Below are 57,364 nucleotides of genomic sequence, written 5' to 3'. Positions count from 1 at the left end.
CGTGGATGCCGCCCCGGGCCAGGGCGGCCGGGTCGAGCAGCTTGCGCAGGGCCTTTTCACCAAGGCCCGTGCGCATCATGGCCACCTCCAGCACCGGCCTGCTCTCGCGGTAGGCCTGCTTGGCGATGGCCGCGGCGTTTTCGTAGCCGATCACCGGGTTCAGCGCCGTCACCAGGATGGGGTTGCGCGCCAGCGCTTCCGCCAGCCGGTCCTCGCGCACCCTGAAGCCCTGGATGGCCGTGTCGGCCAGCACCCGCGAGCCGTTGGCCAGCAGCTCGATCGACTGCAGCAGGTTGTGCGCGACCACCGGCAGCATCACGTTGAGCTGGAAATTGCCGCTGGCGCCGGCGATCGTCACCGTGGCGTGGTTGCCCATCACCTGCGCGCAGACCATGCACACGGCCTCGGGCACCACCGGGTTCACCTTGCCCGGCATGATCGAGCTGCCCGGCTGCAGCGCCGGCAGCTCGATCTCGCCCAGCCCGGCCAGCGGGCCGGAATTCATCCAGCGCAGGTCGTTGCTGATCTTCATCAGCGTGGCCGCCAGCACGTTGAGCTGGCCGGAAAGCTCCACCGCGCCGTCCTGCGCGGCGATGCCCTCGAACAGGTTGCGCGCCTGCGCGAAACGCTGGCCCGACAGCACCGACAGTTCCTTCGCCACCTTCCGGCCGAAGCGCGGATCGGCGTTGATGCCGGTGCCGACCGCCGTGCCGCCGATGGGCAGCTGGCGGACGCGGTCGAGTGTGTCGCCGATGCGGTCGATGGCCGAGGCCAGCTGCGCCGACCAGGCGCCGAGTTCCTGGCCCAGCGTGAGCGGCATGGCGTCCATCAGGTGGGTGCGGCCGGTCTTGACCACCTTGCCAACGCGGCGGGCCTTGCGGTCGATGGTGAGGCGCAGGTGCTTGAGCGCGGGCAGCAGGCGCTCGCGGCAGGCCAGCAGGGCCGCCACCTGGATGGCCGTGGGCACCACGTCGTTCGAGCTCTGGCCCATGTTGACGTGGTCGTTGGCGTGCACGGGCTGCTTCCGGCCGCGCGAGGCCAGGGTGGCGATGACCTCGTTGGCGTTCATGTTGCTGGAGGTGCCGGAGCCGGTCTGGAACACGTCCACCGGGAACTGGCCGTCCAGGTCGCCCGCCGCCACTTGCAAGGCGGCGTCGAGGATGGCGTCGGCCACCTCGGGCGGCAGGTGCCCCAGGCTGGCGTTGGCGCTCGCCGCCGCGGCCTTCACCAGGCCCAGGGCGCGCAGGAAGTAGCGCGGCATCACCAGCCCCGAGATCGGGAAGTTGAGCACCGCGCGCTGGGTCTGGGCGCCGTAGAGCGCGCCGGCGGGCACCTCGAGGGCGCCGAGGCTGTCGTGTTCGGTGCGGGTGTGGGCGGCCATGGCGGGGCTCCTCGCGGTTTGTCCCCGAGCATACCGCGCGTGCTGTGGGAGGGCCTTCAGGCCCGACCGGCCGGGTCGGGGCTGAAGCCCCTCCTACAGGGAGCGGGTAGAATGGCGGCCTTTCCCGCCTTGCCCGAGCCCGCCCGATGTCCGACGCCGCCCTCACCGCCCTGTCCCCGCTCGACGGCCGCTACGCCGGCAAGGCCGAGGCGCTGCGGCCGATCTTCTCCGAGTACGGGCTCGTCAAGGCCCGCGTGCGGGTCGAGGTGGAGTGGCTGCTGGCCCTGGCCGCCGAGCCCGGCGTGGCCGAGCTCAAGCCCTTTTCCGACGCCGCCGCCGGCCGCCTGCGTGCCCTCGCCGCCGGCTTCTCGGTGGCCGACGCCGCGCGCGTCAAGGAAATCGAGCGCACCACCAACCACGACGTCAAGGCGGTCGAATACTTCATCAAGGAGCGCCTGAAGGACGACGCCGAGCTCGGCCCGGCGCTGGAGTTCGTGCACTTCGCCTGCACCAGCGAGGACATCAACAACCTCAGCTACGCCCTGATGCTGAGCGAGGCCTACACCACGGTCATCGCCCCGAAGACCTGGGAGGTGGTGGAGAAGCTGCGCGCCATGGCGCATGAACACGCCGCGCTGCCCATGCTCTCGCGCACCCACGGCCAGACCGCCTCGCCCACAACCGTGGGCAAGGAAATCGCCAACGTGGTGGCGCGCCTGCAGCGCCAGGTGGCGGTGATGCACGGCATCGAGTTCCCCGGCAAGATCAACGGCGCCGTCGGCAACTACAACGCCCACGTGGTGGCCTACCCGGAAGTGGACTGGCCGGCGCTGGCGCAGCGCTTCGTCGAATCGCTGGGCCTGGACTTCAACCCCTACACCACCCAGATCGAGCCGCACGACGGCATCGCCGAGCTGTGCGACGCGCAGCGCCGCATCAACACCGTGCTGGTGGACCTGTGCCGCGACGTCTGGGGCTACATCTCGCTGGGCTACTTCAAGCAGGCCGTGAAGGCCGGCGAGGTGGGCAGCTCGACCATGCCGCACAAGGTCAACCCGATCGACTTCGAGAACGCGGAAGGCAACTTCGGCCTGGCCAACGCCCTGCTCTCGCACTTCTCGGAAAAGCTGCCGATCAGCCGCTGGCAGCGCGACCTGACCGACTCCACCGTGCTGCGCGCCCTGGGCACCGCCTTCGGCCATTCGCTGGTGGCGCTCGACGCGCTGATGCGCGGCCTGGGCAAGCTCAGCGCCAACCCCGAGCGCCTGGCCGCCGACCTCGACGCCGCCTGGGAAGTGCTTGCCGAACCAGTGCAGACCGTGATGCGCCGCCACGGCCTGCCCAACCCCTACGAGCAGCTCAAGGCGCTCACCCGCGGCCAGGGCATCACCGCCGAGTCCATGCGCGCCTTCATCGAAGGCCTGGACCTGCCGGCCGACGCCAAGGCCCGCCTGCTCGCGCTCACCCCCGCCGGCTACGTCGGCCACGCCGCGTCGCTGGCCCGGGACGTTTGATTTTTTGCCACGGATTTGCGCGGATGAACGCGGATAGAGCCTTGGAGTTGTCCTCCGGGTCCGGGTACAGAACCGCGAAGATCCATTCTTCATAAATCGATCTGCCCTTATCCGTGTAAATCCGTGGCCAAAAAAACCTCCCCCCAGCTCCCGATCGAAGTCACCGGCACGCCGAAGCATCCGCTGGGCATGCCGGCCGAGGTGTTCCTGCGGGATTACTGGCAGAAGCGCCCGCTGCTCATCCGCGGCGCCTTCCCGGGCTTCGTCTCGCCGATCACGCCCGAGGACCTGGCCGGCCTGGCCTGCGAGGAATCGGCCCTGTCGCGCGTGGTGCTGCACGACCGCAAGCGCGACCGCTGGGAACTGCGCACCGGCCCCTTCGACGAGGCCATGTTCCCCGACATGCCCCGCCAGGACTGGACCCTGCTGGTCCAGGACGTGGACAAATGGGACATGGACGTGCGCGACCTGCTGCACCGCTTCCGCTTCCTTCCGGCCTGGCGCGTGGACGACGTGATGGTCAGCTTCGCCGCGCCCGGCGGTTCCGTGGGCGCGCACGTGGACCAGTACGACGTGTTCCTGATCCAGGGCCTGGGCCACCGCCGCTGGCAGATCGACACCAACCCCGACGCGCCCAAGGCCTTCCGCCCCGACGTCGAGCTCAAGCTGCTCAGCGAATTCACCCCCGACCACGACTGGGTGCTGGCCCCCGGCGACATCCTGTACCTGCCGCCCGGCGTGCCCCACCACGGCGTGGCCGAGGACGCCTGCCTCACCCTGTCGGTGGGCATGCGCGCGCCTTCGGTGGCCGAACTGATGGTGGACCTGGCCGAGGAACTGGCCGCCGCCACGCCCGAGGAAGCCCGCTACGCCGACCCGGACCTGGCCCTGCCCGCCGACCCCTTCGAGATCGACGAGGCCGCCTTCGGCCGCGTGCGCCAGGCGCTTTCGCGCCTGCAGGACCTCGACGAAACCGCCCTTCGCCGCTGGTTCGGTCGCTTCATCACCCAGTACCGCTCGGCCGGCGAGATCGCCCGCCCGGCCCGCCCGCCGGCCCTGGCCGCCCTCACCAGCGCCCTGGACGAGGGCGCGCTGCTGCTGCGCCACCCGCACGCCCGCCACGCCTGGGCCCGCGACGGCCGCAAGGCCTGCCTGCACGCCAACGGCCTGTCGCTGCCGATGGGCGTGGCCTCGGCCCGCTGCCTGGCCGGCGCCGAGCGGCTCGACGCCGCCGCCGTGGCCGGGCTCGATGCCGCCGGCCGTGAAGCGCTGGTAAGCCTCGTGGCCGCGGGCCACTATCAGCTGGTCAAACCCAAACGCCGACGGTGAGCCCATGATCCCGACCGACTTCCGCATCGAGCCCGCCGATTACCAGGCCGACCTGAAGGACCTGAGGGAAGTGCGCGAGACCGTCTTCATCCTGGAACAGAAGGTTCCGGAAGAGGAGGAATGGGACGACCTGGACCCGCGCAGCCACCACGTGATCGCCCGCGACGACAACGGCCGCCCCATCGGCACCGGCCGGCTGACGCCCGAACACAAGATCGGCCGCATGGCGGTGCTGAAGGAATGGCGCCAGCGCGGCGTTGGCGACGCCCTGCTGGTGGCGCTGATGGACAAGGCCCGCAGCCTGGGCTGGACCGAGGTGAGCCTCAACGCCCAGGTCAGCGCCGAGGCCTTCTACGCCCGCCACGGCTTCCAGCCCTACGGCGAACGCTTCATGGAAGCCGGCATCGAGCACCAGGCCATGCGCCGCGCGCTCGAACCGCTGGCCGGCCCGGACCGCTACCCGGCCCGGGCGCGCGAGGCTTCGGTGCCGTCCACCGACTTCGACAGCCTGTCGGTCGCCACCGAGGCCACGCTGGCCGTGGTGCGGGCCGCGCGACGCGAGCTGGTGCTCTTCAGCCGCGACCTCGACCCGGTGCTGTACAGCCAGCCGGCCGTGCTCGAGGCCTTCAAGGACTTCGCCATCGCCGGGCGCGGCGGCGTGGTGCGCATCCTGCTGCTCGACCCCGCCGCCGTGCAGGGCCAGGGCCACCCGCTGCTCACGCTGGCCCAGCGCATGACCTCGGTGTTCCAGTTCCGCACGCCCACCGACGACGTGGACCTGCAGTACCCCTCAGCGTTCCTGGCCAACGACCGTGACGGTTACCTGTTCCGCCAGCTCGGCAGCCGCTGGGAGGGCGACTGGAGCCCGGCCAATCCGTCCCGTACCCGGCAGTTGCTCGATCATTTCGGCCGGGTCTGGGAGCGTTCCCGCGGCGTCACCGAGTTCCGGGCCCTGGGGATCTGAGGCGCGGGCACGACACCGCGACCAAAGTCCAGCCCCCGCGGGCACCCCGTACAGCCTGCGTCGGGTTCTAAAGCCCGGCGGCGCCAGCTATAATCGCAGACCTTGTCGCCGCTCCGTTGCGGCGCCGCGACATCCCATTCCATCAATCACTTACCTGCCGTTGAGGCGGGCCAGGCCAGGGTCGTGGACAGTCTGATCAAGCAGTTTAAGCAGACCTCTCAGCTCGCCGGCGGAAACGCCGCCTTCATCGAAGACCTGTACGAACAGTACCTGGTCGATCCCGACAGTGTCCCGTCGGCCTGGAAAACCTACTTCGACGGCTTCAAGGGCCGCGAGGCCGGCGACGTGCCCCACTCGGCCGTCATGGCCCAGGTGCAGGCGGCCGCCCGCGCCCCGGTCGTGGCCGGTGGCCTGGACGACGAGTCGGCCCGCAAGCAGGCCGCGGTCGGCAAGCTGATCACCGCCTACCGCTCGCGCGGCCACCTCGGCGCCCGCCTCGACCCGCTGGGCATGATGGCCCGCCCGGACGCCCCGGACCTGGAGCTGGCCTTCCACGGCCTGTCCGACGCCGACCTCGACCGCGAGTTCACCGTCGACACCTGGTTCGCCCAGCCGCGCTTCAAGCTGCGCGACCTGCTGGCGCGCCTGCGTGCCTCCTACTCGGGCAGCATCGGCGCCGAGTTCATGCACATCTCCGACGCCAACCAGCGTCGCTGGATGCAGCAGCGCCTCGAGGGCGCGGCCGGCACCTACGGCTTCGACAAGGCCGCCAAGCAGCGCCTGCTCGAGCGCCTCACCGCCGCCGAGGGCCTGGAGCGCTACCTGCACACCGCCTTCGTCGGCCAGAAGCGCTTCTCGCTCGAGGGCGGCGACGCCCTGATCCCGCTGATGGACACCCTGGTGCGCCGCGGCGGCAGCGACGGCATCAAGGACGTGGTGATCGGCATGGCCCACCGCGGCCGCCTGAACGTGCTCATCAACACCATGGGCAAACCGCCGCACAAGCTGTTCAACGAGTTCCGCGGCCAGTTCGAGCACAACGACGACCCGGCGCACTCGGGCGACGTGAAGTACCACATGGGTTATTCCTCCGACGTCGCCACCCCGGGCGGCCCGGTGCACCTGGCGCTGGCCTTCAACCCCTCGCACCTCGAGATCGTCGACCCGGTCGTGGCCGGCTCGGTGCGCGCGCGCCAGATGCGCCGCGAGGACGCGCAGCGCAAGCAGGTGCTGCCGGTGCTGATCCACGGCGACTCGGCCTTCGCCGGCCAGGGCGTGGTGATGGAGCTGTTCCAGATGTCGCAGGCCCGCGGCTTCCGCGTCGGCGGCACCCTCCACGTCGTGGTCAACAACCAGGTCGGCTTCACCACCAGCGCCGCCGAGGACGCCCGCTCCACGCTGTACTGCACCGACGTGGCCAAGATGGTCGGCGCCCCGGTGCTGCACGTGAACGGCGACGACCCGGAGGCCGTGGCCTTCGTGGCCGAGCTGGCCTTCGACTTCCGCCAGGCCTTCGGCAAGGACGTGGTCATCGACCTGGTCTGCTACCGCCGCCACGGCCACAACGAGGCCGACGAGCCGGCGGCCACCCAGCCGCTGATGTACCAGAACATCCGCGCCCGCAAGACCACCCGCGAGCTCTACGCCGAGGCGCTGGCCGCCGAGGGCGTCATCGACGCCGCCGGCGCCAAGGCCCTGGTGGACGCCTACCGCGACAAGCTCGACAAGGGCGAGGTCACCACCGACCTGGTCAAGGTCGGCCCCGACCCCTACGCGGTCGACTGGACCCCGTGGCTCAAGGGCAAGCTCAAGGACGAGGTGAAGACCCAGGTCAAGCGCGCCGAGCTCGACAAGCTCGCCACGCTCATCAACACCCTGCCGGCCGAACTAAAGCTGCACGCCCGCGTCGCCAGGATCTACGACGACCGACGCAAGATGGCCGCCGGCGAGCTGGCCATGGACTGGGGCTTCGCCGAGAACCTGGCCTACGCCACCCTGCTGGCGGAAGGCTACAAGCTGCGCGTGGTCGGCCAGGACGCCGGCCGCGGCACCTTCTTCCACCGCCACGCGGTGCTGCACGACCAGGCCACCGGCCAGGCGCACATGCCGCTGCGCGCGCTGGTGAAGAACCCCGAGCACGCGCTGGTCATCGACTCGCTGCTGAGCGAGGAGGCCGTGATGGCCTTCGAATACGGCTACAGCACCGCCGAGCCGTCCACGCTCAACATCTGGGAAGGCCAGTTCGGCGACTTCGCCAACGGCGCCCAGGTGGTGATCGACCAGTTCATCACCTCGGGCGAGTCGAAGTGGGACCGCCTGTGCGGCCTGGTGCTGTTCCTGCCGCATGGCTACGAAGGCCAGGGCCCCGAGCACAGCTCGGCGCGCCTGGAGCGCTTCCTGCAGCTGTGCGCGCTCGACAACATCCAGGTGTGCACGCCGACCACGCCGGCGCAGATGTTCCACATGCTGCGCCGCCAGATGCTGCGTGCCACCCGCAAGCCGCTGGTGGTGATGACGCCCAAGTCCATGCTGCGCCACAAGCTCTCGGTGTCCACGCTCGACGAACTCGCCAAGGGCGGCTTCCAGGAGCTGATCGCCGACAGCACCTGCAAGGACCCGAAGAAGGCGCGCCGCGTCGTGGTCTGCGGCGGCAAGGTCTACTACGACCTGGTCGAGGCGGCCGAGGCGAAGAAGGTCACCGACGTCGCCATCGTGCGCGTCGAGCAACTCTACCCGTTCCCGCGCGAGGCGCTGGCGGCCGAGCTCAAGCGCTTTGCCGGGGCCAAGGAAGTGGTGTGGTGCCAGGAAGAGCCCATGAACCAGGGCGCCTGGTACCAGATCCGCCACCACCTCGACTTCTGCCTGGGCAAGGGCCAGTCGCTGAGCTACGCCGGGCGCGCGCGCTCGGCCTCGCCGGCCGCGGGCCACCTGAACACGCACAACATCGAACAGGCGAAGCTGATCGAGGACGCCCTCGTCAACGCGCCCAACACCCACACCGCTGAATAAGCCTTCCCTTTCCACGCACCCAGGACCTCGTCCATGAGCATCGAAGTCAAAGTCCCGGTCCTTCCGGAATCCGTGTCCGACGCCACCATCGCCACCTGGCACAAGAAGGCCGGCGACGCCGTCCGTCGCGACGAGAACCTGCTCGACCTCGAGACCGACAAGGTGGTGCTGGAAGTGCCCTCGCCGGTCGACGGCGTGCTCAAGGAACTGAAGTTCCAGGCCGGCGACACCGTGACCAGCCAGCAGGTCGTGGCCATCATCGAGGAAGGCGCCGCCGCGCCGGCTCCGGCGCCCGCCGCCGCTGCCGCGCCCGCCGCTGCCCCGGCCGCCGCTCCGGCCAAGGCCGCCGCGCCCGCCGCCGCCAAGGCCGGCGTCGAGCTGCCGCCGGGCGCCGCCGCGCACGCCGCGCGCAACGACGTGAACCCGGCCGACGTCGCCGGCACCGGCCGCGGTGGCCGCGTGACCAAGGAAGACATCGTCAACCACATCAAGGTCGGCGGTGGCGCCCGCCCCGAGCAGCGCGTGCCGATGACCCGCATCCGCCAGCGCATCGCCGAGCGCATGATGCAGTCGAAGAACTCCATCGCCATGCTCACCTCGTTCAACGAAGTGAACCTGGGCAAGGTCATGGCCATGCGCAAGGAGCTGGGCGAGCCGTTCGAGAAGACCCACGGCATCAAGCTCGGCTTCATGAGCTTCTTCGCCAAGGCCGCCGCCAATGCGCTGCAGAAGCACCCGATCGTGAACTCCTCGGTCGACGGCAACGACGTGATCTACCACGGCTACGCCGACATCTCGATCGCCGTGGCCACCGACAAGGGCCTGGTCACGCCGGTGCTGCGCAACGTCGAGAACATGTCCTTCGCCGACATCGAGGGCGCCATCGCCGGTTACGCCAAGGCGGCCCGCGAGGGCGGCCTGAAGCTCGAGGACCTGCAGGGCGGCACCTTCACCATCACCAACGGCGGCACCTTCGGTTCGCTGATGTCCACGCCCATCGTCAACCCGCCGCAGTCGGCCATCCTGGGCATGCATGCCATCAAGGAGCGCCCGATCGCCGAGAACGGCCAGGTCGTGATCGCGCCGATGATGTACATCGCGCTCAGCTACGACCACCGCATCATCGACGGCAAGGACGCGGTGCTGTTCCTGGTGGACATCAAGAACCAGCTGGAAAACCCGCACCGCATGCTGCTGGGGCTCTGACCATGGCCGAGAACTTCGACGTCGTCGTCATCGGTGCCGGCCCGGCCGGCTACCACGCCGCCATCCGCGCGGCCCAGCTGGGCATGAAGGTCGCCTGCATCGACGCGGCCCTGGGCAAGGACGGCAAGCCCGCCCTGGGCGGCACCTGCCTGCGCGTGGGCTGCATCCCGTCCAAGGCCATGCTCGACAGCTCGCGCCAGTGGCACAACCTGCACCACCTGTTCGGCGAGCACGGCATCAGCACCGAGGGCGCCAAGCTCGACGTGGGCACGATGGTTGGCCGCAAGGACAAGATCGTCAAGCAGTTCACCGGCGGCATCGCCCAGCTGTTCAAGGCCAACAAGATCACGGCCTACTACGGCTTCGGCACCCTGCACCCGGGCAAGCTGGTGAAGGTGAAGCAGCACGACGGCACCGAGGTCGAGCTGCAGGGCAAGCACGTCATCCTGTCCGCCGGCTCGGATTCGATCGAGCTGCCGTTCGCCAAGTTCGACGGCAAGCACATCGTCGACAACGTCGGCGCGCTCGACTTCACCGAAGTGCCCAAGCGCCTGGGCGTCATCGGCGCCGGCGTCATCGGCCTCGAGCTCGGCAGCGTCTGGAAGCGCCTGGGCGCCGAGGTCACCATCCTCGAGGCCATGCCCGACTTCCTGGCCGCCGCCGACGCGGAGGTCGCGAAGGTCGCGCTCAAGGAATTCAAGAAGCAGGGCCTGGACATCAAGCTCGGCACCAAGGTCTCCAAGGCCGAGGTGAAGAAGAACGAAGTGCACCTGACCTACAACGACGGCAAGGCCGACCACGAGCTGGTGGTCGACAAGCTGCTGGTGGCGGTGGGCCGCAAGGCCGCGTCCAAGGGCCTGCTGGCCGAGGGCACCGGCGTTCAGCTCAACGAGCGCGGCCAGATCGTCGTGGACGACCACTGCGCCACCGGCGTCGAGGGCGTCTGGGCCGTGGGCGACTGCGTGCGCGGCCCAATGCTGGCGCACAAGGGCTTCGAGGAAGGCATCGCGGTGGCCGAGCTCATCGCCGGCCTGCCGGGCCACGTCAACTTCGACACCATCCCCTGGGTCATCTACACCGAACCGGAAATCGCCTGGGTCGGCAAGACCGAGCAGCAGCTCAAGGCCGAGGGCACCCCGTACAAGACCGGCAGCTTCCCGTTCGCCGCCGTCGGCCGCGCCGTGGCCATGGGCGAGCCGGCCGGCTTCGTCAAGGTGATCGCGCACGAGGAAACCGACCGCATCCTGGGCATGCACCTGGTGGGCGTGAACGTTTCCGAGCTGGTGCACGAAGGCGTGCTGGCCATGGAATTCCACGGCTCCGCCGAGGACCTGGCCCGTATCTGCCACGCCCACCCGACGCTGTCGGAGGCCATCCACGACGCCGCCATGGCGGTGGACAAGCGCGCCATCCACAAGGCGAACTGAGCAACTGGTGTACCCTTCCGAGAGGCGCCCCCGGGCGCCTCTCGGCGTTTCAAGCGCCGCTGCGCAAGGAGACCCCGCCATGAGCATCCCCGCCACGTTCCGCGCCTTCCGCATCCACCATTCCGACGGCCACCGCGCCGGCATCGAGGCGCTGTCGCTCGACGACCTGTCGCCCGGTGAAGTGGTGGTGCGCGCCGAATGGTCGAGCGTGAACTACAAGGACGCGCTCGCCGGCACCGGCGAAGGCAAGATCCTGCGCCGCTTCCCGCTGGTGGGCGGCATCGACGTGGCCGGCCACGTGGTCGCGTCCACCGACCCGCGATTCCGCGAAGGCGACCCGGTGCTGTGCACGGGCTCGGGCCTGTCGGAAACCCGCGACGGCGGCTATTCGGAATACGTGCGCCTGCAGGCGGACTGGACCATTCCCCTGCCCGCCGGCCTGGGCCTGCGCGAAGCCATGGTGCTGGGCACCGCCGGCTTCACCGCCGGCCTGTCGCTGCTGCGCATGGAGCAGAACGGCCAGGTCCCGGCCATGGGCCCGGTGGTGGTCACCGGCGCCACCGGCGGCGTCAGCATGCTGGCCATCGACATCCTCACCCGCGCCGGCTACGAAGCCCATGCCATCACCGGCAAGTTCGAGCACCTCGACTTCCTCACCCGCCTCGGCGCCCGCCAGGTGATCAACCGCAAGGACATGCACTGGGGCCCGCGCCCGCTGGAAACGGCGATCTGGGCCGGCGCCATCGACAGCGTCGGCGGCGACACCCTGGCCGGCCTGACCCGCGTGATCCACCCCTATGGCAACATCGCCAGTTGCGGCCTGGCCGGCGGCCACGCGCTCAACACCACGGTGATGCCCTTCATCATCCGCGGCGTGTCGGTGCTGGGCATCGCCTCGGCCGGCACCGCCCGGGCCCAGCGCGAGCAGGTCTGGGAGCGCCTGGCCGGCCCCTGGAAGCCGGCCCACCTGGACGCCATCTGCACCCGCGAAACCACGCTCGACGAGCTCCCCCAGGTCTTCCCGACCATGCTCGCCGGCGGTTCCTTCGGACGAACGGTCGTTCGTCTCTGACCCGGCTTGCACCCTGACCGCCCCCCCGGCATACAATCACCTACCCGTTGGAGGCCCATTCATGGCACGCATCCTGATCGTCGATGATTCCCCGTCCCAGCTGATGGGCATGAAGCGCATTGTTGAAAAGCTGGGCCACGAGGCCCTGACCGCCGAAGACGGCGCCGCCGGCGTGGAGATGGCCAAGGCCAACGTGCCCGACCTGATCCTGATGGACGTGGTCATGCCGAACCTCAACGGCTTCCAGGCCACCCGCGCCATTTCCAAGGAAGCGGCCACGGCCCACATCCCCATCGTGCTGGTCACCACCAAGGACCAGGAGACCGACAAGGTCTGGGGCATGCGCCAGGGCGCCAAGGCCTACATCACCAAGCCGTTCAACGAAAACCAGCTCATCGAGGTCATCAACAGCCTGCTCGCGGGCGGCTGAGGACGGAGCGCGTTTCGAACACGGATCAGATCGGATCGAAACGGATCAAATCCGATCCAGCAAACGCAGAAGGGGTCCCGGGCAACCGGGACCCCTTCGCTTTTTCAGGCCTTGCGCGGGTCGAAGTCGAAGGCCTCGGCCATCTGCCGGTAGAGCGCCTTCTGGGCCTCGGTGGCGGCCTTGGGCGCGCGCACTTCGATCTCGACGATCTGGTCGCCCGCCGCGGGTTTGCCCGGCAGGCCGCGGCCGCGCAGGCGCAGCTTGCGGCCGGTGTCGGAATCGGGCGGCACGCGCAGCTCCACCGCGCCGCCCAGCGTGGGCACGCTCACGGTGGCGCCCAGCGCCGCCTGCCAGGGCGCCAGCGGCAGCGTGTAGAGCACGTTGCGCCCGTCCACTTCGAATTCGCCGTGCGGGCGGTAGTCGATCTCGAGCTTGAGGTCGGCGCCGCGCTGGCCCTGCCCGGCCAGGCGGATCACCTGCCCCGGCTGGATGCCGGCGGGAATGTTCACCTCGAGCTTGCGGCCGTCCACCTCGATGCGCTGCTTGCCGCCGGCGTAGGCCAGCTCCAGCGGGATGGCCAGCTTGGCGCGGGTGTCGCCCGGCGGTTCGGGGCGGCCGCGGCCGGGGCCACGGCCGCCGAACAGGGATTCGAAGAAGTCGCTGAAGCCGCCGCCGCCGAAATCCTGCTCGAAGCGGAACCCGTGGCCGCCGAAACCGCCGGCGCCGAAATCCGGCGGCGGCCGGAACTCCTCGCCGGGCCGGTAGCCCTGGGCCTTGAGCTGGTCGTAGGCGGCGCGCTTCTCCTTGTCGCGCAGCACCTCGTAGGCCTCGTTGATGGCCTTGAAGCGCTCCTCGGCGCCCTTCTCCTTGCTCACGTCGGGGTGGTACTTGCGCGCAAGGCGGCGGTAGGCGGTCTTGATCTCCGCCTCGCCGGCCGTCGGTTCGACGCCCAGGGTGTCGTAGTAGTCCTTGAACTGCATCGTCTGCCCTTGGAAGTAGAAAAACCCGCGGCACGCGCCCGCGGGTCCAGTTTACGCGCGGGGGCCGCGGCCCGGCAGCCGGGCCGCGGCGGGAAACAACCTCAACCCACCTGGATGCGGCGCGGCGTGGTCTCGGGGCGCTTGGGAATGATGATCTCCAGCACGCCGTGCTTGCCGGTGGCAGTGATGCCTTCCGGGTTGGCGCTGTCGGGCAGCGCGAAGCGGCGGTAGAACACGCCGTGCGCGCGCTCGATGCGCGAATAGCGGTCGCCCTCGGTCACCGATTCGGTCTTGCGTTCGCCCTTGATCGAAAGGATGCCCTTGTCCATCTGCACCTCGATCTCGTTCGGGTCCACGCCCGGCAGGTCGGCCTGGATGACAAAGCGGTCGGCCTCCTCCTTGACGTCCACGCGCGGCATCCACTGGCTGGTGACCACGCTGGACGCATCGGCGTCGTCGGCGTTGAAGAACTTGTCGAACACCTGCTTGATCTCCTCCTGCAGGGCCCGCGGGTGGTTGGCGTTGTAGCGGATCAGGCTCATGTCTCGTCCTCCGTGGAATCGGCGGCGCGGAGGCCGCCATGCCGGGAAAATAGGGGCGCCGGGGCGGCCTTCAAGACCCCCACCCGGCCTTCACCGCGGGGGGTTAAACTCGCAGTTTGCCCTTCCACCCCCGGAGTTCCCCATGACCCTGCAAGTCGGCGACAAGCTTCCCCAGGCCACCCTCAACGTGCTGCGCGACGGCGTGCAGGCGATGGACACCAGCGAGATCTTCGGCGGCAAGAAGGTGGTGATGTTCGCGGTGCCGGGCGCGTTCACCCCGACCTGCTCGGCCAAGCACATGCCGGGCTACGTGGCGAAGATGGACGAATTCCGCAAGCGCGGCATCGAAGTGGCCTGCCTGTCGGTGAACGACGCCTTCGTGATGGGCGCCTGGGCCAAGGACCAGGACGTGCCGGCCGACCTGCTGGTGCTGGCCGACGGCAACGGCGCCTTCACCCAGGCCATGGGCCTGGAGCTCGACGCCACCGCCTTCGGCATGGGCCTGCGCGCCAAGCGCTTCGCGCTGTACGCCGAGGACGGCGTGGTGAAGCAGCTGCACGTGGAAGCCCCGGGCGAATTCAAGGTGTCCTCGGCCGACTACGTGCTCGAGCACCTGGCCTGAGTTTTCCACCCTGCTAGGGCAATACGCGCAGTGACAATTCCGCCCAGGCGCCGGTGTCGGCCAGGGCGGTGATGCGTTGCTCGCCCGCGGTGTCGAAGGCATGGGTCCAGTGCAGGGCGCCGAGGGTTTCGCCGGCCAGGCGGCCGTTCACCAGCCAGCGTACGCGCGCCGCCGTGCCAAGGGCGCGCAGGCGCAGCGTGGGCGGCGTGCTGCTGCCGGGGGCGCGGGCCAGGCGGCTGCCGTTGGCCGGGCCTTCGATGCGCAGGGATTCCACCGCCGCCAGCGCATCCGGCGCGCAGTCCGGCGCCAGCGCCGGGATGGCCGAGGCGCGGCGCTCCTGCGCCGGCAGCCACGGGTAGGCCAGGCTGGGCCAGCGCGCGATTTCCACGCGCTGGCGCTCGTGCCGCGCAGTGCACGACGCCGACAGGCGCAGGCCGCTGCGTGCGTCCACGTCGATCGGCAGCCTGCCGGCGCTCCACAGCCGGGCCTCGCGTTCTGGCAGCGTCGGCGGCAGCTGGCCCGCCAGCACGTAGGCCTCGCGGCGCCGCTGGCACAGCCCGGGCGCGGCCGGGTCCGGCGGCAGGCCCAGCGGCCAGCAGATCTCGCGTTTTTCCACGGTGGCCGGCATCGGCGGCCGCGCCGTGTCGGCCGCCGCGCGCGGGAGGCTGTCCACCACTTCGAACAGCAGCGGCAGCGCCGTGATGGCGCCGTACTGGCCGGGCAGCGGCGTGCCGTCGGGGCGGCCCACCCACACGCCCACGGTGAAACGGGTGGTGCTGCCGATCGCCCAGGCGTCGCGGAAGCCGAAGCTGGTGCCGGTTTTCCAGGCCACGCGCTGGCGCCGGCTGGTGTCCACCAGGCCTTCGCGCTGGCCGGGCCGGCCATGTGATTCCAGGATTTCGCGCACGATCCAGGCCGCGCCCGGCGACAGCAGCCGGCGTTCGACCAAGGGCGCTTCCGGCGTGTAGCGCACCTGCCCGGCCAGGCCGCCGCGGTTGAGCGCGGCATAGGCGCCCACCAGTTCCTCCAGCCGCGTGCCGGTGCCGCCGAGGACGATGGACAGGTTCGGTTTGGCGCCGCGCGGCAGCTGCAAGGCCAGGCCCGCGTGCGCGAGCCGCGCGGTGAAGCGCTCGGGGCCGACGCGGTCGAGCAGGTCCACCGCCGGCACGTTCAGCGACAGGCGCAACGCCTCGGCCACCGACACCGGCCCGTTGAAGGCCGGGTCGAAGTTCACCGGCCGGTAGTCGCCGAAGGCCTGCGGCGCGTCCACCAGCAGGCTTTCCGAATGCACCAGGCCGTCGTCCAGCGCCAGGCCGTAGAGGAAGGGCTTGAGCGTGGAGCCGGGCGAGCGCACGGCGCGCACCATGTCCACGTGGCCGAGCCGGCGCGCGTCGCCGAAGGCCAGGGAGCCGACGTAGGCGCGTGCTTCCAACGTGGCGTTGTCCACCACCAGCAGCGCCGCCGAGCTGCGTTCCGGCAGCTGGGCGAAGTAGGCCGCGAGCCGCGCCTCGAGCGTGCGCTGCAGGTTGGCGTCGAGCGTGCTGGTGACGTGCGCCCGGCCCGGGTGTGCCGCGCGCAGGCGCTGGGCAAGCAGCGCCGCCGACACCGGCGGCTGCAGGCGGCGCGCGACCACCGGTTCGATGCGCGCGGCATCGACGTCGTCCTGGCTCCACGTGCCCTGCCCGGCCAGGCGCGCCAGCACCTTGTCGCGGGCGGCGCGCGCGGCCTCCGGGTGGCGGTCGGGGCGCAGGCGGCTGGGGGCCTGCGGCAGCACCGCCAGCAGCGCCGCCTCGGCCTGGGAGAGTTCGCGCGCGGGTTTGCCCAGGTAGGCCCAGCTGGCCGCCTCCACGCCTTCCACGGTGCTGCCGAAGGGCGCGTGGTTGAGGTAGAGCGTCAGGATTTCCTGCTTGTCGAGCCGCCATTCCAGCTGCAGGGCGCGCAGCGCCTGGCGCAGCTTGCCGCCGGCGCTGCGCGGCTGCGGGTCGAAGATGCGCGCGACCTGCATGGTGAGCGTGGAGCCGCCGGACACCACGCGCCCGTTCGCCAGCCACTGCCACCCGGCGCGCGCCAGCGCCAGCGGGTTCACGCCGGGGTGGCGCCAGAACCAGCGGTCTTCGTAGCCCAGCAGCGCCTCGAGGTAATACGGCGACACCTGTTCCGGCGTGACCGGATAACGCCACACGCCGTCGCGGTCGGCGAAGGCGCGCAGCGGCGTGCCGTCGGCGGCCAGCACCACGGTGGCGCCGCCGGCGCCGGGCAGCGGCGGCGGGAACAGGCGGTCGAGCGCGAACAGCGCCAGCAAGGCGAGCGCCAGGCCCACGACCCGGCGCCGCCAGCGCGGGCCGCGGCGCGCCGCCCTGCGGCGCCGCGGCGTGGCCAGGAACGGCCCGTGGCCGCCGCGCACCGCGCCGGCCCTCAGGGGTCGGCGACGGTGACCGTGGCCGGCACCGCCTGGCCGATGCCGCGCAGCTCCGGACGGTACATGTCCTCGACCTGCGGCGGCGGCACCACGTAGGTGCCCGGCGTCACCGCGCGCACCAGGTAGAACAGCTGCGCGGCCTGGCCCGGGTAGAGCCTGAGCGCGGCCACGTAGCGGTCGTCGCGGTACTCCTCGTGCGCCAGCTCGGCGGCGCCGCCGCGCTCGGAGAGCGTGATGCCCTCGATGCTCACGTCGGCCCACTGGTCCGGGTCGGTGAGGTTGAGGTTCTCGATCTCCAGGCCCGCGGGCAGGCGGTCCACCAGCAAGGCGTCGGGCATGGACTCCTTCGCCTCCACCCGCAGCGCCGCCACCAGCACCTGGCCCTCGCGCAGCGGGCCGGGTTTCCACGGCGTGCCGTCGGGGTTGAACCAGCTTCGCTTGACGCTGATGGCGCTGTCGTCGAAGGCCGGCGGCGTGCGCGGGATGCCGGCCACGTCGACGGTGGCGAACACCGGCGCCTCGGCCTCCGGCACGAAGCGCACGCCGGCGGCCAGGTCGCCCAGGCCGAGTTCGCGGCCGGCCAGGCGGTCGGGCGCGAGCGTGGTGGTGTCGTTGCCCACCGTGAGCTGGCCGGAGAAGGTGCGGCTGCCATCCAGCGCCAGCGTGCGGCCCAGGCGGGCCAGCGCGATCTGCTCCTGCGTGCTGTACCAGGCGTACTTCTCCGCGCCGCGCGCCTGCAGGGCGCGCGAGAGCGCCAGCAGGCGCTCGTCCTGGCCCGGCACCTTGCGCTCGTTCTCGCGCAGCAGGGCCAGCACCAGCGCGTCGTCGCGCAGGTCGGAGCCGTAGTCGCCCAGCCAGCGCGGGCGCTGCGACACCTTCGCCAGCGCTTCCTTCAGCGCCACCTCGGCGCGGGCGTTGTCGCCCTGCAGCGCCAGCGCCAGGCCCAGGTGGGCCAGCGGCAGGCCGGTGAGCGCATTGCCGCGCTGGTTGTCGTGCAGCGCGCGCAGCGTGCCCAGCGGCGCGCGGCCCAGCCTGGCGAGCACGTAGCCGGCGTGCGCCTGGTAGGCGAAGCGCAGGTGGTCGGAGGCGTCGTAGGCGTAGAACGGCAGGCCGCCGGTGAGCAGGTCCTCGTTGAGGCGCTCGAGCGCTTTCTGCAGCATGGCCTCGGGCACCGCGAAGCCGGCGTCGCGCGCGGCCAGCAGGAACTCGGCGATGGCCGGCGTCAGGATGGGCGCGGTGTCACCGCCGCCCCACATCGAGAAGTGGCCGTTGGCCGCCTGCAGCGCCGCCAGGCGGCTGAAGCTGGCCTCGAGCCGGCGCCGGCGCTCGTCCTCGCCCAGGCCGGTGAAGCCGAGGCTGGCCGCCGACTTCGCGTCGAGCAGCAGCGCCGCGTGGCCGCGGGTGGTGGTCTGCTCGACGCAGCCGTAGGGATAGTCGAGCAGGTCCTGCAGCGCGCGGGCGAACGGGATCGGCGGCTGCGCGGTGAGCGTGAGCCGCGCCTGCACCGTGCCCGGCATCAGCCCGGCCGCCAGTTCGGTGCCCAGCGACAGCGTGCCGCCAGGCGCCACCGACTGCGCCCGGCTGCGGGCGACGCTACCCCAGGCCGGCCGCACCGGCAGTTCGAAGCTGCGGTCCACCGCATGGCCGCCGCCGTCCACGCGCAGGCGCAGCTGGCCGGTGCCGAAGCCCTCGGTGCCGCTGAGCGCGAAGGACAGCGTGGTCTTCTCTTCGGGCGCCAGCGTCACGCTGCGCCTGCCCGAGGCCACCGCGATCGGCCCGGTGGCGTCGAGGCTGACGGCGAATTCACCCGGCTTGCCGGTGAAGTTCTGCAGGTCCACCGTCACCGTGCTGCGGTCGCCCGGCGCCAGCACGCGCGGCGCGCTGAGTTCGGCCAGCACCGGCGCGCGCAGCACGCTTTCGGCGCTGTCCTGGCCATACACGTCTTCGCTGAACACGAGCGCGGAAACGCGCAGCGTGCCGTTGAAGTCGGGCACCTGCACGTCCACCGTCGCGGCACCGGAGGCGTCGAGCTTCACCGGCCCCGCGAACAGGTCCACCGTCTGCACGCGCGCGGTCGGGCGGCGCGCCTGCGGCAGCGCCGGCAGGGCCAGGTCGCCGCCGAAGCGCAGCGTGGCGGTTTCGCCGGCGAAGCTTTCGATCACGCGGCCGTACAGGTCGTAGGCGTCCACGCCCAGGCGGCGCTGGGCGAAGAAATGCGCGCCGGCGTCAGGCACCGGGAAGCGGGTGATGTTGAGGATGCCCAGGTCGACCGCCGATACCGTGGCCCAGGCGGTCTTGCCCGCCAGCGCCGGCGCGGCGAGGCGCACCGGCAGCGCCTGGCCGGGGCGCGCGCTCGCCGGTGCTTCGACGGTGACGTCCACCCGGCGGTCGCTGCGGTCCATCGGCACGTGCGCCACGCCCACGGCGCGCGCCGGCGTGACCTTCTCCACCGCCGAGCCACCGCGCAGCACCAGCGCGGTCACGTAGACGTCGTGGCGCTCCCAGTCGGGCGTCACCTCGAGCTCGTAGCTGGCGCCGGGCTTGGCTTCCAGCGGCTGCACGTGCAGCAGATGGTCGCTTTCCACCAGCAGCAGGCCGGGGCCGGGCTGCGGCGGCGTCACCGTCACCACCAGGCGGTCGCCGGCGCGGTAGGCGGTCTTGTCGAAGGCCAGCTTCACCTTGTCGGGGCGGGCGTCGAGGCCGCGGTTCTGGTTGTCCCAGCTCCAGCCGACCACGAAGGGCAGGCGCGTGAGCAGGCCGGTGGCGGGGTCGAGCACTTCCAGCCGGTATTCGCCCCACTCCACCGGGAAGTCGATGCGCGTGCCGCCGTCGGCGCGCACGGCGAGTTCGCGGGTTTCGACGGTTTCGTGGCGGGCGGTGTAGTCGAAGGCCCAGCCGGCGTCGTCGCGGCGCCAGTGGTAGTCGCGGATCTCGCGCACCAGGCTCACCTTCAGGCCGCTCGCGGCCGAGAGCTTGCCGGCGGCGTCGCTGCGCAGGATCTCGAAGCCGGCGTTGCCGTTCGCGGGTGCGCCTTCGGCCGGGTCGAACAGCGGGCGCACGCCCACCAGCTGCGGCGCCGGCCAGAGCGTGCGCGTGAGGCTGCGCGTCACCGGGCGGCCGCCGCTCTCATACACGCTGCCGCTGACCACCACCGCCACCGGCGCGCCGGGCTTCGCGGCTTCTTCCGGCAACGTGAGCGTGGCCTCGAGCTTGCCCTGGGCGTCGAGCGCCTGGTCGAGCACGTCCTTCGCCTCTTTCGGCAGGCCCATCGTCGGGTCGCCGAAGTGGTGGTCGGGCAAGGACTGCACCGGGTGCAGCTCCGGGCTCACCGCCAGGCGCGCGGTGAAGCGGTTGCCAGCCGCGGGCGCGCCGTAGAGATAGGCGGCCTCGACCTGCAGCTTGAGTGCGTCGCCGGGCGCGAGCGTGGGCTGCGCGGCGTCGAGCTGCAGCTTCATGCGCTCGGGCAGGAATTCCTCGATGCGCAGCGAAAAGCCCTGCACCACCTCGCCGGCGCCCGGCGCGGTGCGGAACTCCACCTGCCAGCGGCCGGTGGGCGCCTCCGGCGGCAGCGCCTGGGTCCACTCGTAATAACCGCCCTCGCGCGGGTCGAGCCGGGTTTCCAGGTAGATCTTGCCGTCGGGCTGCTTCAGGCCCAGGAACAGCGGCTGCGCCTTCACCGCGCGGCCGTCGTGGTCGCGCATCAGGGCCGAGACGCGCAGGGTTTCACCCGGGCGGTAGAGGTCGCGGCCCGACCAGGCGAACACGTCGAACCAGGCCTGCGCGCGCCCGGCCACCGCGAAATCCGACAGGTCCAGCGCCGGCTGGTTGAAGGGCAGCACCGACACGTCGTTGCCGCTGCGCGCCACCAGCACGTGGCTGGCGTCGAGCGCATAGGCCACGCGGGCGTTGCCGGCGCCGTCGGTGGCGGCCCTGGCCACCACTTCGCCGCCGCGGTCGAGCACTTCCAGCGCCACGTCGCCCAGCGGCTCGCCCGACTGCAGCGAGGCCGTGTGCACGAACACGTCCTCGCCGTAGGCACGCAGGTGCAGGCCGATGTCGCTGACGAAGAAGATGGCGGTGTCGTAGTCGTCGTTGTAGGCGCCCACGCGCCGCATCAGCGCGAAATACACGCCCGGCGCCTGCAGCTCGGCGATGTTCTGCACCGGCAGGTAGGTGAGCCGGCGCTCGTTCTCGGCGCCGCCCAGCACGAAGCGGTTGAGGTAGACCGGCTCGGCCACGCGGGTGATGGCCACGCGGTCCTGCCACGGGCTGTCGCCCAGGTCCCAGCCGCCGCGGCGGCCGCCGCGCTGGTAGCTGACGAAGAAGTTGGCCACCTCGGCGTCGCGCACGCGCAGGAATTCGACGTCCACCTCGCCCACGTTCACCGACACCACCGGCAGGCCGCGGGTGTCGCGCGCCGGCAGCACGCTGCCCTGCGAGGCGAAGCCGACGGCGGGCTCCACCGGCCCGGTGTTCACCGCGCGGCGCTGCTCGCTGCCCAGGGTCTTGCCGTCGGCGGCGGCCAGGCCGGCGCGCAGCAGCACCGTGTAGTCGCGGCTGGCCTCGACGTAGGGGAAGCGCAGCACCTTCGCGCTGTCGTCGAGAACCCAGCTGCCGGTGACCGGTTCGCCGTTGGCGCCGGTGACCGCGATCAGGTCGTCGAAGGCCTGGCTGGCCGCCAGCGGCTGGGTGAAGCGCAGTTCGATGGCCACCTGGCCGTCGTGGCGGCCGTGGCCCGCGCCTTCCAGCGCGAAGCCTTCGATGGCGGGGCGGGCGTCCACCGGCGTGGCGCCCTGCAGCTCGGGCACCTGGTTGGCGTCGCGCCGGCAGCCGGCGGCGAAGGCAAGCAACAGCAGCAGCGACAGCACCGCCGCGCGGCGGAGGACGAACTTCACGACCATGGCCAGGCTCCCGGGGGACGGGAGCAGTATAGGTCGCCGCGCGGGATTCAGCCCTCGCCGGCCACCGGGAGTTTCGCGGCCTGGGCGGTGGCGGCGGCAACCTTGTCGATCGGGGTCATGCGCAGCACCAGGTCGGCCATGTCCATGCCCACGCCGGTGTTGCGCGAACGCATCATCGAGGCCAGGTCCACGTCCACGTAGCCCATCGGCTTGCCCTCGTGCGAGAAGGCCAGGCCCGGCACGCCGTCCACCAGCAGGCGGAAGGTGGGCGTGTGGGTTTCACCCAGCACCAGGCCCGGGCGGAACACCGCCACCCCGCCCCACTCGTCCGAGGTGCGCAGCACCGAGAAGAAGGCCATGCCGGGTTCGGCCTTGGTGCCCTGCGCCAGGTCCACGTACGGCAGCTTGCCGGGCGGGTTGCGCACGCGCAGCCAGGCCAGGCCCAGTTCGCCGTCGCGGGTCACCAGGTCGGCCGGCAGCCATTCCTCGCTGTCGGCCAGGCGCACGCGGAATTCGCTGGACTTGGCCACCGGCGACGCCTGGCCGGGCGTGCGGTTGCCCAGCGTGCCCAGGTCGAGGCTGATGGTGCGCTCGGGCACCAGCAGCAGGCCGCCTTCGCCGACCAGCACCGCCTGGGTGCGGTCTTCGATGCGCTGCTCGTTGCCGGAGTTGGTCACCGACATCACGAACTTCACGGTCACGATGGCGTCGGCGTGCTGCTTCGCCAGCAGGGCGTAGATGGCGCGGTAGTCCTCGAACTCGTCGGGGTGCGCGGCGGACAGCGCCGGCACGGCGGCCAGGGCCAGGGCGAGGACGAGGCGGCGGGCGAAAGTCATGGCGTCTCCGTGAGCCAGTAGCGTTCAAGATAGAGGATGCGCGTTTCCTGGCCGCGCAGCACCTGCACCGGGATGACCCGGCCGTTGCCCTTGGCCAGCGCCGCGTCGAGCGCGGACTGCAGGCTGGCGAGGTCGTCCACCGGCTGCTCGCCCAGGCGCACGATGACGTCGCCGCCCTGCAGGTGGGCCAGGCCGGCCGGGCCGCCGGCTTCGACGCCGTCCACCACCACGCCCTGCTGCGAGGCCGGCAGGCGGCGCGCGGCGCGGTCGTAGAAGCCCATCTCGCGGGTCTGGGCGCGCAGGCGCGTGAGCGCCAGCGTGCGCAGGGCCGAGGTGTTGGCCGGCGAATCGGCCAGCGTCACCTCGAAGGCCTGAGCCTTGCCGTCGCGGAAGCCGTCGAAGCGAACCCTGGCGCCGATGGCCAGGTCGCGCACGCGCTGGTGGAAGCCGTCGTCGGAATCCTCGTTGGCGGCGCGCAGGGCCACGCCGTCGACCGCCGACAGCAGGTCGCCCACCTTCGCGCCGCCCGCAGCCAGCGGGCTGCCCGGATAGACGCGGGTGATGCGGAAGCCGGAGGCCGGCAGGCCCAGGTCGCGCGCCAGCGAGGCGGTGACCGGCTGCACTTCGACGCCAGCCCAGGCCTTGCCGATCTCGGGCAGCGGGGTGCGCAGCTTGTCGCCGTGCACCGGCGCCAGCAGCGCCACGCGGCGCTCGGCCTGGCGCTGGAATTCGACCACCAGCGGCTTGCCGTCGGCCGAGGGCTTGCCCGCCACGGCCTCAAGCGCGGCGTGGTCGGCCACCGGCTGGCCGTTGATGCGGTGGATCACGTCGCCCGCCTGCAGGCCCGGGCGCGCGATGGCCGCCGGGCCGCCCGGGCGCAGGCCGGTGACCAGCAGGCCCTCGATGGCCTCGAGGTTGCGGCGGCGGCCCATGGCCGGCGTGAGTTCGGCCAGCGAGGCGCCGAAGGGCGCGAAGGCCCGCTCCTCGCCGCGATCCTCGGGCTGGGCCACCGTCTGCAGGCGCACTTCGCGGCGCTGGTCGCCCTGGGCCACTTTCAGCGTGAGCCGGGCGCCCACCGGCAGTTCGGCGATGCGCCGCTGCAGGGCCGGCACGTCCACCGGCTGGCGCGCGGTGATGGCGGCGCCGTCGAGCGACAGGATGCGGTCGCCGGCGCGCAGGCCGGCCTTCTCGGCCACCGAGCCACGCTCGACGGCGTTCACCAGCACGCCCTCCTCCAGCCCGGTGCCCTTGAGCGAGCGCAGGCGCAGGCCCAGGTGCGAACGCACGATGCGGCCGTCGGCGATCAGTCGGCGCACCACCTCGCCGGCGTCGGGGCCGGGGATGGCGAAAGCCAGGTCGCCGCCGAAGATCATGCCGCGGGTGTTCACGCCGACGATGCGGCCGGCCAGGTCCACCAGCGGGCCGCCGGAGTTGCCGGGGGCGATGGCGGCGTCGTGCTGGATCCAGGCGTAGTAGCGGCCGGTGGGTTCGTCGGCGCCCAGGCGGTCCTCGTAGTCGGCCTCGTCGTCGAACAGCGACACCAGCAGGCGGCGCGGGTTGTTCACCACGCCCGCGCTCATCGAGTTCGACAGGCCCCAGGGCGCGCCCATGGCCAGCACGGTATCGCCGGGGCTCAGGCCGAGGGTGTCGGCGAACCCGGCGTAGGCGAAGGTTTCGGGCTTGGGCGGCAGCACCTGCAGCACCGCCAGGTCGGACAGGGTGTCGGTGCCCACCAGCCGCGCCGGCAGCTCGCGGCCGTCGGCGAACACCACGCGGAAGCTCTTGCCCTTCTGGGTGACGTGGGCGTTGGTGGCGACATGCCCCTCGGGCGACACCACGGTACCGCTGCCCGAGGACACGCTGAGCACCGGTTCGCCCTGCTGGAAGTCCTCGCGCACGTTCAGGATGCTCACCACCACCGGCAGCACCTTGTCGCGCGCGGCGGCGATGGTGGCGGCGTCGGTGGAGCGCGCGGCGGCGGCGGGCGGTTCGGCCAGGGCCGCCGGGACGGCGACGAGCCAGACGAGGGCGGCAAGCAGGGCCGCGCGGGAACGGGTGGCAGGCATCAGGTCCTCCGGAAGGTCACCGCCCTTAGGGTACAGGCCGCGCGGAAGGTTCCGCGCGGCCTGCCGGGGATCAAGCTTCCGGCTGCGGCTGTGACGGCTCCGTCGGGGCCGCCTCGGCGTCCTCGGCCTCGGCCTCGAGCACGTCCACGCGCTCGACCGCGATCAGCTTCTCGTCCTCGGCCACGCGCATCAGGGTGACGCCCTGGGTGTTACGGCCCACCTGGCTGACCTCGGCGGCGCGGGTGCGCACCAGGGTGCCCTGGTCGGAGATCAGCAGGATCTCGTGCTCCTCGGTGAGCTGGATGGCGCCCACCAGCTCGCCGTTGCGCTCGCTGGTCTGCATGGCGATGACGCCCTGGGTGCCGCGGCCCTTGCGCGGGAACTCCGACACGGCGGTGCGCTTGCCGAAGCCGTTCTCGCTGGCGGTGAGGATGTCGCCCTCGCCGTCCACCACGATCATGGACACGACCTTGGCGGCCTGGCCCTCGCCGTCGTCCTTCAGGCGCATGCCGCGCACGCCGGTGGCGGTGCGGCCCATCGGGCGCACTTCGCTCTCGTCGAAGCGCACGGCCTTGCCGTTGCTGGCGAACAGCATCACGTTGCGGTTGCCGTCGGTGAGCTGCACGTCCACCAGGCCGTCGCCCTCGTCGAGGTTGATGGCCCAGATGCCGGTGGAGCGCGGGCGCGAGTATTCGCTCAGCGGGGTCTTCTTGACGGTGCCGTCGCGGGTGGCGAAGAACACGAAGTGGTCGTCGCCGAACTCGCGCACCGGCAGCACGGCCTGCACCTTCTCGCCTTCCTGCAACGGGATCCAGTTGATGATGGGGCGGCCGCGCGAGTTCGGGCCGGCGTCGGGCAGCTGGTACACCTTCAGCCAGAACACGCGGCCGGTGCTGGTGAAGGTGAGCAGCGTGTCGTGCGTGTTCACCACCCACAGGCGGTCGATGAAGTCTTCCTCCTTCACCGCCGTGGCCGAGCGGCCCTTGCCGCCGCGCTTCTGCGCGCGGTAGGTGGTGAGCGGCTGGCGCTTGGCGTAGCCGGCGTGCGAGAGCGTGACCACCACGTCTTCCGAGGCGATCAGGTCGAGCACGTCGAGGTCTTCCTCGCCCGGGCGGATCTCGGTGCGGCGCGCGTCGGCGTATTCCTCGCGCAGGTTGCGCAGCTCGGTGCGGATCACCTCGAGCAGCACTTCCGGGTTCTCGAGGATTTCGATCAAGCCGCGGATGACCTCGAGCAGCTGCTTGTATTCGTCGGTGAGCTTTTCCTGCTCCAGGCCGGTCAGGCGGTGCAGGCGCATTTCCAGGATCTGCTGGGCCTGCACCTCGGTGAGCTGGTAGCCGCCGGTGACCAGGCCGACGCCGGCCGGCAGGTCCTCGGGGCGCGAAGCCTCGGCGCCGGCCGCGGCCAGCAGCGCGCCGACCAGGCCGGGCTGCCAGGTGCGCGCCAGCATGCGCTCCTTGGCGACCACCGGGTTCTCGGAGGTCTTGATCAGCTCGATCATCTCGTCGATGTTCGCCAGTGCGACCGTCAGGCCCTCGAGGATGTGGGCGCGGGCGCGGGCCTTGCGCAGCTCGAAGATGGTGCGGCGCGTGACCACCTCGCGGCGGTGGCGGATGAAGGCCTCGAGCATCTGCTTGAGGTTGAGCACCTGCGGGCGGCCGTCGACCAGCGCCACCATGTTGATGCCGAACACCGACTCCATCGGCGTCTGCAGGTACAGGTTGTTGAGCACCACCTCGGCCGACTCGCCGCGCTTGACCTCGATGTAGACGCGCATGCCGTCCTTGTCGGACTCGTCGCGCAGCTCCGAGATGCCCTCGATCTTCTTTTCCTTCACCAGCTCGGCGATCTTCTCGATCAGGCGGGCCTTGTTGACCTGGTAGGGCAACTCGGTGACGACGATGGCCTCGCGGCCGTTGTCCTCGTTGATTTCCACCTCGGCGCGGGCGCGGATGCGCACCCGGCCGCGGCCGGTGTGGTAGGCCGCGTGGATGCCGGCGGCGCCGTTGATGATGCCGGCGGTGGGGAAGTCGGGGCCCGGGATGTACTGCATCAGGTCGCCGATGCCGGCGTTCGGGTCGTCGATGAGCGCGATGACCGCGTCGATCACCTCGCCCAGGTTGTGCGGCGGGATGTTGGTGGCCATGCCCACCGCGATGCCGGCCGAGCCGTTGACCAGCAGGTTCGGGAAGCGCGACGGCATCACCGTCGGCTCGAGCTCCTTCTCGTCGTAGTTGGGCTGGAAGTCGACGGTTTCCTTGTCGATGTCGGCCATCAGCTCGTGCGCCAGGCGCGACATGCGCGCCTCGGTGTAACGCATGGCGGCGGCGGAGTCGCCGTCGACCGAGCCGAAGTTGCCCTGGCCGTCCACCAGCAGGTAGCGCAGCGAGAACGGCTGCGCCATGCGCACCAGGGTGTCGTACACCGACTGGTCGCCGTGCGGGTGGTACTTGCCGATGACGTCACCGACGATTCGGGCCGACTTGTAGTAGGGCTTGTTGCTGTGCGCGCCCAGCTCGTTCATGGCGAACAGGACGCGGCGGTGCACGGGCTTGAGGCCGTCGCGGACATCCGGGAGCGCGCGGCCGACGATCACGCTCATGGCGTAATCGAGGTAGCTCTTGCGCATCTCGTCTTCGAGGTTGACCGGGATGATTTCCTTCGCGAGGTCTGCCATTCGTGCTTCCATTTCCTACGTGCGGGAGGGCGGCGCGAGGGCTCGCGGCGCGCGTGCTTTCAGGGACGTGAAATCATACCAGAAACCACCCCTCGACGGGGTGGCTTAGGCGGCGAAAAACAAGCACTTAGGCCGTGCTTCCGGGGCCAAAAAGCGCGGCCATGCGGGCCGCGTCCGGGCGCTCCACCACGCCCTTCTCGGTGACGATCGCATCGATCAGCCCGGCGGGCGTCACGTCGAACACCGGGTTCCAGGCCTGCACGCCCTCGGCGACCGTGCGGGTGCCGGCCACGGACAGCAGTTCGGCGGGGTCGCGCATCTCGATCTCGATGCCCTCGCCGCCCGGCGTGGCCATGTCCACGGTGGACGAGGGCGCCACCACCATCACCTTCGCGCCGTGGTGGCGGGCGGCGATGGCGTGCGAATAGGTGCCGATCTTGTTGGCGGTGTCGCCGTTGGCGCAGATGCGGTCGGCGCCGACGATGACCCACTGCACCGCCCCGCCCTTCATCAGGTGGGCGGCGGCGCCGTCGGCGATGAGCGTGGCGGGGATGCCGTCCTGCAGCAGCTCCCAGGCCGTCAGGCGGGCGCCCTGCAGCCAGGGCCGGGTTTCGCTGGCGTAGACCTTGGCAATGCGGCCCTCGGCGACGCCGGCGCGGATCACGCCCAGGGCGGTGCCGAAGCCGGCGGTGGCCAGCGAACCGGTGTTGCAGTGCGTGAGCACGCCGCTGCCGGGCGCGATCAGCGCGGCGCCGAGGGCGCCCATGCGGCGGTTCGCGGCCAGGTCTTCGGTTTCGATGGCACGGGCCTCGCGCTCGAGCACCTCGCGCCAGTCGGCGCCGGCGCCGGCCAGCACGCGGCGGATGCGGGCCAGGGCCCACATCAGGTTCACCGCGGTCGGACGCGCGGCCTGCAGGCGGTCCAGCGCCGGGGCCAGCGCTTCCAGCGCCCGGGCGCCGTCGGCCGCCTGCACGCCCCGCCCCGCCAGCACCGCGCCCCAGGCGGCGGAAATGCCGATGGCCGGAGCGCCGCGCACCACCAGGTCGTGGATGGCGCGGGCCACCGCGTCGCTGTCGGCGCAGGCCACGTCCTCGACCACGAAGGGCAGCTTGCGCTGGTCCAGCAGCGCCAGGTGGTCGCCCTGCCAGCGGATCGGGCGGATGCGGTCGTAGCGGTCGAAATCCATGGCGGCGTCCGTGAAGGTCAAGCGCCCGAGTTTACCAAGCCGCGCCGCGCGGCCGCCGCGTTATGCTTCGGCCATGGCCAGCCGCCCGACCCGCCGCAAGACCGCCGAGAACCCCGACGCCGGCATCGAGGGCCTGCTGCACGCCGCCTGCGTGAAGGCCGGCGCCGGCGCCGCCCTGCAGGTGTCGCTGGACGTGCTGCCGCTGCTGCGCCCGCTGGTGCCCGCGGGCGTGCGCTACGCCGGCAGCCGCGAGTCGGCCGGGGACATCCAGCGCGGCCTGGTCCAGGCCATCTACCAGCGCTACCGGCTCAAGCCGGCGGCCTGGGAAGTGGAAGGCGTGCTGGCCGTGGCCCAGACCCAGGCCGTGCTCAGCCCGCTGGCTACCCGCGAGGGCCTGCGCGGCCTGCTGCGCGGCTGGCTGCCGGATGCGCTCGCCGCGCCGCTGATGCGCTACACGCCGCTCGAGCCGCTGGTCACCGCCACCGTGCGCGCGGTGGCCGAAACCTGGGCCGCGGGTCGCTACGCCGACAGCGTCTGCCGCCTGCGCAAGGCCGGCGCCGACTGGCTGCCGGCGCCGCTGGCCAGCGCGCTCAACCTCGCGCCGTCCACGCTCAAGGCCTGGAGCACCGAGGCGCTGTCGCTGGCGATGCCGCCGCTCAAGCTGGCCACCGCGCTGGGCCGGCAGCTGACCGGGCTGGCGATGCCGCCGAAACCCGCCGCGCCGGCGAAGGCCCCCGCGCGCAAGCGGGCACCGCGCAAGGCCGCGGCGCCCCGCAAGGCCGCCGCGCCGCGCAAACCGAAGGCCTGAAACGAAGGAACCCGGCGCGAGGCCGGGTTCCGTGGGTGTTTCGCCGGGGCGTCGCCTCAGTACACGACGAAGTCCGCGCGGCAGCCGCGGTCCACCCAGATGCCACCGCGGCGCAGGCCCCAGCTGTAGCCGTAGTCGCAGGGCGTGCGGCTGAGCTGGCGCTGGATGTCGGCTTCGCGCACCGGGCCCGGCACCGGGCAGAAGCGCGAACGGCCGTCGCGGGACTCGCAGCGCACCAACTGCGGTTCGCCGTAGCCGTAGCCCGGGCGGCGGCCGCCGTAAGCCGGGGGCCGGCCGTAACCGGGACGACCGTAGGCGCCGCCGCCGATCTCGAAGCGGGCGCGGCAGCCGTGCGCCACCCAGACGCCACCGCGGTCGTAGCCCCAGGTGCGGCCGAGCACGCAGGCCTGGCGCGAATACTGGTCGACGATGCGCACGCCGCCGCGGGTGTCGGCCGGGCAGTAGCGGTCGCGTTCGCCGCGGGATTCGCAGCGCAGGGTGCGCGGACCATCGTCGCGGTAGTAGCGGTCGTCGGCGCGCGCCACCTGGGGAAGCGCGGCCACCAGCACCAGCACGGCAAGGAGGATTCGGGTCATCGTCTTGGCTCCGTCACGCCGGCCCGCTGGCCGACGGTTCGAATCTAGGCAGCCGCGCATGAATACGCGGCCAACCACCCCGGCCACGGCCACGCCGGCTCAGATTCGATTCATGCCCGTTCGAACGGGAAGGCCACCACGTCGGCGATCTTGTCGGTGCCCAGCAGGGCCATCATCAGGCGGTCGACGCCGAGCGCCACGCCGGCGCAGTCGGGCAGCTTGGGCAGCGCCGCGAGCAGCCGTTCGTCGATGGCGGGCTCGGCGGCGTTGCGGGCGCGGCGGCGGGCCAGGTCGGCTTCGAAACGGGCGCGCTGTTCGGCCGGGTCGGTGAGCTCGTGGTAGCCGTTGGCCATCTCCAGCGGGCCCAGGTAGGCCTCGAAACGCTCGGCCACCGGCGGCTGGCCCGGGCGGATCTTCGCCAGCGCGCACTGGCTCACCGGGTAGTCGTACACCAGCAGGATGCGGCTGGCGGGGATGGACGGCTGGATGAGGTGGGTCATCAGCAGGTCCAGCCAGTCGTCGCGGGTGAGGCCGGCCGGGTCGATGTCGTACACGCCCAGCGGCGAGCGCAGCTCTTCCTCAGGCGCGGTCATCGGGTCGAAGCCGAACTTGTCGAGGTAGAGCTGGCGGAAGCTGGTGTCGCGCACCGTGGCGCGGCGGCCGGCCAGGGCCAGCGCGGCCTTGAGCAGTTCGGCGGTCTCGTCCATCAGCTGGTGGTGGGTCCAGCCCACGCGGTACCACTCGAGCATGGTGAACTCGGGGTTGTGGCGCGCGCCCGCCTCGCCGTTGCGGAACACCTTGCCCAGCTCGTAGCAGTCGCCGACGCCCGCGGCCAGCAGGCGCTTGAGCGGGAACTCCGGCGAGGTGCGCAGCCAGCGGGTGGCGGCGCCGGCCGACTTCGGGCCGTCGAACTGCAGGGTGAAGCTCTCGATGTTCGGGTCGGTGTTGCCGGCCATCGAAAGCACCGGGGTCTCGACCTCGAGCACGCCGCGCTCGGCGAAGAAGCGCCGGATCAGCGCGTACAGGTCGGCGCGCAGGCGCAGGGCCTTGGCGGTGGCGGTGGGCTTGCTGTTCTTCATGCGCACACTCTACGCCCGGGCCGGGGCGCCGGGATGACTGGCGTCAAACAGGCTCGTTTTCGGCCAGGAAGGCCAGCAGCCGGGCCTCGTCCCAGACCTCGACGCCGAGTTCCCGGGCCTTGTCGAGCTTGGAACCGGCGGCTTCGCCGGCGACCAGGAACGTGGTTTTCTTCGACACGCTGCCGGCCACCTTGGCGCCCAGGGCCTGCAGGCGGGCGCCGGCCTCGTCGCGGGTGAGCGCGGCCAGCGCGCCGGTGAGCACCACGGTCTGCCCGGCCAGCGGACCCTCGGCGGCACGCTGCGGAGCGCCTTCCGGCCAGCGCACGCCGGCGGCGCGCAGGGCGGCGATCACTTCGCGGTTGTGCGGCTCGGCGAAGAAGCCGGCGATGCGCGCGGCCACCACCGGGCCCACGTCGGGCACCTCCAGCAGGGCCGCCTCGCCGGCGTCCATCACCGGGTCGAGCGCGCCAAACCAGCGTGCCAGCACGCGCGCGGTGGATTCGCCCACGTCGCGGATGCCCAGCGCGAACAGCAGGCGCTCGAGCGTGGTGGCCTTGCTGGCGGCGATGGCCTCGACCAGGTTCTCGGCCCACCGGGTGGCCACCTTGCCGGCCTTCACGGTCTCGGGCACGGTGCCGTCGCGCTCGTCGGCGCGGCGCTTCATTTCCAGGAAGTCTTCCAGCGTGAGCGCGTACAGGTCGGCCACCGTGCGCACGTAGCCGAAATCCACCAGGTCCTCGATGAAGCGCTCGCCCAGGCCCTCGATGTCCATGGCCTTGCGCGAGGCGAAGTGGATCACCGCCTGCTTGCGCTGGGCCGGGCAGAACAGGCCGCCGGTGCAGACGATGGCCGCGCCCTCGGCGTATTCGATGCCGCCGGCCTTGGTCTGCCTGAGCACCTTGCGCACCGCCTCGGTGTGAGAACCGCAGGCCGGGCACGCGGACGGGAATTCGTAGGGCGGGTGCAGCGGCTCGCCGCGGGCGTCGCGCGGGCGGCGCTCGTCGACCACGCGCACCACCTCCGGGATCACGTCGCCGGCGCGGCGCACGATCACGGTATCGCCCACGCGCACGTCCAGGCGCGCGATCTGGTCGGCGTTGTGCAGCGTGGCGTTGGTGACCGTGACGCCGGCCACCTGCACCGGCGCCAGCCGCGCCACCGGCGTCAGCGCGCCGGTGCGGCCCACCTGCACTTCGATGGCTTCGACCGTGGTGAGCTGCTCCTGCGCCGGGAACTTGTGCGCGATGGCCCAGCGCGGCGCGCGCGAGACGAAGCCCATCGCGGCCTGCTGGTCCTGGCGGTCGAGCTTGTAGACCACGCCGTCGATGTCGTAGGGCAGCGCGTCGCGGCGCGCGCCGACGGCGGCGAAATAGTCGAGCAGGCCCCGCGTCCCGCGCGCCACCGACACCTCCGGCGACACCGGGAAACCGAAGGCCTTGAGCGCCTGGAGCATCTGCGAATGCCGCGACGGCACCGCCCAGCCCTCGGTGACGCCCAGGCCGTAGGCGTAGAAGCTCAGCGGCCGCGCGGCGGCCAGCTTCGGGTCCAGCTGGCGCAGCGAGCCGGCCGCGCCGTTGCGCGGGTTCGCCAGCACCTTGCCGCCGGTGGCGCGCATGCGTTCGTTGTAGGCCTCGAAGCCGGCGCGCGGCATGTAAACCTCGCCGCGCACTTCCAGCACCGCGGGCGCGGCGCCGCGCAGGCGCAGCGGGATGGCCTTCACCGTGCGCAGGTTCTGGGTGACGTCCTCGCCGGTGGCGCCGTCGCCGCGGGTGGCGCCGCGCACGAACACGCCCTGCTCGTAGCGCAGGCTGATGGCCAGGCCGTCGAGCTTGGGCTCGACCGAGAACTCCGGCTCCGCCACGCCCAGTTCGCGCTCGATGCGGCCGACGAACTCCGCCACTTCCTCGTCGCTAAAGGCGTTGTTGAGCGACAGCATCGGCGCTTCGTGCACCACCTGCTCGAAGCCCGGCAGCACCCCGGCGCCGACGCGCTGGGTCGGCGAATCGGGCGCGCGCAGCGCCGGGTGCGCCGCCTCCAGCGCCTGCAGCTCGCGCAGCAGCGCGTCGTACTCGGCGTCCGGGATGGCCGGGTCGTCGAGCACGTGGTAGCGGTGGTTGGCGTCTTCGAGCAGGCGCCGCAGCTCGGCGGCGCGATGGGCCACGTCGGTCATGGCGGCGTCAGCGGGTGGTACGCAGGTCCCACTTGCTCTGCTTGCGGTCGTAGTTGCGCAGGTCCTCGCGGATGTGCGCGATGCGCTGGCGGCCGAGCGCGTTGCGCTCCTCGTCCAGCAGCACGCCATCGAGCAGTTCGGCCAGGCGCTGCGCCGTGGGCAGCATGGCGTCCCAGGCGTCCAGGGCCGACACGGGACCCGGCAGCGCCATGAAGAAGCTGATGCCCGGCGTGCGCAGTTCCTGGATGTTGGCCATGTCGAACGAACCCGGTTTGACCAGGTTGGCGACGCTGAACACCGGGCCGAGCTCGGGGTGGTTGTCCACCAGGCGGTGGAAGATGTTCATGTGGCCGTAGACCAGGCCGGCCTTCTCCGCCGCGACCACCAGGTCGGGCCCGTGGAAGGCCTGGCCGGCGCGCGCGGCCAGGAACAGGCTGACGACCTTGTCGAAGTTCTCGTCCGGACGGGCGCCGGGCGCCGGCGGGCCGGCCGGCGCGCGGTCGGGCACGGGTTCGCCGGCCAGGGTCTTCTCGAGCAGGTCGAGTTCCGACTGCTGCACGGGCATGCCGGATTCGGCGGTGCTGGCGTCGGCCTCGAGGATTTCGCGCAGCGTGGGCTCCTGGCGGCCACCGGGACCGGCCTCGCGCGCGGGGGCCGGCGTGCGCTTGCCCTGCCCCGGCTTGCGCCGGCTGGTGAAGATGATCACCGCGAACAGGACCAGCGCCGCGACGCCGATGGCGATGCGCAGCAGCGTGGTGTCGCTGAGTCCTTCGAGCATGGTGGATCTCCCTGTTTGCCCGCGGAATGATGCCCGATTTCGTCGCCCGGGTCAGGCGGCGCCGGCCAGGCGCGCGGCCTCGGCCAGGTCCACCGACACCAGGCGGCTCACGCCCGGCTCGCGCATGGTGACGCCGGAGAGCTGCTTGGCCGCCTCCATCGTCGCCTTGTTGTGGGTGACGAACAGGAACTGCACCTTCTCGCTCATCTCGGTGACCATGGCGCTGAAGCGGCCGACGTTGGCCTCGTCCAGCGGCGCGTCCACCTCGTCGAGCAGGCAGAACGGGGCCGGGTTGAGCCGGAAGATGGCGAACACCAGGGCCACGGCGGTGAGCGCCTTCTCGCCGCCCGAGAGCAGCGAGATGTTCGACACGCGCTTGCCCGGCGGGCGCGCCATGATCGAGACGCCGGTGTCGAGCAGGTCTTCGCCGGTGAGCTCGAGGTAGGCGTGGCCGCCGCCGAACAGGCGCGGGTAGAGCTCCTGCACGCCGGCGTTGACGCGGTCGAAGGTTTCCTTGAAGCGGCCGCGGGTTTCGCGGTCGATCTTGCGGATGGCCTCTTCCAGCGTTTCCAGCGCCGAGGTGAGGTCGGCGTTCTGGGCGTCGAGGTAGGTCTTGCGCTCGCTCTGCTCGCCGTATTCCTGGATGGCGGCCAGGTTCACCGGCTCGAGGCGGCGCATCTTGGCGTCGATGTCGGCCACGGCCTTCTGCCAGGCCTCGACCTCGGCCTCGGAGGTGAGCGAAGCCAGCACCTCGTCGAGCGACAGGCCGGCGGCCACGATGGCCTCGGACAGCTGGCTGGCGCGCAGCTCCAGCGCCTGCTGCTGCAGGCGCCTGGCCGAGATGGCCTCGCGCTGCGACAGGGCCTGCTGGTCGCGCTGCTGGCGCACCTGCTCGTACTTGCGCATCTCGCCCTCGATGCCGTCGAGCGCGGAGCGGGCGGCGGCCAGGTCGCGCTCGACCACCACGCGCTGGTCGAGCGCGGACTGGCGCTGGGCCTGCAGGGCCACCACCGGGGCGTCGCCGTCGGCGAGCTGGGCCTGCAGTTCGTTCAGGCGCACCTCGAGCTGGGCCTTCTGGCTGCCCATGCGCGCCAGCGACTGGCTCAGCGCCACCACGCGGGCGCGCTGCGATTCGAGCGTGAGCGCCAGCTGGTGGGCGGCGTCGCGGGCCTCGCGGGCGCTGTTGCGGGCGGCGTCGCGCTGCTCGCCGAGCGTGCGGCGCTGGGCGTCGAGCGCCTGGCGCTCGGATTCGAGGTCGCCCATCTTCGCCACCGCCTGCTCCAGGCGCGCGCGCGCCTCGCGGGCGTTGGCCTGGCATTCCTCCAGCGTGGTGGCCAGGGTGGCCAGCTCGCCGTCGATGCGCCCGACGCGGGCCTGGGCCGATTCGAGCCGGCTCTTCTGGCCCTGCAGCTGGCCGGCCAGCTCGGACACGCTGCGGTGCGCGAGGTAGAGCGCGCGCTGGGCGTCCTCGCGGTGCTGCTCGGCCTCGAGCAGCTTGTCGCGCATGGAAGTGAGGCCTTCGTTGAGGGCCTGCTCCTTCTTCGCCAGCGCGTCGATTTCGGCGCGCAGCGACTGGATCTCGCGTTCGCGGGCCAGCGCGCCCTGCTGGGCCTCGCCGCTGCGCAGCACGCGCAGCCAGCCCGGGCCGAGCCATTCGCCGGCGCGGGTGATGGCGGCCTCGCCCTCGCCCAGCGCCAGCCGGCGCGCGGCGGAGGCGTCTTCGGCGGCGTGCACCTTGGCCAGCAGGCGGCGCACGGCGTCGGGGCCCTGCACCTTCGCGGCCAGCGAACCCGCCGGCGCGGCGAAACCGCTGGCCTCGCCGCTCACCAGGGCGACGCGGCCCTGGCCGAGGCTGGCGATGGCGTCGAGGAAATCGGCCGGCGCGTCCACGGTGACGGCCTCGAGCAGGCTGCCGAGCACGGTTTCCACCGCGGTTTCCCAGCCGGCCTCCACCTGCAGGGCCTCGCCCAGGCGGGCGTTGCCGTCGATGCCCTGGCCCTTGAGCCAGTCGAGCGCGACGTTCTTTTCCTGGCCCAGCGCGGCGTGCTGCAGCGCCTCGAGCGACGACAGGCGGCCGCGCGCGGCCTGGCCCTGCTTGCGCACTTCCGCCAGCTCGGACTGTTGCTGGCGCTGTTGTTCCTGCAGGGCGCCGAGGGCGGCCTTGCGCTGCTCGAGCTGCTCGCCCAGGGCGTCCAGCCCGGCCTTCTGGCCGTCGTGGTCGGCGGTGAGCTGGGCCAGCGCGGTGGTGATGGCGCTGGTGTCTAGGGTGCCGCGCTCGTTGGCCAGGGCCTCGCGGCGGCGGCCGGCGTCGAGCGCCTGCTTCTCGAGGTATTCGATCTTGGTGCGCTCGACCTCGGCCCAGCGCGCGGCCTCGGCCTGGGCCTTGGCATAGGCGTCCCAGCGCTGCTGCCAGTCGTGCAGCGCGGCCTCGGCGGCCTTGAGGGCCTCCTGGCGGCCGCCGTCCTGCTCGCGCAGCGTGGCCAGCTGCGGGTCGGCGGCGGCGATGGCGTTGTGCAGCTCGGCCAGCTGGCGCTCGTCGCCGCTGATGTGCTCGCCCACCTGGGCGAAGGCCGCGTCGGCCTCGGCGCGGGCGGTTTCCAGGCGCTGGCGCAGTTCCTTCTGGTGCTGGATCTGCTGTTCGATGCGGGCCAGTTCGCCGCCCACGCGGTAGACCTCGGCCTGGGCCTTGCCCAGCGCCTCGCTGGCCTCGCCATGCTGGCTGCGGCAGGCCTCGATCTGGGCCTCGGCCTGGCGCTGGTCGGCCAGCAGCGACTGCAGCCTGATCTCGTCCTGGGTGAGCGCGTCGTTGAGCGCCTTGAGGTCGGCGTCGTAGCGCCGGAATTCCAGCGCCTTGAGCTGGGCGTCCTTGTTCAGGCGCTCGGCCTGCAGGGCCTGGTACTGCTCGGCGGCGCGGGCCTGGCGCTTGAGGTGCTCGAGCTGCTTGTCCACTTCCTCGCGCAGGTCGCCCAGGCGGTCGAGGTTCTCGCGCGTGCTCTTGATGCGCGACTCGGTTTCCTTGCGCCGCTCCTTGTACTTGGAGATGCCGGCGGCCTCCTCCAGGTACACGCGCAGGTCCTCGGGCTTGGCCTCGATGATCTGGCTGATCATGCCCTGCTCGATGATCGAGTAGCTGCGGGCGCCCAGGCCCGTGCCCAGGAACAGGTCGGTGATGTCGCGGCGGCGGCAGCGCGCGCCGTTGAGGTAGTAGTTCGACTGGCCGTCGCGGCTGACGCTGCGCTTGACCGAGATTTCGGCATAGCGGGCGTATTCGCCGCCGATGCTGCCCTCGGAGTTGTCGAAGATGAGCTCCACCTGGGCCTGGCTCACCGGCTTGCGCGCCGAGGAACCCGAGAAGATCACGTCGGTGAGCGAGTCGCCGCGCAGGCGGCTGGCGGAGCTTTCGCCCATCACCCAGCGCACCGCGTCGATGATGTTGGACTTGCCGCAGCCGTTCGGACCGACGATGCCGGTCATGTTGGTCGGCAGGTGCATCACCGTGGGGTCGACGAAGGATTTGAAGCCGGACAGCTTGATGGTCGAAAGGCGCATCGGTTCTGGGTTCTCAGTCGGCCGGCCAAACGAGCCGGCCACGGGGCACGGGGGTGTCCCAAGTCATTGTTTTAATTGGCATAGTGCGGTCCCCACACCGCAGCCGTGGGCCAGTATAGCAGCGCCCCGGCCGGCTCCCGCCTAGGCTTCTTCGGGGGTGCGGGCGTGGATGGAGAGGGCGTGGATGTCGCTCTGCATCAGGCTGCCCAGGGCCGCGTAGACCTTGCGGTGGCGGGCCAGCGGTGGCAGCCCGGCGAAGGCCCGGCTGACGATGTCGACGGAGAAATGGCCGCGGCCGTCGCGGGCCCCGGCGTGGCCGGCGTGCTTGTGGCTGTCGTCCACCACCTGCAGCTCGATGGGCGCCAGCGCGGCCTCGAGCATGGCCCGGATCGCGGCGGGCCGCTCCTCGCGCGGCAGGCTCATGGCAGCACCGGCCGGAACGGCCGGACCTCGACGCGTACGTACACACCGGCGGCCAGGTAGGGGTCGGCGTCGGCCCAGGCGCGGGCGGCGGCCAGGTCGGGGAACTCGGCCACCACCAGGCTGCCGGTGAAGCCGGCCGGACCCGGGTCCTCGGCGTCGATGGCGGGCAGCGGGCCGGCCAGCTTCAGCCGGCCCTCGGCCGCCAGCGCCTGCAGGCGCGCAAGATGCGCCGGGCGCGACTCAAGCCGCGCGGCGAGCGAGTTTTCCCGGTCGGTTCCGAGGATGGCGTACCACATTGGCGACCCCTGTTTCGCCAAGACACGCGGGCATTATGGCCCAGCAATGCCGCCGGCGGCACCCTCAGTCCAGGTGCATGCCCTTGTAGCGGGTGTTGTGCGGTTCGCGAACCTCCTCCGCCGGCCGCGACGCGGTGTAGTAGTACATCGCGATCGAGCGTCGCCAGACGCCCTCGGGCGTGGCCAGCGGCGCCGGGTGGCCGTGGAAGGTGTCGCTGCGGGTACTGAAGACCACGGCCCGGTTGAACAGCGGCGCGATGGACCTCACCCGGTGCGAGGCGTCGGTGGCCCACAGTTCCAGGTCGCCCAGGTATTCCGGCTTCCAGCCTTCGTTGAAATAGATGAGCAGGTTGATGCGGCGGTGCACCTGCAGCGCCGGGTGCCAGTTGAAGTCGGCGTGCACGCCCAGGTGCCCGCCCGGCCCCACCAGGTGCACGCCGCCGCCCAGCAGGTGCGGGTCGGGCAGCAGGTGTCCGATGCCGGTGAGCTGTTCCAGGAAGCGGATCATCGGCGCCGAGTTGAGCTCGTGCAGGGCGCGCACCACGGTTTCCGGCAGCACCTCTTCGCGCGAGGTGGCCAGCTTCATCTCGAAGCCGGTGGCGGCGTAGCGGTCCCAGGGGATGTCGTCCCGCGGGCCCGGGATGGCCGCCGAGATCGCCCGCGCGGCTTCGGGCCGCAGGAAGTCGTCGATGACCAGGTGCGGGAAGGGGTCGGCGGCGGCATAGGCCGCGCGCTCGCGGGCGGCCAGGGCGTCGAGGCGGGCCGGATCGAAGATGAAGTCCATGCGCGAACGATAGCGAGTGGCCGCGACCGGTGTCGAACGCTTCCGCATGGCCGCCCGCGACAGGCACAATCAGGCATGGCAGAACGCTTGATGCTCCATCCGGTCACCCCGCAGCAGCGCCTCGTGGACAAGGCGGTGGCCATCCTGAAGGCCGGCGGGCTGGCCCTGGTGCCCACCGACGCGGGCTATTCGCTGGCCTGGGCCCTGGAGTCCCGGGAGGCCGAGGAGCGCGTGCAGCGCCTGCGCGAACTGGACAGCCGGCACCCTTTCACCTTACTCTGTCGGCAATTGAGTGAGGCCGGCCGCCTGGCCCGGCTCGACGATCGGGCCTTCCGGCTGATGCGATCGCTGACCCCGGGGCCATGCACGTTCATCCTGCCGGCCTCCCCGGATTTACCCAAGCGCATCAAGAACGCGGGTCGCAGCAAGCGCCGGGACATCGGCATCCGCCTGCCCGACCACGGCGTGACCCGGATGCTGCTGGAGTCCATCGGGGAACCCCTGTTGTCCACCAGCCTGGTGCTGCCGGACGAAGAACATCCGAACAGCCACGAGGCCGGCGAAGTGGCCGACCGGTGGTTGCGTTGGGTTGACGTGATGCTGGACGCCGAGGACTGCGAGCCCGGCCCGACCAGCATCGTGGATTGCACGGGCGACGAACCCGTGGTCGTGCGCCAGGGCTTCCACCCCGTGGCGCTGTGACACCGACATTCCGGGCCGGAGGGGCCCCCGCTCGATGAGAGCCACGAACCTTTGCACGAGCCTTCGATGAGCGAACCCGCCGCGCCCGAAACCGAGCGCCCGGCCTTCCCGGCCCAGCCCCAGCAGCAGGAAATGCCGCTGGCGGTGTTCAAGGGCCAGCCGGTGCTGCAGATGCCGCAGGACCTGTACATCCCGCCGGACGCGCTCGAGGTCATCCTCGAGGCCTTCGAGGGCCCGCTCGACCTGCTGCTCTACCTGATCCGCCGCCAGAACCTGGACATCCTGGACATCCCCGTCGCCGAGATCACCCGGCAGTACGTCGACTACATCGGGGTGATGCAGGACCTGCGCTTCGAGCTGGCGGCCGAATACCTGGTCATGGCCGCCATCCTGGCCGAGATCAAGTCGCGCATGCTGCTGCCGCGCCCGCCGGCGGAGGAAGGCCTGGAGGCCGACCCGCGCGCCGAGCTGGTGCGCCGCCTGCAGGAGTACGAGCGCTTCAAGAAGGCCGCCGAGGACATCGACCAGCTCGACCGCCTCGACCGCGACACCAGCCTGGCCAGCGCCCACGTGCCCGACCGCACCGTGTCGCGCCAGCCGCCGCCGGTGGACCTGCGCGAAATGCTCATGGCCCTGCGCGACGTGCTCAAGCGCGCCGAGCTCTACACCCACCACGCCATCCGGCGCGAGGCGCTGAGCGTGCGCCAGCGCATGGGCGAGGTGCTCAGCCGGCTCTCGGACCGCCAGTTCCACGGCTTCGAGACCCTGTTCAGCCCAGAGGAAGGCCGGCTGGGCGTGGTGGTCACCTTCCTGTCGATCCTCGAGCTCGCCAAGGAGCAGCTGCTGGAGATCGTGCAGGAGGCGCCGCTGGCGCCGATCTACGTGAAGTCGCTGGCCGCGGGCGAAGGCCCCGGCGAGGACGACCTCCCGGAACCGACCTCGGACGGCGCCGACGCGCCGAACGACTAACCCACGAACCGCGAGTCCATGGACCAGACCCTGATCCGACAGATCGTCGAGGCCGCCCTGCTGGCCGCCCCGCAGCCCCTCACCCTGGCCCAGCTGGCCGGCCTGTTCCCCGAGGACGAGCCCGCGCCGGCCGGCGGCATCGAGCAGGCCATCGCCGAGCTGCAGGAAGAAGGCGCGCACCGCGGCGTCGAGCTGGTCGAGGTGGCCTCGGGCTTCCGCTTCCAGGTCAAGGCCGACGTGCACGCCTGGGTGGCGCGCCTGTGGACCGAGCGCCAGACCAAGTACACCCGCGCCACGCTCGAAACCCTCGCGCTCATCGCCTACCGCCAGCCGATCACCCGCGGCGAGATCGAGCAGATCCGCGGCGTGGCGGTGAACACCAACACCATCAAGCAGCTCGAGGAGCGCGAGTGGATCCGCGTGGTCGGCCACCGCGACGTGCCCGGCAAGCCGGCGCTGTTCGGCACCACCAAGGCCTTCCTCGACTACTTCGGGCTCAAGAGCCTGGACGAACTGCCGCCGCTGGCCGAGCTCAAGGACATCCCCGAGCTCGAGCCGCAGCTGCCCTTCGACACCCTGCCGCCGGCCGGCGTGGCGAACGCCGCGATGGCCCATGACCTGGCCGACGCCACCGGCGAAGCCGGCGACGAGGCCGAAGACACCGAAGAACACGACGACGCCGTCGAGACGACGACCGCCCTTTCCACCGATGAGGCCGGCGACGACGCCGCGCCGGAGCAAACGCAATGAGCGACACCCGCAAAGTCCTTTCCCTGAAGGCGAAAGGCAGCGACAACTCTTCCACCAAGATCGAGGAGCGCCTGCACAAGGTGCTCGCGCAGGCCGGCCTCGGCTCGCGCCGCGCCCTCGAGGAACGCATCGCCCAGGGCCTGGTGAAGGTCAACGGCGAGGTCGCCCAGACCGGCCAGTCGGTGAAGGGCGGCGACCGCATCGACATCGACGGCAAGACCTTCGTGGCCACCGCGTTGACCGAGCCGGCCAGCGTGCTGCTGTACAACAAGCCCGAAGGCGAAGTGACCACGCGCGAAGACCCCGAGGGCCGCGCGACCGTGTTCGAGGCGCTGCCGCGCCTGAAGGGCGCCCGCTGGATCGCGGTGGGCCGCCTGGACATCAACACCACCGGCCTGCTGCTGCTGACCACCGACGGCGAGCTCGCCAATGCGCTGATGCACCCGTCTAGCAACATCCAGCGCGAGTACGTCTGCCGCATCCACGGCGAAGTGCCCGACGCGGTGGTCGACCGCCTGGCGCGCGGCGTGGCGCTCGACGACGGCCCGGCCAAGTTCGACGAGATCGAGCGCATCGGCAGCTCCGACTCGCACGCCTGGTTCCGCGTGGTGCTGTCGGAAGGCCGCAACCGCGAGGTGCGCCGCCTGTGGGAATCCCAGGGTTACCAGGTGAGCCGCCTCAAGCGCGTGCGCTACGGTTCCATCCCCCTGCCCCGCCTGCTCAAGCGCGGCCACTGCGAGGAGCTGCCGCAGGCCGAGGTGCAGAAGCTGCGCGCCCAGTTCCAGCTCGAGAACAACCCGCCGGTGCTCACGCTGCAGCCGGTGATCGGCCAGCGCAAGTCGCGCCCCACCGAGATCCGCGTCGGCAAGGACCGCAAGCAGGCGTCCTACGTCAACGGCTCCATCGACGACGAGGCGCGCGAGCTGCGCCGCTTCGACCACGTGCGCGAAGAGCCGCGCGGCCGCGGCCGTGGCCGCCCGGGTAGCGGCGCCGGCAAGCCGTTCGCGGGCAAGGGCAAGCGTGGTCCCGCCAAGCCCTTCAGCGGCCCGATGGGCACCGACGCCCCGGCAGGCGCGCGTCCGGCCCGCGCCGGCGCCGGTGGCAAGCCCTTCCGCGGCAAGCCGCAGGGCGGCCCGCGCGACGACAACTTCGGCAACCGCATCGACGGCCCGCGTGGCAACAAGCCGGCCGGCGCCGGCGGCTTCAACAAGAAGCCGCGCGGCCCGCGCGGCGACGCCCAGCCCACGCACCACGGCGCCCACGAGAACTCCAACCCGGCGGCCTTCCGCAGCTGGTACGTGCCCGAGGGCGTGGAAACCGGCTCGAAGGTGGCGCCGCCGCGTGGCCAGCGCCCGGGCAAGCCGGCGGGCCCGCGTCCGCAGGGCGCCGGCCGCCCGTATGAAAACCGCGGCGGCAAGCCCGGCGGCCAGCGCGGCGACAGCCCCTATGCCGGCCCGCGCAAGCCGGGCGGCGGCGGTCCGCGCAAGCCCGGCGGTGGCGGCGGTGGCGCGCGCCCGGGTGGCGGCGGTGGTCCGCGTCCCGGTGGCGGCCCGCGCGGCTTCAAGCCCAAGCGTCCCGAAGGCCTGCCCTCGGACGACTGATAGATGACCCGCCTGGAAGCGCGCTGCCTGGCGCGCCAATGGTTCTATCCGTTCCGCCTCGCCTCCGGCGCGGTGACGGAAACCTACGTCAGCCCCGAGGTCGCGCTGATCCACCAGACCCGCCTGCAGATGCTGCAGGCGGCGGTGGCCGGGCACTTCGGTTCACCGGCAAGGCCTGGCGTGAAAGCCATCGACCTCGCCTGCCACGAAGGCTGGTTCGCGCAGCAGCTGCCGGCGCTGGGCATCACCGACGTGCTGGGCGTGGACGCCCGCCAACAGCACGTGGACGACGCCCGGCTCGTCGCCGAGGCCTGCGGCCACGAGGCCCTGCGCTTCCGCCAGGCCGACGTGCATTCGCTCGACCCGGCCCGCGACGGCCGCTTCGACCTGGTGCTCTGCCTGGGGCTCATCTACCACCTGGAAAACCCGGTGGGCGCCCTTCGCACGGCGCGCGCGCTCACCGCCGAGGGCGGCCTGTGCCTCATCGAAACCCAGGTCGCGCCCGGGCTCTCGGGCGCCATCGACTACGGCCACCACACCTTCGTGAAGCCGCTGATGGGCAGCTTCGCCATCGTCGATGAAACCGACGAAACCCACGGCCCCGAGACCTCGACCACCGGCATCTGCCTGGTGCCCAGCCTCGAGGCGCTGCTGTGGATCCTGCGCAAGGTCGGCTTCCGCCACGCGCAGGTGCTGCCGGTGCCGGCGGGCGGCTACGAGCAGCTCGCGCACGGCAAGCGCGTGATGGTGGCGGCGACCGCCTGAGTCAGTCGAGCAGCGTGAACCGGTCGGCGTCGAGCTGGGCCGGGAAACGCTCGCGGTGCTCGGCCAGCTTCGCGCCCGAAAGCACGGTGGTGGCCACCTGCGGCTGTTCGCCCAGCTCCACCAGCGGCATGCCCAGGAAGTCCAGCGCGGCGCTGTCGCCGCTGTAGGCGATGCCGTTGCCGTCGGTGCCGGCGCGGTTCACGCCCACCACGTAGCTCAGGTTCTCGATGGCGCGGGCGCGCAGCAGCGTGCTCCAGGCGTAACGGCGCGCGGCCGGCCAGTTCGCCACGAACAGCAGCAGGTCGTAGTCGAAGCGGCCTTCGGCCTCGGCGCCGAAGCGGTTGCGGATGAACACCGGGAAGCGCAGGTCGTAGCAGACCAGCGGGCGCACGCGCCAGCCTTTCAGCTCGACCGTGATCGGGTCCTTGCCCGCGGCGTAACGTTCGTGTTCGCGCGCCATGCGGAACAGGTGGCGCTTGTCGTAGTGGTGCAGCGCGCCGTCGGGCGTGGCCCAGAGCAGGCGGTTGTAGACGCCCTCGCCCACCCGCAGCTGCACGCTGCCGGTGACCACGGCGCCGAGCGCGGCGGCCTGCTCGCGCAGCCAGGCCACGGTGGGCCCTTCCATGGTTTCGGCCGAGGCCAGGGCCTCGTTGCTGAAACCCGAGGTGAAGGTTTCCGGAAGCACCACCAGGTCGGTGTGGCCGGCCAGCGGCGCGAGCGCGGCGCCGTAGCGCGCGCGGTTGGCGGCCGGGTCGTGCCAGGCGGTGTCGCCCTGCACCAGGGAAACGCGCAGGTCGGGCAGGCTCACAGCTTTTCCAGGCGTTCGATGGCGGCGTCGAGCGTGGGCTCGACCTTGGCGAAGCACAGCCGCGCCAGGCGCTGGCCCGCCGGCGGCGTTTCGTAGAACGGCGACAGCGGGATCGCCGCCACGCCCTTCTCGATGGTGAGCCAGCGGCAGAACTCGGCGTCGGGCAGGTCGCTGACGGCGGAATAGTCGACCAGCTGGAAATAGCCGCCCGGCACCGGCAGCGGCTTGAGCCGGGTACGGCCGAGCTGCCCGCGGAATCGGTCGCGCTTGGCCTGGTAGAAGGCGCCGAGCTGCTCGTAGTGCTCCGGCTCCTGCTCGATCATAGCGGCGAACGCCCACTGCGCCGGGGCGAAGGTGCAGAAGGTGTTGTACTGGTGCACCTTGCGGAACTCGGCGCTCAGCGCCGGCGGCGCCACCACGTAGCCCACCTTCCAGCCGGTGCAGTGGTAGGTCTTGCCGAAGCTCGACACCACGAAGGCGCGCTCGGCCAGCTCGGGGTAGCGCAGCACGCTCTCGTGCCGCACGCCGTCGAAGATGATGTGTTCGTACACCTCGTCCGACAGCAGCAGCACCTGGCTGCCGCGCAGGATGTCGGCCAGCACCGCCATGTCCTGCGGGCCCAGCATGGCGCCCGAGGGGTTGTGCGGGCTGTTGATCATCAGCATCCGCGTGCGCGGGGTGATGGCGTCGCGCACGCGCTGCCAGTCCACCGAGAAATCGACCGGGTCGAGCGGCACGTGCACGGCTTTCGCGCCGGCCAGGTCGATGGCCGGCTCGTAGCAGTCGTAACACGGGTCGAGCACGATGACTTCCTCGCCCGGCCGCACCACCGCCAGCACGGCGTCGAAGATGGCCTCGCTGGCGCCGGAGGTGACCGTGACCTCGGCGTCGGCGTCCACCGCGCGGCCGTAGCAGCGCGCGGTCTTGGCGGCGATGGCCTGGCGCAGCGCCGGGATGCCGGTCATGGGCGCGTACTGGTTCTTGCCCTCGGCCATGGCGCGGGCGAGTTCATCGACCAGCCGCTGCGGCACCGGGAAATCGGGGAAGCCCTGGCCCAGGTTCACCGCGCGATGCTCCAGCGCCAGCTGGGACATCACGGTGAAGATGGTGGTGCCGACCTTGGGCAGCTTGGTTTCGGGGGTCATCGGTTTTCCTTGGCCGGGCTCAGGGCGCGCAGCCCTGGGTGCTGCCCAGCGGCACCACGCTGTCGGCCACGTTCCAGCCGCCGGCGACGCCGTTGGCGAAGGTGGCGTCGAGCGTGATGCCGGTGATGGCGGTGGCGCCGTACTGGCGCGACACCGTGCCCACCGCCGTGCGCACCGGCGCCGAGTAGGCCCCCAGCGGCGCGAAGCCCTGCAGCTGGTCGAGCTGCACCGGGTTGTTGCCGGTATTGAAGGCCCCGCCGCGCTCGGCCGCCAGGAAGCGCGGCACGCCCAGGTTGTCGTAGATGAAGGCGGCGATGAACTCGTAGCCCGGGTGCACCTGCACGCTGTAGCCGCTGCCGGCGCGGGCCGGGTCGAACCAGTTGGCGCTGCTGTCGAGCGGCTGGCCGCCCACGCTCGGGCAGCCGGTCAGGAAGGCGTCCATGGACTCGACGCCGGTGAAACCGTCGAGGTTGTAGGCGAACGAGAACTGCTTGTCGGTGACCGCGGTCATCACCGCGTTGCCCACCTGCACAAGGTGGTTGGCGCTGCCGTTCCAGGCCGCGCGGTAGATCGGCGTGCTCCAGCTGCCGTTGTCGCCCGGCTGCGGCGCCTGCATGTAGTACCAGGTGGGCGTGCCGTCCTGGAAATACGTGTACCAGAGCACCGCGCGCTCGGCGCCGGCCGGGTACATGAAGATGCCGTGGCCGCCGCGGGCGGGCGCGTAGTAGGAGCCGCCGCGCACCACCAGCGGCGCGCTGGTGGCGTCGATGGTGGCGCTGACCGCGACCTCGGCCACGCCGCCGCCGGTGTTGACCGGGGTGACGTACCAGCGGCCCGGCTGCAGGCTGCCGCCGGAGACGGTGAGCACCTGGTTGGCGCCCGCGGCGGTGGCCGAGAGCACGCCCGGCGCGTCGCGGGCCGGGGCCGGCGCCACCACGGGCGCGCCCGGGCTGGCCACGCGCGCGGCGTACAGCGACACCGAACCGGTGCCCTGGGTGCGGAAGGTGACCGAGGTGGCGTTGGCCGGCACGTCGAACACCAGGGTGTCATGCGCCGCGCCCGGGGCCAGGCGCACGTTGCGCGCCACGCCCGCCGACAGCGCGAACGGCGCCAGCGTGCTGGTGGTGCGCACCAGGCGCACCGGCACCTCGATCACGCGCTCGCCCGGTGCGGCCTCGACCAGGAGCAGCGCACGGCGTTCCTCACCGGCCGCCAGGGCCGGCACGTCGTAGCCGATGCGGACCGCGAACGGCGTGTCGGCGGGCACGTTGCCCGGGCCGGTGGCCACCAGCGCGCCGCCGGTGCCCGGCACCGCCGCGATGACCGTGCGCGAGACGGTGACGTTGCTGCCGGCGCCGGACCAGTTCTGCGCCATCAGCCAGTAGGTCTGCGCGGCCGCGGCGCCGTTGACGGTGAACTCGCAGTCCTCGTTGGACGCCGCGGTCGTCGAGCGGCACAGCTCCTCGGACTCGTCCGGGCGGCCGTCGTTGTCGATGTCGCGGCCCACGAACAGGTCGATGTCCGGCGCCGCGGCGCGGGTGGAAACGCTCACGCGGTGGCGCACGCCGGCGCCGGCCGGGATGGTGAAGGTCTCGTAGTAGTTGCTGGTGACGTCGTCGTAGATGTCGGTGTTGGTGGGGTCGACCGTGATGTTGCGCACCGAGGTGGCGGGTACCGCCAGGTCGGTCATCAGGAAGCGGGCATTGGGCAGCGGCAGCAGCGCGTCCAGCGCCACGTCGGCGTAGCCACGCTCGCGGCTGGCGTCGATGGCCACCTCGGCCGGCACGCCGCCTTCGCTCGCCACCGGCGAGGCGTACACCGCCACCGGCAGGCGCAGGTTGGGACGGCCGTCGCCACTGGTGTTGACCAGCGTCACCGCGCCGTAGACCCAGGTGCCGGGCAGGCCGGCCGCGCTCACGTTGATGTCGAAGGTGACGGCGGTGCCCTGGGCGCTGGAAACGAAGCTGGCCGTTCCCGGCGTGATCGTGGCGCCGCCCGAAAGCTGGGCCTGCACCGTGTAGCTGGCCGGGTTGGCGCCGGGCATCAGCTTGAAGCTGCGGGTGAGCTGGCAGCTCTGGAAGCAGCCCGCGTGCGTCATCGTCGGCAGGTTCAGGGACTCGGCGCCGCCCGTGAACACGGCCGCGCGCGCGTTGCGGAAGCTGCCCGCCGGCACTTCCATGTAAAGGCCGGCGCGGGCCGCCAGGGCCACGTCCACGCGGCCGGCGCCCTGCTCGTGCGGGTTGGCGAAGGGAACGCCCGAGCGCACCACCGGCTGCGCCGTCAGGCTCAGCGCCGACATGACCTGGTCGGCCGTCATCGACGGATTGGTGGACTTGAGCAGGGCCGCGGCGCCGGCGACGTGCGGCGTCGCCATCGAGGTGCCGTTGAGGGTGGCGATGGCGGTCGAACTGCCGATGTACGCGGCGGTGATGGTCACGCCCGGCGCGGTGATGTCGGGCTTGAGCACACTCAGCGGCACGACCGGGCCGCGGCCGCTGAAGCTGGCCAGGATGTCGGCGGCGATGTTGCCATTGCGGTTGGAGGAGGCCGCGGCGACGCCGAAGGTCCAGGGCGAGTTGCCCGGGTTGGTCACCGTGCCCGGGTTCGGGCCGTCGTTGCCGGCCGCGACCGCCACCACCACGCCGGCCTCGCGCGCGCCCAGGAAGGCCTCGGTGTCGTTGTACGGCGCCTGGCCGATGTAGGCCCAGGGATCTTCGCTGCCGCCGCCGATGGAATAGTTGATGACGTCCACGCCGTCGGCCACCGCCTGGTCGATGGAACGGATCAGCGCGGAGCCATCGCAGCCTTCGCTGTCGTCGGGGCAACCCTTGTAGGCGATGATGTTGGCGCGCGGCGCCACGCCGGTGTAGTTGGTGAGGTAGGCGTTGCCGGCGGCGGTGGCCGCCACGTGGGTGCCGTGGCCGTCGGTGTCGGCCGCCTCGCCCAGGCCCGAGTTGCCGATGGTGAAGTCCCACAGGCCGATCAGCTTGTTGTTGCAGGCCGCGGGCGTGCCGGCGCAGTAGCCCTTGTAGCTGCCCAGCGGGTTGGTGAAACCGGTGCCGGAGAAGGCGACGTGGCTGCGGTTGATGCCCGAGTCGATCACGCCGACCACCATGCCCTCGCCGCGGCGCGCGGTGCCGGTGGCGGCGCCGCTCCACACGTCGTCGGCGTTGATCCAGGCCGGGCCGTACTGGGTTTGCAAGTAGCGCTTGAAGTCCGGGCGCACCGCCTCGACGCCCGGCACGCCGCGCAGGCGCGCGGCTTCGCCGGCGGTCAGGTCGAGCGCGACGCCGTTCATGGCGTGCTGGTAGACGTATTGCGGTTCCAGCGTCCGGCCCAGCAGGGCCGAGGCCTCGGCCAGGCGCGCGCGGCGCAGCTCGGCCAGGTAGTCCAGGTAGGCGGTGGCTTCGACGCTGCGGGCGTCGTACTTGCGGGCGCCGGTGGCGACCGGGCTGGTGGGCGCCAGCTTCGGGCGGCGGCCGTCGCCGGGCTGGAAGCCGCGGAAGCTGCCGGCCGCCGGCTCCTCGAACACCACGATCCAGCGCGACAGCGCTTCCGAGCGCTTCTCCACCGCGGCTTCGGGACGGGCCAGCGCGTCCTGCGCGGGCGCGGCGAGGCCCAGTCCGAGGGCGATCGCGAGCATGAGGGGGGTTGCACGCATGGTCTGGCTGTCCTGCAGATGAACGAAGTTCCCGATTCTCACCGACACGGGTGTGAATCTCAAACAAAGAGGGCGTCAAAGGTGATTGACGAGCGTCATGGACACTGATTGAAGCGAGTCGGTAGCATTCCCGCGCCATGAAGCCCTCCGAGCCCGCCGACGCCCCGCTGCTGCAAGCCCGCGGGCTGGCGTTCTCGCGCAACGAGGAGCCGGTGTTCGGTCCGCTCGACTTCGAACTGCGCCCCGGGGAAGCCCTGCTGGTGCTGGGCGGCAACGGCGCCGGCAAGACCACCCTGCTGCGCGTGCTGGCCGGCCTGCTCGACGCCAGCGGCGGCGAAGTGCGGCTGCAGGGCCGCCCGGTGGACCGGCACCACCTGGCCCGCGGCAGCGCCTACCTGGGCCACCTGCCCGGTCACAAAGGTGAACTGGGCACGCTGGAAAACCTGCAGTTCGCCCAGGCGCTCAACGGCGGCGCCCCCGCCGACCTCGAGCAGGCCCTGGCCGACGTCGGCCTGGCGGGCTACGAAGACACCCCGGCCCGGCGCCTCTCGGCCGGCCAGAACAAGCGCCTGGGCCTGGCCCGGCTGCGCCTGCAGTCGGCGCCGCTGTGGCTGCTCGACGAGCCCTACGCCAACCTCGACCTCGACGGCATCGCGCTGGTGAACCGGCTGATCCAGGGCCAGGTGGCCCGCGGCGGCGCGGTGCTGCTGACCACCCACGGCGCCTACGCGGCGCCGCCGGTGCCGGTGCGCACGCTGGAACTGGGCCCGTCCCGGAGGACCGCGTGAGGGCGCCCTCGCTGCTCGCCGCCGCGCAGGCGCAGGCGCGCCGCGACCTGCGCCTGGTCTGGCGCCGCCGCGGCGACGCCGCCCAGCCGCTGCTGTTCGCCCTGATGGTGGTGGCGCTGTTCCCGCTGGCCCTGGGCTCGGACCCGCAGCAACTGGCGAAGATCGCGCCCGGCGTGCTCTGGGTGGCGGTGCTGCTGGCCGGCCTGCTCACGCTCGATTCGCTCTACCGCGGCGACCTGGAAGACGGCAGCCTCGAACAGATGCTGCTGGCGCCGGTGCCCCTGGCCTGGCTGCTGGCGGTGCGCGTGGCCGTGCACTGGGCCACCACCGCCCTGCCCCTCGTGCTGGTGGCGCCGCTGCTGGCGGAATTCCTGTTCCTGCCCGGGGAACTCCTGCCCGTGCTGATGGTCTCGTTGGCGCTGGGGACGCCGCTGCTGAGCCTGCTGGGCGCGGTGGTGGCGGCGCTCACGGTCGGGATACGGCGCTCTGGTATGCTTCTGGCCCTGCTGGCGCTGCCGCTGTTCCTGCCAGTGCTGGTGTTCGGCGCCGGCAGCGTGATGGCCGCCGCACAGGGCCTTCCCTGGGCCGGTGCGCTGCTGCTGCTGGCGGCCGGCCTGGTCCTCGCCCTGGTGCTTGCCCCGCTCGCCGCCGCCGCGGCGATCCGTATCGCCCTGACCTGACCGACGACGCCAACGCCGTGAATCCCGTCCTGCTCTGGTTCCACCAACTCGGTTCGCCGCCGACCTTCGACCGCTTCGCCGCGCGCTGGGCGCCCTGGGGCTTCGGCCTGGGCCTGCTGGGCATGGCCATCGGCATCTACGGCGCGCTGTTCGTGGTGCCCGCCGACTACCAGCAGGGCGACAGCTACCGAATCCTCTACATCCACGTGCCGGCGGCCTGGATGAGCCTGTTCGTGTACGGGCTGATGGCCATCTACGCCGGCATCGCGCTCATCTGGCGCATCAAGCTCTGCGAGATCCTGGCCATGGCCTGCGCGCCCATCGGCGCGCTGTTCACCGCCGTCACCCTGGCTACCGGTTCCATCTGGGGCAAGCCCATGTGGGGCACCTGGTGGGACTGGGACCCGCGCCTCACCTCCGAACTGGTGCTGCTCTTCCTGTACCTGGGCGTGATCGGCCTCAACGCCGCCATCGAGGACCGCCGCGCCGCCGCGCGCGCCGCCGGCTTCCTGGCCATCGTCGGCGTGGCTCTGCTGCCGGTGATCCGCTACTCGGTGGAGTGGTGGAACTCGCTGCACCAGGGCGCCACCATCAAGCTCTTCGGTGAATCCACCATGGACGCCTCCATGGCCTGGCCGCTGTGGGTGATGGTGCTGGCCACCAAGTTCTGGTTCTTCGGCTCGCTGCTGCAGCGCGCGCGCGCCGACAACCTCGAGCGCGAGTCCGGCAAGGACTGGGCCCGCGCCGCCGCGGGGGTGCCGCGATGAGCTACCTCGAGTACGTCGTAGGCGCCTACGCAGTGTTCGCCGCCTACCTGGCCTGGGATTTCCTGGCGCCGCGCATCCGCCTGGCGCGGGCCCGCCGCAACATCGTGCAGCGCGCCCGCCGCGAGGCCAGCCGCAACACCGGAGTCGTCGAATGATGCACCCCACCCGCAAGCGCCGCCTGTGGCTGGTGCTGGGCCTGGTGGCCGCTTCCGCGGTCGCCGCCGGCCTGGTCACCCTGGCCCTGCGCGAGAACATCACCTACCTGTACACGCCCAGCCAGGTCTATGCCGGCGAAGCCGCCGACCAGGCCGTGTTCCGCCTGGGCGGCATGGTCGCGAAGGACAGCCTCAGGCGCGAGGAAGGCACGCTCAAGGTCAGCTTCGGCGTCACCGACGGCGACGCGGTGATGACCGCCCATTACGAAGGCATCCTGCCGGACCTGTTCCGCGAGAACCAGGCCGTCATCGCCACCGGCCGCCGCCAGGGCGACGAATTCATCGCCACCCAGGTGCTGGCCAAGCACGACGAGCAGTACATGCCGCGCGAAGTGGCCGAGGCCATGGGCAAGGCGCACCAGAAGCACAAGGTGGACGACAAGGCCAAGCCCGACGGCCAGGGAGCCTACTAGGTGCTGCCCGAACTCGGATTGGTGAGCCTGGCGCTGGCCCTCTTGCTGGCGCTGGCGCTGTCGGTGCTGCCGCTGCTGGGCGCCCAGCGCGGCCTGGCTCCCTGGATGGCCACGGCGCGGCCGCTGTCGTACGCGCTGCTGGCGGTGGTGTCGGTGTCGTACGCCCTGCTCACCTGGGCCTTCCTGCAGCACGACTTCTCGGTGGCCTACGTGGCCCAGAACTCGAATTCGCTGCTGCCGCGGGCCTACCAGCTGACCGCGGTGTGGAGCGCGCACGAAGGCTCGCTGCTGCTGTGGCTGTGGTTCCTGGTGCTGTGGACGGCGCTGGTGGCGCGTTTCTCCAAGGCACTGCCGATGCCCGTGGTGGCGCGCGTGCTGGCGGTGATGGGCATGATCGCGGTGGGCTTCCTGGCCTTCACGCTGTTCACCTCGAACCCGTTCGAGCGCCTGCTGCCGGCCGTGGCCGAGGGCCGCGACATGAACCCGCTGCTGCAGGACCCGGGCATGATCTTCCACCCGCCCCTGCTCTACACCGGCTACGTGGGCTTCGCGGTGGCGTTCGCGTTCGCGGTGGCGGCGCTGATCGACGGCAAGGTCGACGCGCAGTGGGTGCGCTGGAGCCGGCCGTGGACCAACGTGGCCTGGGCCTTCCTGACGCTGGGCATCGCGCTCGGCAGCTTCTGGGCCTACTACGAGCTGGGCTGGGGCGGCTGGTGGTTCTGGGACCCGGTCGAGAACGCCAGCTTCATGCCCTGGCTGGTGGGCGCGGCGCTGCTGCATTCGCAGGCCGTCACCGAGAAGCGCGGCAGCTTCCGCGGCTGGACCCTGCTGCTGGCCATCGCGGCATTCTCGCTCTCGCTGCTCGGCACCTTCCTGGTGCGCTCGGGCGTGCTGACCAGCGTGCACGCCTTCGCCTCGGACCCCGAGCGCGGCATGTTCATCCTGGCCTTCCTGGTGGTGGTTATCGGCGGCTCGCTGCTGCTCTACGCCCTGCGCGCGCCGAAGATGGAAACCGGCAAGCCCTTCGCCGCCGCCTCGCGCGAAACCTTCCTGCTGGCCAACAACCTGCTGCTCACCGCCGCCGCGGCGATGATCCTGCTGGGCACGCTGTACCCGCTGCTGGCCGAGGCGCTGGACCTCGGCAAGATCTCGGTCGGCCCGCCCTACTTCGGCCTGCTGTTCGTGCTGCTGATGGCGCCGCTGGTGGCCCTGGTGCCCTTCGGCCCGCTCACCCGCTGGCAGCGCGAGGACCTCTCGCAGCCGCTGCGCTGGCTGGCGCCGTGGGCGGTGCTGGCGGGCGTCGTAGCCGTCATCACCTTCTTCGCCTGGCCGCATGGCACCGCCAAGACCGCGTTCGGCCTGCTGGGCGCGGCCTGGGTGCTGGCCGGCACCGCGCGCTTCGCCTGGCAGCGCCTGAAATCGACCAGCCAGGGACAGCGCTTCACCGCCGAGATGGTGGGCATGCTGCTCGCGCACGCCGGCATCGCCGTGTTCGTGGCGGGCGTGTTCATCACCGAAAGCACCAGCATCGAGAAGGACGTGGCCGCGCGCCCCGGCCAGCACTTCGAACTGCGCGGCCATGACTTCCATTTCGAAGGCGTGGAAAAGCGCCAGGGCCCGAACTACCTGGCCGATTACGGCACGGTGGTGGTGCGCCGCGACGGCCGCGAGATCGCCACCCTGCACCCGGAAAAACGCGCCTACGCCGCTGGCGGCCAGGTGATGACCGAGGCCGCGCTCGACGGCGGCCTGACGCGCGACCTGTACGTGGCGCTGGGCGAACCGCTCGACGAACAGGGCACCTGGGCCCTGCGCCTGTACGTGAAGCCCTGGATCCGCCTGATCTGGCTGGGTTCGCTGCTGATGGCCTTGGGCGGCTTCGTGGTGGTGTTCGACCGGCGCTTCCGCCGGCCGGTGAATGCGGGGGCGCCGGCATGATCAAGCGCCTGCTGCCGCTGCTCGCGTTCGCGCTGCTTGCCGTGCTGCTGGGCCTGGGCGTGCTGCGCAATTCCGGCAAGGACACCAGCGCCATCCCCTCGCCGCTGGTGGGCAAGCCGGCCCCGGCGTTCTCGCTGCCGGTGCTGGGCGAACCCGGCCGCCTGGTCACCAACGAAGACCTGCGCGGCGAGCCCTACCTGCTCAATGTCTGGGGCAGCTGGTGCCCGGCCTGCCGCGACGAGCACCCGGTGATCACCGAACTCGCCCAGAGCGGCCGCATCAAGGTCGTCGGCTACGACTACAAGGACGAACCCGAAGACGCGCAGCGCTGGCTGCAGCAGTTCGGAAACCCCTATTCGCTGGTCATCGCCGACCAGGACGGCCGCGCCGCGCTCGACTGGGGCATCTACGGCGCGCCGGAAACCTTCCTGGTGGACGCGCAGGGCGTGATCCGCTGGAAGTTCGTCGGCCCGCTCACGCCCGAGGTGGTGCAGCAGCAGCTGCTGCCCGCGCTGGAGACGCTGGAATGAAGGCCTGGCTGTTCGCCCTGCTGATGCTGCTCTCGGCCGCCGCCGGCGCCATGGACCCCATCGTGTTCCGCGACGACGCCGAGGAAGCCCGCTTCCGCGCGCTCAGCGCCGAGCTGCGCTGCGTGATGTGCCAGAACCAGTCGCTGGCCGACTCCAATGCCCAGATCGCCCACGACCTGCGCCTGCAGGTGCTGGAACTGATGCGCGAGGGCAAGAGCGACCGCGAGATCAAGGACTACCTGGTCGCGCGCTACAGCGAATTCGTGCTTTACAACCCGCCCGTGCGGCCCGCCACCTGGTTGCTGTGGTTCGGCCCGGGCCTGGTGCTGCTGGGTGGCCTTGCCGCCGTGGTGGTGGTGGTGCGCCGGCGCGCCGCCCAGGCCCCGGCGGCCGCCCCGTCCGAAGACGGGCAGGAGTGGTGATGGGCGACTTGCTGCTGGCCTCGCTGGCCTTGGTGGTGGGCGTGCTGGCCTTCGTGCTGCGCCCGCTGTGGAAGGACGCCAGGGGCACCGCCCTGGCGCTGGCGCTGGCTCTGCTGGGCGGCACCGCCGGCCTGTACGCGCTGCTGGGCACGCCCGACGCGCTCGACCCGGCGCTGGTGGAAACACCGAAGACGCTCGACCAGGCCATCGCGCAGCTCGAACGCAAGCTCGCCGACGAACCCGGCAGCGTGGAGGGCTGGGTGCTGCTGGGTCGCAGCCGCGCCTCGCAGGAAGCCTGGCCGCAGGCCGTGGAAGCCTTCGCCAGGGCGCAGGCGCTGCTGCCCGACGAACCGGACCTGATGATCGAATACGCCGACGCGCTGATGCGCGCCGCCGAGGACGGCCGCTTCCCCGCCAAGGCGGTGGAACTGCTCGAGCGCGCGGTCGAGCGCCAGCCGAACCACCAGCGCGGCCTGTTCTACCTCGGCGCCCAGCGCCTGCAGGCCGGCCAGCCGGCCGAAGCCGCGGACTACTGGGGCCGACTGCTGCCGCTGGTGGACCCGCAGACGGCCGAGGCCCTGCGCCCGCAGCTGGCCATGGCGCGCGAGCAGGCCGGCCTGCCGCCGCTGGCCGAGCCGGAGCCGGCCGCCGCCGGCCCCGCGCTGTCGGTCACCGTCGAGCTCGCGCCGGCGCTGGCCGCACGGGTGGCCGAAGGCGACACCCTGTTCGTGTTCGCCCGCACCACCGACGGCGCCGGCCTTCCGGTGGCGGTGAAGCGGCTGCCCGCCGCGGGTTTCCCGCTGCAGCTCACGCTCTCCGACGCCGACGGCCTGATGCCGGCGCAGAAGCTGTCCATGCAGGCGAAGGTGCGGCTGATGGCGCGTGTGTCGAAGTCCGGCGACGCCGGCGCGGCCCCGGGCGACCTGGAAGCCGGGCCGGTGGAGCTGGCGGTGGCCGACGGCGCCGCGGCGACGCTGGTGATTGGTAAAGTGGTGGAATGACCGAAACCGTTCCCCCCGGCACCCGCTTCGTCGACCTGCCCAGTCCCTTCCCGTTCAAGCGCGGCGGCGCCCTCGCCGGCGCGCGCATGGCCTACGAAACCTGGGGCCGGCTCAACGCGGCGCGCGACAACGCCGTGCTCATCCTCACCGGGCTGTCGCCGAACGCGCACGCCGCGGCGAACGAGGCCAACCCCGAACCCGGCTGGTGGGAAGCCATGCTCGGCCCCGGCAAGCCCATCGACACCGACCGCTGGTTCGTCGTCTGCGTGAATTCGCTGGGCAGCTGCAAGGGCAGCACCGGCGCCGCGTCGGTGGACCCCGCCACCGGGCGGCCCTACCGCCTCGATTTCCCCGACCTGTCCATCGAGGACGGCGCGCGCGCGGCGAAGGTGGTGGTCGAGGCGCTGGGCATCGGCACCCTCGCCTGCGTCATCGGCAACTCCATGGGCGGCATGAGCGCGCTGGCCTACCTGCTGCTGTTCCCGGGCGGCGCGCGTTCGCACGTGAACGTGTCGGGCAGCGCCCAGGCCCTGCCTTTCTCGATCGCCATCCGCTCGCTGCAGCGCGAGGCCATCCGGCTCGACCCGAACTGGAACCAGGGCCACTACGACGACCACGCCTACCCCGAGAACGGCATGCGCATCGCCCGCAAGCTGGGCGTGGTCACCTACCGTTCGGCCATGGAGTGGGACGGCCGCTTCGGCCGCGTGCGGCTCGACAGCGAATGCCGCGAGGACGACCCCTTCGGTCTGGAGTTCGAGGTCGAGCGCTACCTCGAGGGCCACGCGCGCCGCTTCGTGCGCACCTTCGACCCCAACTGCTACCTGTACCTGAGCCGCTCGATGGACTGGTTCGACGCGGCCGAATACGGCGGCGGCGACGTGATGAAGGGCCTGGCGTCCATCCGCGTGGAAAAGGCGCTGGCCATCGGCGTGCACACCGACATCCTGTTCCCGCTGCAGCAGCAGGAGCAGGTGGCCGACGGCCTGCGTGCCGGCGGCGCCGACGCCCGGTTCCTGGCGCTGGAATCGCCGCAGGGGCACGACGCCTTCCTGGTCGACATCGCCCGCTTCGGCCCCGCCATCGGCGGTTTCCTCGCCGGGCTCTGAAAAGAAACGGGGTCAGGTTCACTTATTGGCGGCTATCGCCGCCAATAAGTGAACCT

At 71.6% G+C, this 57,364-nt stretch carries 44 protein-coding genes and 1 pseudogene (1 of these 45 cut by a window edge); 25 read left to right on the top strand and 20 right to left on the bottom strand.

Features of this window, described 5'->3' with window-relative positions:
- Window positions 1-1,381: the 5' portion of a class II fumarate hydratase gene (locus tag ACE3Q2_RS07415; RefSeq protein ID WP_374473576.1), read on the bottom strand. Its footprint begins 26 nt before the window's first position; the window shows 1,381 of its 1,407 coding nt (coding positions 1-1,381); it begins with the start codon at window positions 1,379-1,381; its stop codon lies off the left edge, out of view.
- A 146-nt stretch (window positions 1,382-1,527) separates the two neighbouring features.
- On the opposite strand from ACE3Q2_RS07415, the gene purB reads away from it, so the two are divergent.
- The 8 genes from purB (at window position 1,528) to ACE3Q2_RS07375 (ending at window position 12,332) form a co-directional block, all read left to right on the top strand.
- Entirely contained in the window at window positions 1,528-2,895 is a 1,368-nt protein-coding gene (purB, locus tag ACE3Q2_RS07410) for an adenylosuccinate lyase (protein ID WP_231694052.1), read from the top strand.
- Window positions 2,896-3,018: 123 nt separating this feature from the next.
- Window positions 3,019-4,224, top strand: a complete 1,206-nt coding sequence (locus ACE3Q2_RS07405; protein ID WP_231694053.1) for a cupin domain-containing protein — start codon at window positions 3,019-3,021, stop codon at window positions 4,222-4,224.
- A 4-nt stretch (window positions 4,225-4,228) separates the two neighbouring features.
- Window positions 4,229-5,188 carry a GNAT family N-acetyltransferase gene (locus tag ACE3Q2_RS07400; RefSeq protein ID WP_231694054.1) on the top strand — a complete coding sequence of 320 codons (960 nt, stop codon included), beginning with the start codon at window positions 4,229-4,231 and terminating at the stop codon, window positions 5,186-5,188.
- A gap of 183 nt (window positions 5,189-5,371) precedes the next feature.
- On the top strand, window positions 5,372-8,197 hold the full coding sequence (locus tag ACE3Q2_RS07395) for a 2-oxoglutarate dehydrogenase E1 component (protein ID WP_374473575.1): 2,826 nt from the start codon (window positions 5,372-5,374) through the stop codon (window positions 8,195-8,197).
- 33 nt (window positions 8,198-8,230) lie between these two features.
- The gene (gene sucB, locus ACE3Q2_RS07390; RefSeq protein ID WP_374473574.1) at window positions 8,231-9,403 is read left to right on the top strand and encodes a dihydrolipoyllysine-residue succinyltransferase; all 1,173 of its coding nucleotides are present in this window, start codon (window positions 8,231-8,233) and stop codon (window positions 9,401-9,403) included.
- A gap of 2 nt (window positions 9,404-9,405) precedes the next feature.
- Complete coding sequence (gene lpdA / locus ACE3Q2_RS07385) at window positions 9,406-10,830, top strand: dihydrolipoyl dehydrogenase (RefSeq protein WP_374473573.1); 1,425 nt, start codon at window positions 9,406-9,408, stop codon at window positions 10,828-10,830.
- A gap of 79 nt (window positions 10,831-10,909) precedes the next feature.
- A complete protein-coding gene (locus ACE3Q2_RS07380) occupies window positions 10,910-11,902 on the top strand; it encodes an oxidoreductase (RefSeq protein ID WP_374473572.1) in 993 nt (330 codons plus the stop codon).
- A gap of 61 nt (window positions 11,903-11,963) precedes the next feature.
- The gene (locus ACE3Q2_RS07375) at window positions 11,964-12,332 is read left to right on the top strand and encodes a response regulator (protein WP_231694058.1); all 369 of its coding nucleotides are present in this window, start codon (window positions 11,964-11,966) and stop codon (window positions 12,330-12,332) included.
- A 104-nt stretch (window positions 12,333-12,436) separates the two neighbouring features.
- Here ACE3Q2_RS07375 and ACE3Q2_RS07370 read toward each other — a convergent pair whose 3' ends face one another.
- On the bottom strand, window positions 12,437-13,312 hold the full coding sequence (locus tag ACE3Q2_RS07370) for a DnaJ C-terminal domain-containing protein (protein WP_374473571.1): 876 nt from the start codon (window positions 13,310-13,312) through the stop codon (window positions 12,437-12,439).
- A 101-nt stretch (window positions 13,313-13,413) separates the two neighbouring features.
- Complete coding sequence (locus ACE3Q2_RS07365; protein ID WP_043800817.1) at window positions 13,414-13,854, bottom strand: Hsp20/alpha crystallin family protein; 441 nt, start codon at window positions 13,852-13,854, stop codon at window positions 13,414-13,416.
- Window positions 13,855-13,996: 142 nt separating this feature from the next.
- Here ACE3Q2_RS07365 and ACE3Q2_RS07360 point away from each other — a divergent pair, with 142 nt between their 5' ends.
- Window positions 13,997-14,476, top strand: coding sequence for a peroxiredoxin (locus ACE3Q2_RS07360; RefSeq protein WP_231694060.1), 480 nt, complete (start codon window positions 13,997-13,999; stop codon window positions 14,474-14,476).
- A 13-nt stretch (window positions 14,477-14,489) separates the two neighbouring features.
- On the opposite strand, the gene pbpC is transcribed toward ACE3Q2_RS07360, so the two are convergent.
- From pbpC to mtnA, 6 genes are all read right to left on the bottom strand, one after another.
- Window positions 14,490-16,880 carry a penicillin-binding protein 1C gene (gene pbpC, locus ACE3Q2_RS07355; RefSeq protein WP_374473570.1) on the bottom strand — a complete coding sequence of 797 codons (2,391 nt, stop codon included), beginning with the start codon at window positions 16,878-16,880 and terminating at the stop codon, window positions 14,490-14,492.
- An 11-nt stretch (window positions 16,881-16,891) separates the two neighbouring features.
- Window positions 16,892-21,790 carry an alpha-2-macroglobulin gene (locus ACE3Q2_RS07350; protein WP_374473569.1) on the bottom strand — a complete coding sequence of 1,633 codons (4,899 nt, stop codon included), beginning with the start codon at window positions 21,788-21,790 and terminating at the stop codon, window positions 16,892-16,894.
- A 53-nt stretch (window positions 21,791-21,843) separates the two neighbouring features.
- Complete coding sequence (locus tag ACE3Q2_RS07345) at window positions 21,844-22,632, bottom strand: hypothetical protein (RefSeq protein ID WP_231694062.1); 789 nt, start codon at window positions 22,630-22,632, stop codon at window positions 21,844-21,846.
- Window positions 22,629-24,698, bottom strand: coding sequence for a PDZ domain-containing protein (locus tag ACE3Q2_RS07340; protein ID WP_374473568.1), 2,070 nt, complete (start codon window positions 24,696-24,698; stop codon window positions 22,629-22,631). Before ACE3Q2_RS07340 ends, ACE3Q2_RS07345 begins: the two co-directional genes overlap by 4 nt.
- Window positions 24,699-24,768: 70 nt before the next feature.
- Window positions 24,769-27,375, bottom strand: coding sequence for a DNA gyrase subunit A (gyrA, locus tag ACE3Q2_RS07335; RefSeq protein ID WP_231694064.1), 2,607 nt, complete (start codon window positions 27,373-27,375; stop codon window positions 24,769-24,771).
- A 127-nt stretch (window positions 27,376-27,502) separates the two neighbouring features.
- Window positions 27,503-28,561 (bottom strand): S-methyl-5-thioribose-1-phosphate isomerase, encoded by a 1,059-nt coding sequence (gene mtnA / locus ACE3Q2_RS07330; RefSeq protein WP_374473567.1) that lies wholly within the window; start codon window positions 28,559-28,561, stop codon window positions 27,503-27,505.
- Here mtnA and ACE3Q2_RS07325 point away from each other — a divergent pair.
- Window positions 28,560-29,369 (top strand): hypothetical protein, encoded by an 810-nt coding sequence (locus ACE3Q2_RS07325; RefSeq protein WP_374473566.1) that lies wholly within the window; start codon window positions 28,560-28,562, stop codon window positions 29,367-29,369. The two genes, mtnA and ACE3Q2_RS07325, sit on opposite strands and share 2 nt — an antisense overlap.
- A gap of 56 nt (window positions 29,370-29,425) precedes the next feature.
- On the opposite strand, the gene ACE3Q2_RS07320 is transcribed toward ACE3Q2_RS07325, so the two are convergent.
- From ACE3Q2_RS07320 to ACE3Q2_RS07285, 8 genes are all read right to left on the bottom strand, one after another.
- A complete protein-coding gene (locus tag ACE3Q2_RS07320; RefSeq protein WP_374473565.1) occupies window positions 29,426-29,965 on the bottom strand; it encodes a DUF3011 domain-containing protein in 540 nt (179 codons plus the stop codon).
- A gap of 110 nt (window positions 29,966-30,075) precedes the next feature.
- Window positions 30,076-31,044: an EF-P lysine aminoacylase EpmA gene (gene epmA / locus ACE3Q2_RS07315; protein ID WP_374473564.1), complete on the bottom strand. Its 969-nt coding sequence runs from the start codon at window positions 31,042-31,044 to the stop codon at window positions 30,076-30,078.
- A 43-nt stretch (window positions 31,045-31,087) separates the two neighbouring features.
- The gene (gene ligA / locus ACE3Q2_RS07310) at window positions 31,088-33,214 is read right to left on the bottom strand and encodes an NAD-dependent DNA ligase LigA (protein ID WP_374473563.1); all 2,127 of its coding nucleotides are present in this window, start codon (window positions 33,212-33,214) and stop codon (window positions 31,088-31,090) included.
- Window positions 33,215-33,221: 7 nt separating this feature from the next.
- Window positions 33,222-33,992 carry a cell division protein ZipA gene (zipA, locus tag ACE3Q2_RS07305; protein WP_374473562.1) on the bottom strand — a complete coding sequence of 257 codons (771 nt, stop codon included), beginning with the start codon at window positions 33,990-33,992 and terminating at the stop codon, window positions 33,222-33,224.
- Between the two features lie 51 nt (window positions 33,993-34,043).
- A complete protein-coding gene (gene smc / locus ACE3Q2_RS07300) occupies window positions 34,044-37,541 on the bottom strand; it encodes a chromosome segregation protein SMC (protein ID WP_374473561.1) in 3,498 nt (1,165 codons plus the stop codon).
- A gap of 141 nt (window positions 37,542-37,682) precedes the next feature.
- On the bottom strand, window positions 37,683-37,964 hold the full coding sequence (locus ACE3Q2_RS07295; protein WP_231694072.1) for a BolA family protein: 282 nt from the start codon (window positions 37,962-37,964) through the stop codon (window positions 37,683-37,685).
- Window positions 37,961-38,260 (bottom strand): YciI family protein, encoded by a 300-nt coding sequence (locus tag ACE3Q2_RS07290; RefSeq protein ID WP_231694073.1) that lies wholly within the window; start codon window positions 38,258-38,260, stop codon window positions 37,961-37,963. Before ACE3Q2_RS07290 ends, ACE3Q2_RS07295 begins: the two co-directional genes overlap by 4 nt.
- 64 nt (window positions 38,261-38,324) lie before the next feature.
- A complete protein-coding gene (locus ACE3Q2_RS07285) occupies window positions 38,325-39,044 on the bottom strand; it encodes a 2OG-Fe(II) oxygenase (RefSeq protein WP_374473560.1) in 720 nt (239 codons plus the stop codon).
- Between the two features lie 90 nt (window positions 39,045-39,134).
- Here ACE3Q2_RS07285 and ACE3Q2_RS07280 point away from each other — a divergent pair, with 90 nt between their 5' ends.
- The 5 genes and pseudogenes from ACE3Q2_RS07280 to ACE3Q2_RS07260 all read left to right on the top strand — a co-directional run bounded on the left by ACE3Q2_RS07280 (window position 39,135) and on the right by ACE3Q2_RS07260 (window position 43,831).
- Complete coding sequence (locus tag ACE3Q2_RS07280; protein WP_374473559.1) at window positions 39,135-39,746, top strand: L-threonylcarbamoyladenylate synthase; 612 nt, start codon at window positions 39,135-39,137, stop codon at window positions 39,744-39,746.
- A 66-nt stretch (window positions 39,747-39,812) separates the two neighbouring features.
- Window positions 39,813-40,715, top strand: a complete 903-nt coding sequence (locus ACE3Q2_RS07275) for a ScpA family protein (protein ID WP_374473558.1) — start codon at window positions 39,813-39,815, stop codon at window positions 40,713-40,715.
- Between the two features lie 18 nt (window positions 40,716-40,733).
- Window positions 40,734-41,379, top strand: a pseudogene (gene scpB / locus ACE3Q2_RS07270) (SMC-Scp complex subunit ScpB); the annotation flags it as partial.
- Between the two features lie 82 nt (window positions 41,380-41,461).
- Window positions 41,462-43,066 (top strand): 23S rRNA pseudouridine(2605) synthase RluB, encoded by a 1,605-nt coding sequence (rluB, locus tag ACE3Q2_RS07265; RefSeq protein WP_374473557.1) that lies wholly within the window; start codon window positions 41,462-41,464, stop codon window positions 43,064-43,066.
- A 3-nt stretch (window positions 43,067-43,069) separates the two neighbouring features.
- Window positions 43,070-43,831 (top strand): class I SAM-dependent methyltransferase, encoded by a 762-nt coding sequence (locus tag ACE3Q2_RS07260; RefSeq protein ID WP_374473556.1) that lies wholly within the window; start codon window positions 43,070-43,072, stop codon window positions 43,829-43,831.
- Window position 43,832: 1 nt separating this feature from the next.
- Here ACE3Q2_RS07260 and ACE3Q2_RS07255 read toward each other — a convergent pair whose 3' ends face one another.
- From ACE3Q2_RS07255 to ACE3Q2_RS07245, 3 genes are read right to left on the bottom strand one after another with little or no spacing between them, the layout of a single operon-like run.
- Window positions 43,833-44,633, bottom strand: a complete 801-nt coding sequence (locus ACE3Q2_RS07255) for an amidohydrolase (RefSeq protein WP_374473580.1) — start codon at window positions 44,631-44,633, stop codon at window positions 43,833-43,835.
- Window positions 44,634-44,635: 2 nt separating this feature from the next.
- The gene (locus ACE3Q2_RS07250) at window positions 44,636-45,784 is read right to left on the bottom strand and encodes a pyridoxal phosphate-dependent aminotransferase (protein WP_374473555.1); all 1,149 of its coding nucleotides are present in this window, start codon (window positions 45,782-45,784) and stop codon (window positions 44,636-44,638) included.
- A gap of 19 nt (window positions 45,785-45,803) precedes the next feature.
- Window positions 45,804-49,445, bottom strand: coding sequence for a S8 family serine peptidase (locus ACE3Q2_RS07245; protein WP_231694081.1), 3,642 nt, complete (start codon window positions 49,443-49,445; stop codon window positions 45,804-45,806).
- A 137-nt stretch (window positions 49,446-49,582) separates the two neighbouring features.
- On the opposite strand from ACE3Q2_RS07245, the gene ccmA reads away from it, so the two are divergent.
- The 10 genes from ccmA to ACE3Q2_RS07195 are packed head-to-tail and all read left to right on the top strand — an operon-like array spanning window position 49,583 to window position 57,308.
- Window positions 49,583-50,233 carry a heme ABC exporter ATP-binding protein CcmA gene (gene ccmA / locus ACE3Q2_RS07240; RefSeq protein ID WP_231694082.1) on the top strand — a complete coding sequence of 217 codons (651 nt, stop codon included), beginning with the start codon at window positions 49,583-49,585 and terminating at the stop codon, window positions 50,231-50,233.
- A complete protein-coding gene (gene ccmB / locus ACE3Q2_RS07235; RefSeq protein WP_231694083.1) occupies window positions 50,230-50,913 on the top strand; it encodes a heme exporter protein CcmB in 684 nt (227 codons plus the stop codon). The genes ccmA and ccmB overlap by 4 nt, the downstream gene beginning before the upstream one ends.
- 17 nt (window positions 50,914-50,930) lie before the next feature.
- Window positions 50,931-51,680, top strand: coding sequence for a heme ABC transporter permease CcmC (gene ccmC, locus ACE3Q2_RS07230; RefSeq protein WP_374473554.1), 750 nt, complete (start codon window positions 50,931-50,933; stop codon window positions 51,678-51,680).
- Entirely contained in the window at window positions 51,677-51,835 is a 159-nt protein-coding gene (locus ACE3Q2_RS07225) for a heme exporter protein CcmD (RefSeq protein WP_231694084.1), read from the top strand. Before ccmC ends, ACE3Q2_RS07225 begins: the two co-directional genes overlap by 4 nt.
- On the top strand, window positions 51,835-52,308 hold the full coding sequence (gene ccmE, locus ACE3Q2_RS07220) for a cytochrome c maturation protein CcmE (protein ID WP_374473579.1): 474 nt from the start codon (window positions 51,835-51,837) through the stop codon (window positions 52,306-52,308). Before ACE3Q2_RS07225 ends, ccmE begins: the two co-directional genes overlap by 1 nt.
- Entirely contained in the window at window positions 52,309-54,246 is a 1,938-nt protein-coding gene (locus ACE3Q2_RS07215; protein ID WP_374473553.1) for a heme lyase CcmF/NrfE family subunit, read from the top strand. It begins immediately after the preceding gene.
- Window positions 54,243-54,776: a DsbE family thiol:disulfide interchange protein gene (locus ACE3Q2_RS07210; protein WP_231694087.1), complete on the top strand. Its 534-nt coding sequence runs from the start codon at window positions 54,243-54,245 to the stop codon at window positions 54,774-54,776. The genes ACE3Q2_RS07215 and ACE3Q2_RS07210 overlap by 4 nt, the downstream gene beginning before the upstream one ends.
- Window positions 54,773-55,198, top strand: a complete 426-nt coding sequence (locus tag ACE3Q2_RS07205) for a cytochrome c-type biogenesis protein (RefSeq protein WP_374473552.1) — start codon at window positions 54,773-54,775, stop codon at window positions 55,196-55,198. The genes ACE3Q2_RS07210 and ACE3Q2_RS07205 overlap by 4 nt, the downstream gene beginning before the upstream one ends.
- A complete protein-coding gene (locus ACE3Q2_RS07200; protein WP_374473551.1) occupies window positions 55,198-56,199 on the top strand; it encodes a tetratricopeptide repeat protein in 1,002 nt (333 codons plus the stop codon). The genes ACE3Q2_RS07205 and ACE3Q2_RS07200 overlap by 1 nt, the downstream gene beginning before the upstream one ends.
- Entirely contained in the window at window positions 56,196-57,308 is a 1,113-nt protein-coding gene (locus ACE3Q2_RS07195; RefSeq protein WP_231694089.1) for a homoserine O-acetyltransferase, read from the top strand. The genes ACE3Q2_RS07200 and ACE3Q2_RS07195 overlap by 4 nt, the downstream gene beginning before the upstream one ends.
- The last annotated feature ends 56 nt before the right edge of the window (window positions 57,309-57,364 follow it).

The sequence above is a fragment of the Arenimonas sp. genome (assembly GCF_041913985.1).
In the GTDB taxonomy this organism is placed as follows: domain Bacteria; phylum Pseudomonadota; class Gammaproteobacteria; order Xanthomonadales; family Xanthomonadaceae; genus Arenimonas.
The sequence above is the reverse complement of the archived record's forward strand: the minus strand, read 5'-3'. Positions and strand labels throughout refer to the sequence as shown.

Excerpts from the sequence above, each read along its gene's own strand:
- ACE3Q2_RS07250 (WP_374473555.1), bottom strand. The coding sequence starts at position 45,784 with ATGACCCCCGAAACCAAGCTGCCCAAGGTCGGCACCACCATCTTCACC.
- ACE3Q2_RS07280 (WP_374473559.1), top strand. The coding sequence starts at position 39,135 with ATGCTCCATCCGGTCACCCCGCAGCAGCGCCTCGTGGACAAGGCGGTG.
- ACE3Q2_RS07285 (WP_374473560.1), bottom strand. The coding sequence starts at position 39,044 with ATGGACTTCATCTTCGATCCGGCCCGCCTCGACGCCCTGGCCGCCCGC.
- ACE3Q2_RS07380 (WP_374473572.1), top strand. The coding sequence starts at position 10,910 with ATGAGCATCCCCGCCACGTTCCGCGCCTTCCGCATCCACCATTCCGAC.
- zipA (WP_374473562.1), bottom strand. The coding sequence starts at position 33,992 with ATGCTCGAAGGACTCAGCGACACCACGCTGCTGCGCATCGCCATCGGC.
- ACE3Q2_RS07195 (WP_231694089.1), top strand. The coding sequence starts at position 56,196 with ATGACCGAAACCGTTCCCCCCGGCACCCGCTTCGTCGACCTGCCCAGT.
- gyrA (WP_231694064.1), bottom strand. The coding sequence starts at position 27,375 with ATGGCAGACCTCGCGAAGGAAATCATCCCGGTCAACCTCGAAGACGAG.
- smc (WP_374473561.1), bottom strand. The coding sequence starts at position 37,541 with ATGCGCCTTTCGACCATCAAGCTGTCCGGCTTCAAATCCTTCGTCGAC.
- ACE3Q2_RS07275 (WP_374473558.1), top strand. The coding sequence starts at position 39,813 with ATGAGCGAACCCGCCGCGCCCGAAACCGAGCGCCCGGCCTTCCCGGCC.
- ACE3Q2_RS07320 (WP_374473565.1), bottom strand. The coding sequence starts at position 29,965 with ATGACCCGAATCCTCCTTGCCGTGCTGGTGCTGGTGGCCGCGCTTCCC.
- ACE3Q2_RS07370 (WP_374473571.1), bottom strand. The coding sequence starts at position 13,312 with ATGCAGTTCAAGGACTACTACGACACCCTGGGCGTCGAACCGACGGCC.
- ACE3Q2_RS07345 (WP_231694062.1), bottom strand. The coding sequence starts at position 22,632 with ATGACTTTCGCCCGCCGCCTCGTCCTCGCCCTGGCCCTGGCCGCCGTG.
- ACE3Q2_RS07340 (WP_374473568.1), bottom strand. The coding sequence starts at position 24,698 with ATGCCTGCCACCCGTTCCCGCGCGGCCCTGCTTGCCGCCCTCGTCTGG.
- ACE3Q2_RS07200 (WP_374473551.1), top strand. The coding sequence starts at position 55,198 with ATGGGCGACTTGCTGCTGGCCTCGCTGGCCTTGGTGGTGGGCGTGCTG.
- sucB (WP_374473574.1), top strand. The coding sequence starts at position 8,231 with ATGAGCATCGAAGTCAAAGTCCCGGTCCTTCCGGAATCCGTGTCCGAC.
- ACE3Q2_RS07260 (WP_374473556.1), top strand. The coding sequence starts at position 43,070 with ATGACCCGCCTGGAAGCGCGCTGCCTGGCGCGCCAATGGTTCTATCCG.
- ccmA (WP_231694082.1), top strand. The coding sequence starts at position 49,583 with ATGAAGCCCTCCGAGCCCGCCGACGCCCCGCTGCTGCAAGCCCGCGGG.
- purB (WP_231694052.1), top strand. The coding sequence starts at position 1,528 with ATGTCCGACGCCGCCCTCACCGCCCTGTCCCCGCTCGACGGCCGCTAC.
- ACE3Q2_RS07225 (WP_231694084.1), top strand. The coding sequence starts at position 51,677 with ATGAGCTACCTCGAGTACGTCGTAGGCGCCTACGCAGTGTTCGCCGCC.
- mtnA (WP_374473567.1), bottom strand. The coding sequence starts at position 28,561 with ATGGATTTCGACCGCTACGACCGCATCCGCCCGATCCGCTGGCAGGGC.
- rluB (WP_374473557.1), top strand. The coding sequence starts at position 41,462 with ATGAGCGACACCCGCAAAGTCCTTTCCCTGAAGGCGAAAGGCAGCGAC.
- ACE3Q2_RS07400 (WP_231694054.1), top strand. The coding sequence starts at position 4,229 with ATGATCCCGACCGACTTCCGCATCGAGCCCGCCGATTACCAGGCCGAC.
- ligA (WP_374473563.1), bottom strand. The coding sequence starts at position 33,214 with ATGACCGACGTGGCCCATCGCGCCGCCGAGCTGCGGCGCCTGCTCGAA.
- ACE3Q2_RS07210 (WP_231694087.1), top strand. The coding sequence starts at position 54,243 with ATGATCAAGCGCCTGCTGCCGCTGCTCGCGTTCGCGCTGCTTGCCGTG.
- lpdA (WP_374473573.1), top strand. The coding sequence starts at position 9,406 with ATGGCCGAGAACTTCGACGTCGTCGTCATCGGTGCCGGCCCGGCCGGC.
- ACE3Q2_RS07295 (WP_231694072.1), bottom strand. The coding sequence starts at position 37,964 with ATGAGCCTGCCGCGCGAGGAGCGGCCCGCCGCGATCCGGGCCATGCTC.
- ACE3Q2_RS07205 (WP_374473552.1), top strand. The coding sequence starts at position 54,773 with ATGAAGGCCTGGCTGTTCGCCCTGCTGATGCTGCTCTCGGCCGCCGCC.
- ACE3Q2_RS07325 (WP_374473566.1), top strand. The coding sequence starts at position 28,560 with ATGGCGGCGTCCGTGAAGGTCAAGCGCCCGAGTTTACCAAGCCGCGCC.
- ACE3Q2_RS07290 (WP_231694073.1), bottom strand. The coding sequence starts at position 38,260 with ATGTGGTACGCCATCCTCGGAACCGACCGGGAAAACTCGCTCGCCGCG.
- ACE3Q2_RS07360 (WP_231694060.1), top strand. The coding sequence starts at position 13,997 with ATGACCCTGCAAGTCGGCGACAAGCTTCCCCAGGCCACCCTCAACGTG.
- epmA (WP_374473564.1), bottom strand. The coding sequence starts at position 31,044 with ATGAAGAACAGCAAGCCCACCGCCACCGCCAAGGCCCTGCGCCTGCGC.
- ACE3Q2_RS07365 (WP_043800817.1), bottom strand. The coding sequence starts at position 13,854 with ATGAGCCTGATCCGCTACAACGCCAACCACCCGCGGGCCCTGCAGGAG.
- ACE3Q2_RS07375 (WP_231694058.1), top strand. The coding sequence starts at position 11,964 with ATGGCACGCATCCTGATCGTCGATGATTCCCCGTCCCAGCTGATGGGC.
- ACE3Q2_RS07245 (WP_231694081.1), bottom strand. The coding sequence starts at position 49,445 with ATGCGTGCAACCCCCCTCATGCTCGCGATCGCCCTCGGACTGGGCCTC.
- ccmE (WP_374473579.1), top strand. The coding sequence starts at position 51,835 with ATGCACCCCACCCGCAAGCGCCGCCTGTGGCTGGTGCTGGGCCTGGTG.